This window comes from Streptomyces sp. NPDC004788 (assembly GCF_053601115.1).
This window is the reverse complement of the sequence record NZ_JBSGBF010000001.1, coordinates 1-54,561: the sequence shown is the minus strand read 5'-3', so window position 1 is coordinate 54,561 and position 54,561 is coordinate 1. Positions and strand designations below refer to the sequence as shown.

The following is a 54,561-nucleotide window of genomic DNA, read 5'->3' as shown; positions in this document are numbered from 1 at the left end:
CGCGGATCGCGCCCTGGTCGACCGACACCACGCCCGCCCCTCCAGGGATCGAGCCGTGCACCAGCGAGCTCTTGCCGGAACCGGCGACACCGGTGACGACGGTGAGGACGCCGAGCGGGATGTCGACGTCGACGTCGCGCAGGTTGTTCGCGTTCGCGCCGCGCACTTCGAGGACCCCGGTCGGCTTCCGTACGGCCTCCGGCGCCTTGATCGCCGCCCGGTCGCCGAAGTGCCGGCCCGTGATCGTGTCACTGGCCCGCAGCGCGTCGACGGTGCCCTCGAAGCAGACGCTGCCGCCCGCCGTACCCGCGCCGGGCCCGAGGTCGACCACATGGTCGGCGATCGCGATGGTCTCCGGCTTGTGCTCGACGACCAGGACCGTGTTGCCCTTGTCGCGCAGCCGCAGCAGCAGGCCGTTCATGCGCTGGATGTCGTGCGGGTGCAGTCCGGTGGTCGGCTCGTCGAAGACGTACGTGACGTCGGTGAGCGACGACCCGAGGTGCCGGATCATCTTCACGCGCTGCGCCTCGCCGCCCGAGAGGGTGCCGGAGGGGCGGTCGAGCGCGAGATAGCCGAGGCCGATCTCCACGAACGAGTCGAGGGTCTGCTGGAGCGTCGCGAGCAGCGGCGCCACCGAGGGGTCCTCGACGCCGCGCACCCACTCGGCGAGGTCGCTGATCTGCATCGCGCACACGTCGGCGATGCTCTTCCCGCCGATCTTCGACGAACGGGCGCCCTCGTTGAGGCGGGTGCCGTCGCACTCGGGGCAGACGGCGAAGGTGACCGCGCGCTCGACGAAGGCGCGGACGTGCGGCTGGAGGGAGTCGACGTCCTTCGACAGCATGGACTTCCGGAGCTTGGGGATCAGGCCCTCGTAGGTGAGGTTGATGCCCTCGACCTTGATCTTGGTCGGCTCGCGGTGCAGGAGGTCGTTCAGCTCGCGCTTGGTGTAGCGGCGGATCGGCTTGTCCATGTCGAAGAAGCCGCTGCCGGCGAAGATCCGGCCGAACCAGCCGTCCATGCTGTAGCCGGGGATCGTCAGCGCGCCCTCGGCGAGCGACTTCGTCTCGTCGTACAGCGCCGTGAGGTCGATGTCGGAGACCGCGCCGCGGCCCTCGCAGCGCGGGCACATGCCGCCGGTGATGCTGAAGCTGCGCCGCTCCTTCACCGTCCGGCCGCCCTTCTCGACGGAGACGGCACCGGCGCCGCTGATGGAGGCGACGTTGAAGGAGAACGCCTTCGGGCCGCCGATGTGCGGCGTGCCGAGGCGGCTGAAGAGGATGCGGAGCATGGCGTTGGCGTCGGTGGCGGTGCCGACGGTGGAGCGCGGGTCGCCGCCCATCCGCTGCTGGTCGACGGTGATCGCGGTGGTCAGACCGTCGAGGACGTCGACGTCGGGGCGGCCGAGGGAGGGCATGAAGCCCTGGACGAAGGCGCTGTACGTCTCGTTGATCAGCCGCTGCGACTCGGCGGCGATCGTGTCGAAGACGAGGGAGCTCTTGCCGGAGCCGGAGACGCCGGTGAAGACGGTGAGCCGGCGCTTCGGCAGCTCGATGCTGACGTCCTTGAGGTTGTTCTCGCGCGCGCCGTGCACGCGGATCATGTCGTGGCTGTCGGCGGCGTGCGACGGCTTGCTCATCGACGGCTTGCTCATCATGTCTCCTCGGTGGTGGCTCGCCCAGCCAGGCTAGGCGGGGCGGGCGGCCGGTGCTTCTCGATTCCTGACCGACCCGGGGGCAGTCGTGGCAGGGTGGGACCGTGACGCCGACGCTCGACGACCTGGTGAGACTGCGCCGCGCGCGGGACATGATCGACCGCGACTACGCGGAGCCGCTCGACGTGCCGGCCCTCGCGCGGGCCGCGCTGATGTCGGCCGGGCACTTCCAGCGCAGCTTCCGGGCGGCGTACGGGGAGACGCCGTACAGCTACCTCATGACCCGGCGGATCGAGCGGGCGAAGACGCTGCTGCGGCGCGGCGACCTGAGCGTGACGGAGGTGTGCTTCGCGGTCGGGTGTACGTCGCTCGGGTCGTTCAGCACGCGTTTCACGGAACTGGTCGGGGAGAGCCCGAGCGCGTACCGGGCGCGGAACCACGAGGCGGGCGAGCCGATCCCGGCGTGCGTGGCGAAGTTCCTGACGCGCCCGACCAGGGCGCCGCGACAGCCCGTCCCCGCCTCCGCCCCCGCCTCCGAGTCCGCCTCGGACCCCGGATCCGACTCCGGATCCGCCTCCGACTCCGCCCCCGGTCCGGAACCGGTCAGGAACGGAGAAGCGGAAAGCCCGGCGGGCTCCTAACGTCGGTCCCATGAACACGAACGCCACCACCATCAACCTGTCCCAGTGCTTCATCGCCGTCGACGACCACGACAAGGCGCTCGCCTTCTACCGCGACGCCCTCGGCCTCGAAGTCCGCAACGACGTCTCCTTCGAGGGCATGCGCTGGGTCACCGTCGGCTCGCCCACCCAGCCGGACGTCGAGATCGTCCTCGAACCCCCGCTCGCCGACCCCAACGCCCCGGCCGCCGACCGCCAGGCCGCCGCCGAACTCCTCGCCAAGGGCATGCTGCGCGGCGTCATCTTCCGCACCGACGACGTGGACGCCACCTTCGAACGCATCCGCGCGGCGGGCGGCGAGGTCCTCCAGGAGCCCATGGACCAGCCCTACGGCGTCCGCGACTGCGCCTTCCGCGACCCCGCGGGCAACATGCTCCGCTTCAACCAGCCCCGCTCCTGACCGCACCCCCGCCCCCGCCCCCGAGGCCGGCCACCCAACGCGCGACGGCCGCGTAGTCCGCCTCGCCGAGTCCCGTACGCGGATCCACCCGGTGCAGCAGAGCCGGCGCCGGGTGGTGGGCACCCGTCCAGGCGCGGTCGGGGGCGGTGATCTCGTCGTCGAGCCAGACGTACGGACGGCCGCCCGCCCAGGCGGAAAGAGCATCCCGGGGCGGGGCGGGGGCGTAGGAGGGGTACGGGGTCGGGGCGCCGAAGGGGATCAGGGGGCCGTCCACGTCCAGGAAGAGCAGGGGTGGGGGCAAGGGTCGCATGGGGTCAGCCTGGCACCTGGGTCACTCGTACGCTCGTCGATATCGCCCGGATCGGAGCCGAACTCAGCGACGTATACGGCCCGTCCGCCGCAACGCCGCCGGCAGCGGCTCACGACACCCTCCACGCCCACGTGATCTCGATCAGAAGATGTCCATACTCCACGGCCGCCGCGAGGTCCGCAGCAGCAGGTCCGCCCGCGCCGCCGCGCCGGCCGCGGCCTCCTCCACCCGGCCGAGCGCCCCGAGCCGTACCGCCGACTCGTCGCCGAGCACCAGCGTCGCCAACTCCGCCACGTCCAGGACCAGATCGGGCGCCGCCGTCGTCGGCGTGCACGAGCCGCCCTCCGGGGACGCGTCGAGCCGGTAGCGCCCGCCCGCGAAGCCGGCCGCGTCCCGCACGTCCAGGACGAGGCTGCCCTCGGTCGCGTACGTCCGCGGTTCGAGCACCTTCGGCACGTCCAGGATCCGCAGCCACAACATGTCCGCGTGGGTGACGACCTGCGCGGCGCGCGGGTCGGGCAGCAGCAGCGGCAGGACGTCGTCGGGGGCGCGGTGGCCGGTCCGGACCCGGGTGATCCAGTCGACCGAGCAGACGAACCGCCACAGCGCGCGCTCCGCGGCCGGCGTGACGGCGACGAGGTCGCGCACGCTCGCCGTGTTGACCGGCTGCTTCTGGTCGCTCCACTTGTCGTCGACGGTGTACGCGACATAGCCCTCGATCTCGCCGGCGGCGGACCGGTAGACGGCGTAGAACGGCTCGGTCCACGGCTCGAAGTGGTACGAGTTCCCGGTGCCGACGTCCCAGCCGCGCGCCGTGCGGTCGGTGACCCCGGCGCGCTGCGCGGCGAAGCGCCGGTGCAGCGCCGGGCCCTCCTTGCGGATCTCGGCGCCGTCGGAGAAGTCGATGCGCCCGCCGCCGTCCGCCTCCCCCGGTCCGGACCAGCGGCCGTCCAGTCCGGAGCGGGTCACGTCGACGACCCACTCGGTGGCCCAGCTCGCGACGCCGAAGCCGAACCGCCCGTATATCGGGTACTCGGCCGCGATCAGCGTCGCGCACGCGTCGCCGCGGTCCTTCGCCCGGGCCAGGTCGCCCGCCATCATCCGGCTGAGCAGGCCGCGCCTGCGGTGGGTCGCGGAGACGGTGACCCCGCTGACCGCGTTGGCGGCGAGGTCCGCGCCGCCGACCGTGGACAGCTTCTGGGCGAAGGAGTGGAAGGTGGCGACGATCCGGCCGCGGTCGAAGGCACCGTAGGCGCGGGTCAGGTCCGTGTGCGGCAGCCGGTCGGCGACCTCCTCGTCCCTGATCACCGGAGGGTTGAGGAAACCGAACCGCTTGGTCAGCAGCCACTCGCGGAACTCGGACTCGTCGATCGCGCGCACCTCAAGGCTCATCCTTCGAGGCTATGCGGGCGGCGAAGCCGGGCGCACGCGAGTTTCCCGCAGGCCCGGGGAGCTCACGCCAGCAGGTCGTCGACCTGCGCCTCGCCCTCCCGGTAGCGGCGGGCGATCTCCGCGCTGCAGTCGTCCGCCGTCCGCTGGAGCTGGTGCCGGCGCCGGGAGACCTGCTGCTCGTACCCCGCCAGCCGCCCCATCGCCGTGTGCAGCTCCTCGTCCGTACGGGCCGTCAGGTCCGACAGCTCGACCTCCGACAGCATCTCGGCCGCGAGCCGTCGGTACTCCTCGCCGCGCGGCGTCGACAGCGTCACGTGCCGCACCGACGTCCGGTGCCGCGACGGGGCGTCCGCGAGGATCTCCGACAGCCGGTCGAGCACCGGCGTCTCCGCACCCGCCGCACCCGCCGGCGCCCCGGGGTCCGCGGCCCCCGGGTCGGTGCGGCGCGCCAGCTCGGCGCGCAGGATGTCGATCCGGCCCTGGAGCATCCGCCGTACGTAGCTCAGATCGGCCTCGTCGCTCTGCGCCTCGCGGCGCAGTGTCCGCAGCTCGGGCAGCCGCAGTGCGCCGAGCTCCGGCTGCGGCCGCTCCGGCAGGTCGGGCTCGGCGGTCCGCTGCACGGGCGGGCGCCCGACGGATCCGTCGACGGAACCGCCGAGCCCGCCGGAACGGCCGGAACCGCGGGTCAGGCGTACGGGACCGGACGGCGTGTGCCCGGTGCCAGGTGCACTCATGAGAATCGTCCCCTCGACCGGTGCGGTCGGCCGCACCGCCTGACAGGCATGGTGCCACTCGCGCCCCGGCCGACGCAGGCGGTCTGCACCCGTTCGGCCCTGCCCGTATCAGTCTGTAGGTTGGTCCGTATGCGAGCAGTGGTGCAGAGGGTCGACGGCGCGAGCGTCGTCGTCGCAGGGGAGACCGTCGGCGAAATCGTCGGCGAGGGGCTGTGCGTGCTGGTCGGGGTGACCCACGACGACACGCCGGAGAAGGCCGCGCAATTGGCCAGAAAGCTCTGGTCCGTCCGGGTGCTGGAGGGCGAGAAGTCCTGCTCCGACGTGAACGCGCCGCTGCTCGTCATCTCCCAGTTCACCCTCTACGGAGACGCCCGCAAGGGCCGCCGCCCCACCTGGAACGCCGCCGCGCCCGGCCCGGTCGCCGAACCGCTGGTCGACGAGGTGGTCGCACAGCTGCGGGCGCTCGGCGCGCGCGTGGAGACGGGCCGGTTCGGAGCGGACATGCGCGTCTCGCTCACGAATCACGGCCCGTTCACGGTGCTGCTCGACGTCTGACAGCCGGTTCGGCTGGGCTCGGCAGTACGGCTCAAGCGGTACGCGGTACGCGGTACGGCTCAAGCGGTACGGCTCAGGCGTACGCCTACGGCTCGACGATCGTCTCCTGCGCGGCCGCCGTCGTTCCCGCGATCAGCTCGGCGTCCACCGGCACGTTCCGCTTCACCAGCGCGAGGGCGATCGGGCCGAGCTCGTGGTGGCGCACCGCGGTCGTGACGAAGCCCAGCTGGCGGCCCTCCGCCCCGTCGGCGGCGAGCCGGACCGGGTCGCCGTGCGCCGGCAGGTGCACCTCGCTTCCGTCCAGGTGCAGGAAGACCAGGCGGCGCGGCGGCTTGCCCAGGTTGTGGACGCGGGCGACCGTCTCCTGGCCGCGGTAGCAGCCCTTCTGGAGGTGGACGGCGCTGCCGATGACGCCGATCTCGTGCGGGATGGTCCGGTGGTCGGTCTCGAAGCCGAGCCGCGGCCGGTGCTGCTCGACGCGCAGCGCCTCGTACGCGAGGATGCCGGCGGCCGGTCCGTGCGAGGCGGCGAAGGACTCCAGGTCCGCGCGCGGCAGGAACAGGTCGCGGCCGTGCGCCGTCTCCCGTACGACCACGCCCTCGGGCGCGGCGGCGATGGAGCCGGCCGGCAGGTGGACCACGGCGAAGTCGTCGGTGCGGTCGGCGACGTCGACCCGGTAGAAGAACTTCATCGACTCCAGGTACGCGATGAGCTCGGCCTGCGTGCCCGGCTCGACGTGCGCCCACACCGTCTCGCCGTCGTCGACGAGGTACAGGGCGTGTTCGATGTGTCCGTTCGCGGAGAGGATCAGCGCGTCCGTGGCCTGGCCGACGGGGAGGGCACTGACGTGCTGGGTGAGCAGCAGGTGCAGCCAGCTCAGCCGGTCGGCGCCGGTGACGGTGACGACACCGCGGTGCGAGAGGTCGACGAAACCGGTGCCGTCGGCAAGGGTCCGCTGCTCGCGGAACAGGTCGCCGTAGTGGGCGGCGACTCCTTCGTCACGGCCTTCGGCGGGGACGGCGCCGGGCAGGGACAGCAGTGGGCTCTTCATGGATGAAAGCCTACGACTCCGCGGCGGCGTGCTTTAGTGCGCAGTCCTCGCACTGGCCGAAGATCGCGAAGTGCTTCATGTCCGTCCGGAAGCCGAAGGTCTCGCGGAGCTTGCCGGTGAAGTCGGCCGCGACCTCCACGTCCGCCTCGATGACCTCCGAGCAGTCCCGGCAGACCAGGTGCAGATGGTGGTGCCGGTCGGCGAGGTGGTAGGTCGGCGCCCCGTGCCCCAGATGGGCGTGGCTGACCAGACCGAGCTCTTCAAGGAGCTCCAGGGTCCGGTAGACGGTCGAGATGTTGACGCCGGAGGCGGTCTTGCGGACCTCGACGAGGATGTCGTCCGGGGTCGCGTGCTCCAGCGCGTCGACGGCCTCCAGGACAAGCTGGCGCTGGGGCGTCAGCCGGTAGCCGCGCTGCCGCAGGTCGCTCTTCCAGTCGGTGCTCACCACGCCCCCAGTGTAGGAGGGCGTGGCCCGAGCACCGAGGGTCTTGCCTACTTGAAGAAGGCGATGCCGTCGTCCGGCATGTCGGGGAGGTTGCGCGCCATCTCGGCGACCTCCTCCGGGGTGACGACCTTCTTCAGGTGCGCCGACATGTAGGGGCGCAGCGGGACCTCGGGGGTGGCCTTCTCGCCGACCCACATGAGGTCGCTCTTGACGTAGCCGTAGAGGCGCTTGCCACCACTGTACGGGCCGGAGGCCGCGGTGCGCGCGACGGCGTCGGTCGCGATGTCGATCTGCGGCTTCTGGTCGGCGAGCTCGCCGTACCAGACCTCGACGACGCCCTGGTCGCGGATCATGACGACCTCGACCTTGCGGTCCGCGTCGATGCGCCAGTAGCCGCTCTCGCTCTCCAGCGGGCGGACCTTGTTGCCGTCGGCGTCCAGGACCCAGGAGTGCGAGTGGTACTCGATGAAGTCGCGGCCGTCGTGGCTGAACGTCACGGACTGGCCGAAGTTGCACTTCTCGGCGCCGGGGAAGTCGGACACGCCGGCGCCTTCCCACGTACCGAGCAGGAACGCGAGGGGGACGAGGCCGGGATTGAGGTCGGACGGGATCTGGATCATGAGCAGCTCAGGCGATCTGTTCTCGTTCGGTTGTTTAGCGCTGGCCCTGGTACAGCTTCTTCACGGTCAGACCCGCGAAGGCGAGGACCGCGACACAGACGAGCGCCAGCAGGGTTTCGAAGAAGACGATCACTTGATGCTCCTCGGTGAGCGGTGAAGGCGGAACGGGCCGGACCCCAGCTTAGTGGGCCGGGGACCCGGCGCTCTCGGTGAGGTGGGTCTCGTACGTGATCTCGTACGGGACCTGCCCGGGCGGTCAGCCGAGCAGCTGGTCCTGGAGGGTCACCGTCTGCTGGAACGGGACGGCCGCCGCCCCGCCCTTGCGGGACTGGACGACCAGGGCGAGCGTGTCGCCGGCCTGGATGTAGGACCAGCGGGTCTGCTCGGCGCCGTACGGCTTGGTCTCGGCGACCGTGTACACCGCCGTGTCGTCGGCCCGTATGTCGCCGCCGAGGGAGTCGCTCTCGACGGTCCCCGTGCCGTCCAGCGGCAAGGTGTCCTGCGAGCCGCCGTTCAGCGCGTCGTCCTTGAACGCCTCCGAGAAGCCGACCGACTTGAACCGCAGCAGGTAGACGGCGCTCTTCGTGCCGTCCGGCATGGTCCAGGCGCGGGCGGCGACGTGGCGGAGGGCGGAGTCGTCGATGGCCTGCTTCAGGGCACCGCGCTTCTCCTTCGGATAGAGGGACAGATAGTCGTCGACGCTCACCCAGCCGCCGGCCCGCTTCGGGTCCACGGTCGCCCCGGCCGGCGCCGGCAGCACGAGCGCGCGCAGGTCGGCGTAGTGGATCTCGCCTTCGTTGCCGTCGGTGAAGGGGCGCGGGGCGCCCTCCGGCAGCGCGGGGAGACTCAGCTTCGGGTACTCCCACCGGCCGTCGTTCGCGGTCGCGAGCCCGGGCACGTCGGTGCGCTCCATGGCCGTGATCCCGGCGGCGGTCCCGACGCCGAGGCCGCCGCAGACGACGAGCGCGGCGGTCCAGAGGGCGACGGCGCGCAGCACGCGACCGCGGGTGGCCGCTGCCGCCGCCGGGACCTGCGACGCCTCCGGGGCCGCTGCCGCCTCGGAGGCCGCTGCCGCCTCGGGGGCTTCCGGAGTGGTCCGCGGCTCGGGAGTGGTCTGCGGCGTCTCGGGGGTGGTCTGCGGCTCGGTCTCGCTCACGGTCTCGCTCATACGTACTCCCCCGGGGACTTGATGTGGTCGAGCTGCTTCTTCACCAGCTCGGCGACAGCGGACCTGTCGAAGGGCCGGCTGCCCGAGGCGGTGACCGAGACGAAGTACCCCGACTCGTTCGCCGAGCAGAACATGCCGTCCAGGCCACGGTCGCCCTTGGTCTTCTTCGGCTTCGGCTTCGGCATCGCGAAGCAGGACGCGTCCTTGTGGTCCGCGATCTTCGGGCCCTTGGGGAACCCGAGCAGCTCGGCGATCTCGGCCCGCAGCCTGCGCAGATCGGCGCCGAACCGCTTGTCCTTCAGGTGCACGACCTGCACCTCGACCACGAGGTCGTCATCCTCGGAGGCGTAGGAGCGCACGGCGATGCCCTGGATGCCGAGCTTCTCGATCCGCTTGTCGAAGTCGCGGCGCTTCTTGCCGGAGAGGCCCTTGCCCTGCTGCTTGACCAGGGCGATCGCGTCGCGCGCGGAGAGTTCGCCGTCGTTGCCGTAGCGGTCGACGTCGGGTCCGAGCACGTACCCCTCGGGGACCGGCAGCAGCAGCTTGCTCAGCGGCGTCGAGGCCCTGCCGTGGGCGAGCGCGTCGGCGGCCGGGTCCTTGCTCTCCGCGTCGCTCGCCGCGTCCGGGGCCGGTTCCTCCCAGCCGATCGTGGGCGCGTGGCGCTCGGCTCCCGCCACGGTGACGCCGGTGTACGTCCCGCCGGCGGCGAGGCCGAGCACGAGTACGCCGCCGAGGACGTACGGGAACAGGCGGCGCGGCCTGCGCGGCGCGGGTACGGAGGCGGACGTGGGCGCGGACGCGGGCACGGACGTGGGCGCGGACGTGACGGCGCCCTCGTCGAGGCCGGCGTCGGCGTTCGGGGTGGTTTCCTCGCTCACAGGCGCTCCAGCTGCCGCTCGGCCAGCGAGGAGATCTCCTTCTGGCTGATCTTCTTGGTGTCCGTCACAAAGATCTCGATCGCGACGTCGCCGCGGTGGACGTACGCGCGGGCCTCGTAGATGTCGAGGTAGCCCGACTTGCGCTGCACCGGGAGCAGGTAGGTGCGCCCGTCGGCGCTGCCCTTGACCGGCTGGCCGTAACCGGCGTCGTCCTGCATGAACCCGCGCTGGTCCTCCGCGTGCTCGGCGGCGCCCAGAGTGCTGCCGGACCGGAACTGCACCAGGTTGATCTGGGTGAACCTGAACTCGCCCGTGCGCCAGCCCTCGCTGGCGACCCGGCGGATGCCGCCGTCCAGCAGGTACTGGAACTCGCCGGCCGGGCCGTCGAAGTCCGAGGCGTACGAGGCGAGGCTCAGCCAGCCGTCCTCGGGAAGGAAGTCGGCCTTCCTGGCCCCCGCCGGCTTCGGCAGCAGCAGCTTGCGCAGGTCCCCGTCGGTCTTCAGACCGCGGTCCTCCGCCACGGTCAGCGGCTCCGGCTCCTTGCCCTTCGGGAGCGGCTTCGCCGGGTAGGCCAGGCCCTTCTGGTTGAGGGCCGGGAGCGGAGTGGGCTCGCGCTCGGCCTGGATGCCGTAGCCCACCGCCGTACCGCCGACGATGCCGAGCACGGCGGCGACGGCGATCAGCGCGACGGCGCGGCCGGCCCGGCGGCGCGGAGCCGGCGTCTGATCAACGGCGGGAACCGGCGCGGGCGCGGGTATCGGCGCCTGATCGGGCGCGGGCACCGAGGTGTTTTGAGCGGATCCCACCGCTTCTGAGGCTTCCAAAGCAGTCCCCCCACGAGACTAGAAGCGCGGATTCCGTATCACCGCGCACCCAACTGACCCGTGAGTGATGCATGAGGTTGCCTCGAACCGCATTACAGTTCGGTATATGGCGAAGAAGCTCGTGATCAAGGTGACCGCCGGTGCCGACGCCCCGGAACGCTGCTCCCAGGCCTTCACGGTGGCCGCCGTCGCCGTCGCCAGTGGCGTCGAGGTCTCGCTCTGGCTGACCGGCGAGTCCTCCTGGTTCGCCCTGCCGGGCCGCGCGGCCGAGTTCGAGCTCCCGCACGCCGCACCGCTGCCGGACCTGATCGACTCGATCCTCGCGGCCGGCCGCGTCACCCTGTGCACCCAGTGCGCCGCCCGCCGCGAGATCACCGAGGACGACGTCCTCAAGGGCGTCCGCATCGCGGGCGCGCAGGTCTTCGTCCAGGAGGCCATGGCGGACGAGACCCAGGCCCTCGTCTACTAGTTCCGGCCGCCCCCGTAGCCGGCCCTCCCCCGGTTCCGGCAGCCTCCGCCACGCAGTCCCAGCGGTCCCGTTACGCGTCCCGGTCGCGCTTCTTGCCGTCCAGTTCGTCCCACCAGTCGTCGGACTGCTTGTCACCGCTGGGATCGTCCCACCAGCGGTCGTCCGGCCCCCGCCGGTTCGCGACCATCGCGGCGAACGGCGGGATGAGCATGGCGACCACGCACATGGCGATGGCGGCGGGGACCGAGAAGAGGCGCACGACGGCCCAGGCGCCCACGAAAAGCACCAGGCAGACGCCCATCATCCAGAAGTAGACGCGTCGTCGCCGTGCGTACACACCTTCAGAGTACGACCGGAACGCGACCGCCGACAGTCTGTGCGCGGGTGCCGCGCGGGCAGACCCGCGGGCAGACCGAAGGGCCGTGCCTCAGGTCCCGGAAAGCGTCCAACCCCCCAGGAGGCACGGCCCCACGGCCGTTCAGTGGTGATCCTTCGTGGATCAGACCGCGATGGCGACCTCGGCGAGGCCACCCTTCTGGGCCACGACCTGACGGTCGGCGGTGCCGCCCGGGACCAGGGCGCGGACGGTCCAGGTGCCCTCGGCCGCGTAGAAGCGGAACTGGCCGGTGGCGGAGGTGGGGACCTCGGCCGTGAACTCGCCGGTGGAGTCGAGGAGACGCACGTAACCGGTGACGGGCTGGCCGTCCTTGGTCACGTAGCCCTGGATCGTGGTCTCACCGGGCTTGATCGTCGAGGCGTCGGGGCCGCCGGGCTGCGCTCCGCACATGTCAGGAATCCTTACGGTCGATGAGGGGGGAGTCTCAGGGGTCTTACTTGTTGGCGCCGAGCTCGATCGGCACGCCCACGAGGGAGCCGTACTCGGTCCACGAGCCGTCGTAGTTCTTGACGTTCTCGACACCGAGCAGCTCGTGCAGGACGAACCAGGTGAGCGCGGAGCGCTCGCCGATGCGGCAGTAGGCGATGGAGTCCTTCGCCAGGTCGACCTGCTCGTCGGCGTAGAGGGCCTTCAGCTCCTCGTCCGACTTGAAGGTGCCGTCGTCGTTGGCGTTCTTCGACCAGGGGATGTTGCGGGCGGACGGGACGTGGCCCGGACGCTGCGACTGCTCCTGCGGGAGGTGCGCCGGGGCGAGCAGCTTGCCGGAGAACTCGTCGGGCGAGCGCACGTCGACGATGTTCTGGTTGCCGATCGCGGCCACGACGTCGTCGCGGAAGGCGCGGATCGAGGTGTCCTGGGCCTGGGCCTTGTACTGCGTGGCCGGACGGTTCGGGACCTCGGAGCCGTCGACCAGGTCGCGGGAGTCGAGCTCCCACTTCTTGCGGCCGCCGTCGAGCAGCTTGACGTCCTGGTGGCCGTACAGCTTGAAGTACCAGTAGGCGTACGACGCGAACCAGTTGTTGTTGCCGCCGTAGAGGACGACCGTGGTGTCGTTGGCGATGCCCTTGGCCGAGAGGAGCTTCTCGAAGCCCTCCTGGTCGATGAAGTCGCGGCGGACCGGGTCCTGGAGGTCCTTCGTCCAGTCGATCCGGATCGCGTTCTTGATGTGGTTCTTGTCGTACGCCGAGGTGTCCTCGTCGACCTCGACCAGGGCGACCTGCGGGTTGTCGAGGTTGGCCTCGACCCAGTCGGCGTCGACCAGGACGTCGCTGCGAGCCATGCTGTTTCTCCTCCGGGGCAGTGTGCGGCGGTGTCGTGCGGGGTGGTGCGGTGCGGGTACGCGTCGGTGCGCATGCGGCGGATTCGGTGCGTGCGGACGACGGCGTACGGCTGCGCAGGGGTGGCCCCGACATCACGTCGGAGGGCCTGAGGAAATACGGGGCGACGTGCGCCCCGCTCAGACAGAGCGACAGAGCATGGCGGCGATGCGGCACAGGTCTACTGCCCGCCGCTTCGTGAGTTCCGCCTGTCGCTTCATGACGACGATCGTAGGGACGGACAGGCGGCCGTGTCACCGGCGTGTCGTATTTTGAGACGCGATCGTCCGGCATTCGGGATGCAAAAAGGGTGCGGAACACCCCGGAGGGCCCGCCGACAGCGGGCTTGGCCATTGTTTCTACGGATCGGACGCGACCGTCTCAGAATGTGATCCGCAGCGGGGTACAGCCACCCGACGGGCGGCGGTCAGGCCCCGGTGGGCGGCGGTCAGGGCGGTCAGGGCGGTCAGGACGGTCAGGGCGGTCAGGGTGGTCAGGACGCCGTCAGGTCCACGTTCTCGCCCGACACCGTCACCGCGAGGCCGTCCTCGCGCGGCTCCACCTTCGTCAGCCGCATGCCCTTCGGCAGCCCCTCGACCCGCCAGTCGAAATCCGTGCGCGCCCGCACCAGCTCCTCCAGGCCCGGGATGCCCTCGCCCGGCACCTCGTCGGCCCGCACCCGGATGGTGTCGCCGCCCACCAGGGTCACCGTGGACGTCACCGTGCGGGTCAGGGTCTGCCCCAGGAACCGCACCCCGCCCGTCACCTTCAACTTGCCGGTGCCCCCGTACGCGACCTTCGCGTCCTCGCCGGAGGCGGCGGCCAGGTCCGGGTACGAGGTCAGGGCCGTGCCGCTCGCGGTGCGGGCCCGCTCGATCGCGTAGTCGTCGTTCAGGGTGACGTCGTGCAGCGCGGCGGTCAGCTCGCCGATGCGCACCGGGTGGCCACCGGCGGTGGTACGGACGCCGGTCAGCACCACGTCGACCTCGCCGAACCGTTTGTCCGCCACCTGGGTGAGGAACGGGAAGCCCTTGATGTCGACGTCCGTGGACTCGGCCCGCACGCTGCCGAGCCGCACCCCGTCGGCCGCCTCCGACTCCGCGTATGAGGCGGCCAGCCGGTCCACGCCGACGAGGATTCCGCCGAGCACCACGGCAAGGATCAGCACCGTCCGCAGCGCTCGCATCGCCCACATCCTCCTCGTCAGCAGCAAAAAGGCCGGCAAAAGACCCGGCCCTCCGACACGAAGATCGACGTGTCGGAGGGCCGGTCGGTTCCCCAGGGGCGTTTCGCGGGCCTACGCGAGCACCCGCCCCAGCAGGTACACGGCCGGTACGGCGGCCGTCAGCGGCAGCGCCACGCCCGCCGTCATGTGCACGAAACGCGACGGGTAGTCGTAGCTCGCCACCCGCAGGCCGACCAGCGCGCACACCCCCGCGCCCAGGCCGAGCAGCGCCCCGCCGGTGCCCAGGTCGGTGAAGCCGCCGGCCGCGATGCCGCCGCCGGCCGCGGCGAGCAGGGCCACGACGATCGACACGGGGCCGGGCAGCGGGACCGCCCGGGCGAGGACCGCGGCGGCCACGGCCACGGCACCGACGACCACGGCGTCCGGGTCGGCACCGAGGTGCCCGGCGGCCAGGATCGCGAGCGCCGACGACACGACCGTCGCCATCAGGCCGTACATCCGCTCGTCCGGATCGGCGTGGCTGCGCAGCTGCAGCACCAGCGTCAGCAGGACCCACACGCCGAGCGTGCCGATGATCGCGCCCGGCGCGTTCTCCCGGCCGACCGCGAGCAGCGCCACGTCCGCGACGACACCGCCGAGGAACGCGAGCGCGATGCCCTGCCGGGCCGGCCACATGCCGTTGAGCCGGAACCAGCCGGCGGCGGTGACCGCCTGCAGCAGGAGCAGCGGGACCAGCAGCGCGTACGAGCCGAACGCAGCGCCGCCCGCGAGCAGCACGCCGAGCACCGCCGTCAGCGCGGCCGGCTGCATCCCCGGCTCGATGATCGGCGACCGGCCCTCGGCGCGGGCGCGCTGGGCATCGGTGACCCGGGCGGTGCCGGAGGTGGTGGGGGCGGAGTACTCGGCGGCGGACGCGGCGGCGGAAACCGGGGCGGCGGACGCGGCAGCGGAAGCCGGGGGCTCGTACGACGCCTGCGGGGCCGCGGCGGGGACCTCGTACGTCTGCGGGGCCGGGGCAGAGACCTCGTACGCCTGCGACTCGTACGACGTCTGCGGGGCCGGGGCAGAGACGTCGTACGCCTGCGGGGCCGGGGCGGGGACCTCGTAGGCGGCCGGGGCCTCGGGCGGCAGCGGGTGGCCGCCGGTCACCGGTTGCGGCGCGTAGTCGTACCGGCCCTGCGGCGGCAGATACGCGTTGTCGTTCTCGTTGTCGTACGAAGCCGGGGCCTGCGGCCGCACCGTCGGCTGGTACTGCGTGTCCCAGGTCTGGCCCTGCCACGTCTGAGTGACCTCGGGGTCATAGGACTGACCGGTCCGGGACCCGGCCCGGGGGTCGTACGGGTACTGCTGATCACTGCTCATGCTGTCGGTTCACCCTCCTGCGAACGGGGGGAGCACCTCGACCGTGCCGCCCTCGGCCAGCCGTACCGTCTCATGCGCGCGGGTCCCGACGGGATCGCCGTCGATCAGGAACGAGCAACGCAGGAGGACCCGGGCCAGCTCGCCGGGGTGCCGCTCGCGGGCGGCGTCGAGCGCCTCCGCGAGGGTGTCGGCCGCGTACGGCTCCTCGGCGACTCCGGCGGCGGCCTTCGCCGCGGCCCAGTAGCGGATGGTTCCCGCTGCCATGACGGCGCTCCCTTCGTTCGTGTGCGCGCCGCCCCCCATGATGGGCTATGGCCGGGCCAGCCAGGTCCCGAGGCGCCTCAGCAGCTCGTCGGCGGCCGCGTTCTCGGCGTGGCCCATGCCCCGCTCCAGCCACAGCTCGGCCGGGGCGCCGGCCCGCTCGGCCGCGGCGGCGAGCATCCGGGGGTGGTCGACGGGGAAGTACGGGTCGCGGTCGCCGTGCACGATCAGCAGCGGCGTCGGCGCGATCAGCGGCACCGCCTCGACCGGCGAGAGCGGCACCGGGTCCCAGTCCCTGGTGTCGATCCTGGTCCTGAGCCCGTAGCGCCCGACGAGCCGGCCGAGCGGCCGGGTGACCACCCAGTGGACGCGGCGCATCGGGGGCGTACCCCGGTAGTACCAGCGGGCGGGGGCCGACACGGCGGCCACCGCGTCCGTGCGGGCGTCCGTCTCCTTCGCGATCGCCGCGTGGCGCAGCACCACCGAGCCGCCCATCGAGAAGCCGACCGTCACCACGCGCCGGTGGCCGAGCTCGCGCGCCCAGCGGACGGCGGCGGACAGGTCGAGGACCTCGCGGTCGCCGACGGTGGAGCGGCCGCCGGAGCCGCCGTGCCCGCGGAAGGAGAAGGAGACGACGTCGGCGTGGCCGCGGAAGGCGGCGACGGCGCGGCGGAGCGCGGGGCGGTCGACCGAGCCGGTGAACCCGTGCGCCACGACGACGGCCGTATCGGTGACACTTGCGGTGGAGGGTTCGTAAACCGCCTCGATCCGGACACCGTCATCGGTACGGAGGTCGGTACGGAGACACGTACGCGGGTCGGTACGGATCCGCGTACCACCGGGATCCGTGCGCGGACCGGTGGGCAGGCCGGCGGGAAGCGTGTCCTCCAGAGGGCCGGAAGTGATCTGAGAAACATCCACCATGTGAAATCGCCCCTCTGCCTCGGAACCCATGTCCGCTATTCTGCTGGCAGAGGATCCGGGCACCGCAGCCCCCGGGTCCTTTTGTGTTTTCCGACCGTTGTTACGGACAGGTGAACAAAAGCTCTCGGGTCGCGAGGGCCGAGGAGGAACCGACGTCATGGACGATCCGACGATTCAGGCAGGAGGGGCGCGATGAGTTCCCTGCTGCTCCTGACCAACGCCCTCCAGCCGTCGGCCGAGGTGCTGCCCGCGCTCGGCCTGCTGCTGCACAACGTGCGCGTGGCCCCCGCCGAGGGCCCGGCCCTGGTGGACACCCCGGGCGCCGACGTGATCCTCGTGGACGGGCGGCGCGATCTGCCGCAGATCCGCTCGCTCTGCCAGCTGCTGCGCTCCACGGGCCCCGGCTGTCCGCTCATCCTGGTCGTGACGGAGGGCGGGCTCGCGGCCGTCACCGCCGACTGGGGCATCGACGACGTGCTGCTCGACACCGCCGGGCCGGCCGAGGTCGAGGCGCGGCTGCGGCTGGCCATGGGCCGGCAGCAGATCACCGTCGACGACTCCCCGATGGAGATCCGCAACGGCGATCTGTCGGTGGACGAGGCCACCTACAGCGCGAAGCTGAAGGGCCGGGTCCTGGACCTGACCTTCAAGGAGTTCGAGCTGCTCAAGTACCTCGCCCAGCACCCGGGCCGGGTCTTCACCCGGGCCCAGCTGCTGCAGGAGGTCTGGGGCTACGACTACTTCGGCGGCACCCGAACGGTCGATGTGCACGTACGGCGTCTGCGGGCGAAGCTCGGCGTCGAGCACGAGTCGCTGATCGGCACCGTACGGAACGTCGGCTACCGCTTCGTGACGCCCGAGAAGCCGGACCGGGCGGACAGGACGGACCGGGCGGCCGAGGGCCGTTCGGGGTCGGGCGCGAGCCCGGGCTCCGGGCCCGGCTCCGGATCCGGTTCCGGGTCCGGCTCGGGGTCCGGTTCGGGTGCGAAGGCGGAGGCGCGCGTCAAGGACGGCGCGCGGGAACTCACTCCGGTGGAGGACCGTTAACGTGGCGTATGCCACAGCGCGACCTGCCGGTAGCTAGGTCACCCCGCGTAGACTTCCGCGCGTGGCCAAGGTGACGCGGGATGACGTTGCGCGACTGGCGGGTACTTCCACCGCGGTCGTGAGTTACGTGATCAACAACGGACCCCGGCCGGTCGCCCCGGCCACGCGCGAGCGTGTCCTCGCAGCGATCAAGGAACTGGGCTACCGACCCGACCGGGTGGCCCAGGCGATGGCGTCCCGCCGCACCGACCTCATAGGCATGGTCGTCCCGGACGCCCGCCAGCCCTTCTTCGCGGAGATGGCGCACGCGGTCGAGCAGGCCGCCGCCGAGCGCGGAAAGATGGTCCTGGTCGGCAACTCCGACTACCGCACCGAGCGCGAGATCCACTACCTGCGCGCCTTCCTCGGCATGCGGGTCTCCGGGCTGATCCTGGTCAGCCAGGGCATGAGCGAGCAGGCCGCGAGCGAGATCGAGGCCTGGGACGCGCGCGTGGTGCTGCTGCACGAGCGGCCCGAGGCGATCGACGACGTCGCCGTCGTCACGGACGACATCGGCGGCGCCCAGCTCGCCACCCGGCACCTCCTGGAGCACGGCCACGCGTACGTGGCCTGCATGGGCGGCATCCCCAACACCCCGGCCGTCGGCGACCCGGTCGCCGACCACGAGGAGGGCTGGCGGCGGGCCATGCTGGAGGCGGGCCGCTCGGTCGAGGGCCGGCTCTTCCAGGCCCCGTACAACCGCTACGACGCCTACAAGGTCGCGCTGGAGGTCCTGTCCGGCCCGGACCGGCCGCCGGCCATCTTCTGCTCGACGGACGACCAGGCCCTCGGCGTGCTGCGGGCCGCCCGCGAGCTGCGCATCGACGTGCCGACGGAGCTCGCGGTCGCCGGCTTCGACGACGTCAAGGAGGCGGCGCTCGCCGATCCGCCGCTGACCACGGTCTACTCGGACCGTCCGGCGATGGCGCGCGCGGCGGTGGACCTGGTCCTCGACGACTCGCTGCGGGTGGCGGGCTCGCGCCGCGAGCGGGTGAAGCAGTTCCCGTCGGCGCTGATCGTGCGCCGGTCCTGCGGCTGCGCGCACTGACCCCCGTACCACCACGCTTCCCCAGCTCTTTATTTCGGGCATACAGGCTTCTGTCGGGCTTCTCACCCCGTCCTCAGACGGTTCTCATGTACGGCTCCGAGAGTCGTAGCCATGACGGACAACCAGGAGCCCCAGCCGCAGCAGCAGCAGCCGTACTACCCGCCGCGGCCCCCGTACGACCCGGCCCAGCCGTTCCAGCCGGAACCCGGCACCACCGTCTGGCCCGCGGGCGGGCATCTGCCGCCCACCGCTCCCCCGGCCCCGGCCTCGCCCCCCGCACCGCACCGCCGCCGTGCCAAGCGCGGCGTCGGTCTGCTCGCGGCCGTGGCCATCGCCGCGGCCGCCGTCGGCGGCGGCACGGCGACGCTCGTCGAGCGCTGGATGTCCGACGGCGCCTCGACCGCCTCCGCGGCGAGCAGTGTGAGCGGGACCAACGTGTCGGCGGGCAGCAAGGGCACGGTCGCCGGAGTCGCGCAGGCCGTCTCGCCCTCCATCGTGGAGATCTCGGCGAGCTCGAACGCGGGCAGGTCCACCGGCTCCGGCGTGATCATCACCTCCGGCGGCGAGATCGTCACCAACAACCACGTCATCGCCGGCGCCTCCTCGATCAGCGTGCGGCTCAGCGACGGCAAGACGTACGACGCCCGGGTCGTCGGCACCGACCCCGACAAGGACCTCGCGCTGATCAAGCTGCAGGGCGCCTCCGGCCTCAAGGCCGCCACCCTCGGCGACTCGTCCAGGATCCAGGTCGGCGACCAGGTCGTGGCCATCGGCTCGCCCGAGGGCCTGACCGGCACCGTCACCAGCGGCATCGTCTCCGCCCTGAACCGCGACGTGACCGTCGCGAAGGAGGACGGCGGCGGCCAGGACGGTGGCGGCCAGGGGCAGCAGTTCGACCCCCGGCAGGGCTGGCCGTTCGAGTTCGGCGGGCAGCAGTTCAACGGCGACACGGGCTCGTCGAAGACCACCTACAAGGCGATCCAGACCGACGCCTCCCTCAATCCCGGGAATTCCGGCGGCGCGCTGATCAATATGAACGGCGAGATCATCGGAATCAATTCGGCCATGTATTCGCCCAGTTCCTCGGCCGGTTCGAGCAGCTCGGCGGGGAGCGTCGGGCTCGGATTCGCGATCCCGGTGAACACCCTCAAGGCCGACCTGGACCAGCTGCGCGCGGGCGGCTCGAACTGAACACGTGGGACGCTGACCCCATGAGTGGCATGAGTGGCCAGCAGCATGATGACGAGCGCATCCTCATCGTCGACGACGAGCCCGCCGTCCGCGAGGCCCTGCGCCGGTCCCTCGCCTTCGAGGGGTACGGGACCGAGGACGCCGTCGACGGGCTCGACGCGCTCGCCAAGCTGGAGTCGTACGACCCCGATCTCGTCGTCCTGGACGTGCAGATGCCCCGCATGGACGGCCTCACCGCCGCCCGCCGGATCCGCGCGTCCGGGTCGACCGTGCCGATCCTGATGCTGACCGCCCGCGACACCGTCGGCGACCGGGTCACCGGACTCGACGCGGGCGCGGACGACTACCTCGTGAAGCCGTTCGAGCTCGACGAGCTGTTCGCGCGGATCCGGGCGCTGCTGCGGCGCAGCTCGTACGCGGCGCAGCAGCGGCAGCCGGTGGACGACGCCGCGGCCGGCGACGTGATGTCGTTCGAGGACCTGCGGATGGACCTCGCCACCCGGGAGGTGACGCGGGGCGGGCGCCGGGTGGAGCTGACCCGTACCGAGTTCACGCTCCTGGAGATGTTCCTGGCGCACCCGCGGCAGGTGCTCACCCGCGAGCAGATCCTCAAGGCGGTGTGGGGCTTCGACTTCGAGCCCAGCTCGAACTCCCTGGACGTGTACGTGATGTACCTGCGGCGCAAGACGGAGGCGGGCGGCGAGCCGCGCCTCGTCCACACGGTGCGCGGCGTCGGCTACGTCCTCCGGGGCGGGGCCGGTGGGGCCGGCGGCGACGGCGGAGTCGGCGGGGGCCCGGAGTGACCGTGCCCCACCCGGTCGCCTGGTTCCGGTCCCGGCCGCTGCGCTCCCGGCTGGCGCTGCTGACCGCGCTCGCGGTGGCGGTCGCGGTGGCCGCGGTGTCGCTGGCCTGCTGGTTCGTGACCCGGGCGCAGCTGGAGAGCGAGCTGGACTCGTCCTTGCGCGGCAGCAAGGTCGACAACACGTATCTGAACCTGGTGCTCGGCGGCTGCCGCACCGACACCCGGGTGCCGCCCCTGCCCCCGTACACCGTGCAGATCGTCCTGGCCGACGGCACCGTCTGCACCTCGGGCAAGGCCCCGATCCCGGCGCAGGACGCGGACGTGGCCGTGGCGCAGGGGCTGCTCACGGACACGCTGCACACGACGAAGGACGACGACGGCCGCGAGATGCGGGTCTACACGTACGACCAGCCGGGCCGCATCGGCATGGCGGTGTCGCTGGCCCGGCCGCTGTCCGAGGTCGACAACTCGATGAACACGCTGGCCTGGGTGCTGCTCCTCGTCTCCGGCATCGGGGTCGTCGGCGCGGGCGCGGCCGGCTTGTGGGTGGCGCGGACCGGGCTCGCGCCGGTGGACCGGCTGACGGGCGCGGTCGAGCACGTGGCGGCGACCGAGGACCTGACCGTGCGGATCCCGGTGGAGGGCGAGGACGAGATCGCGCGGCTGTCCCGGTCCTTCAACGCGATGACGGCGGCGCTCGCCACCTCGCGGGACCGGCAGGCCCGGCTGATCGCCGACGCCGGCCACGAGCTGCGCACGCCGCTGACCTCGCTGCGCACCAACATCGAGCTGCTCGCGCGGAGCGAGCAGACGGGCCGGGCGCTGCCGCCGGACGACCGGCGGGCCCTGATGGCCTCGGTGAAGGCCCAGATGACGGAGCTGGCGTCGCTGATCGGCGACCTCCAGGAACTCGCCCGCCCCGAGGCCGCCGCCCCCGGCCCGCTGGAGGTCGTGGCGCTGCACACCATCCTCCGCTCAGCCCTCGACCGGGCCCGGCTGCGCGGCCCCGAGCTGACCTTCGAGACCGACCTCGCGCCCTGGTACGTACGGGCGGAGCCGGCCGCGCTGGAGCGGGCGCTGGTCAACGTCCTGGACAACGCGGTGAAGTTCTCGCCGCCGCGCGGGACGGTCGAGGTGCGGCTGATGCGCGGCGAGCTAACCGTGCGCGACCACGGCCCGGGCATCGCGGCCGACGAACTCCCGCACGTCTTCGACCGCTTCTGGCGCTCCCCGTCGGCCCGCAGCCTGCCGGGCTCGGGGCTCGGCCTGTCGATCGTCGCCCGCACGGTGGGCCAGGCGGGCGGCACGGTGGCGCTGACCCCGGCGGAGGGCGGCGGCACGGTGGCGACGGTCACGCTCCCGGGCGCACCGACCCCGCCGCCCTCCGACGAGGGGTAGCAGGTCAGTTGTGCCGGACGAGCGCCTCCACGAGCCCCGTATTGGTGTCGGGGAAGTCGAGCGGGACGATGCCGAGGCCCCGCCAGGCGGTCGCCTCGGCGCTGTCGAGGAGGGCGTGGACCTGGGGGTTGAGGCGGTCGGCGTTCCAGCGGGGCGGGAGGCCGGCGGCGGTGGAGACGAAGTTGACGTAGAACGGGCCGGGCTGGGCGGCGGCCTTGCGGAACTGGGCCTGGATCCTGGACCACTTGGCGAAGGGCTCGGCCTGGTAGTCGTCCTGGACGTCGAAGTAGGCGCTGTCGGCCCAGCGCAGCCCCGGCAGCCCGGCGTTGTCGGCGAGCAGGACGACCCGGCCGCGGGACTCGCCGAGGGTCGGGACTCCGGAGCCGATGCGGAAGAGCGGGCGCCAGCCGCGGTTGTCGAGGTAGTCGTCGAAGATCGCACGGAAGGTGGCGTCGGACTCGGTCGAGTACTCCTGCTTGACCCGCATGAGGACGGTCTCGCCGGGGTGCGCGGCGAGGAAGTCCCAGCAGGCGCCGAGGACGTCGCCGAACATCAGGTTCTGGTAGTACGCCCCGTGGTGGATGGCGAACGAGCCGCCGGTCACCCGGCACCGTACGTCGAGGAAGCGGATGCCGCTGTCGAGTTGCTGGGCGATGGTGGTGTTCTGGCACTCGGTCCACAGGCCGCCGTAGCGGGCGCCGGAGTCGTGGGTGCCGGGGATCGTGAGCCTCTGGAGCGGGGTGGGGTCGCCGTGGGCGGCCATCCAGTCCTGAACGGCTGCCGCGTGCGCGGAAGGGGCGCCCAGGAACAGGGCGGCACCGGCCGCGCCGGCGCCCGCGAGAAAGCGTCGTCGGTCCATGGCCCGCACTATGACAGCGCTTGACGTGCTCCTGCCATAGGCGTGCGGGGAATTGCTACCGCCGGGTATGCGCGAGAGGGGCGGGCCGGGGGTAACAGCCGTTCGAACTCGTTCAGAATGAGAAAGGGCCGGTCCCCGCGACAGCGGGAACCGGCCTTCGTCTCCGTGTGTTGACTACCCGTCGGCTACTTGACCGTGATCCGGTCGGCCGCCGGCACCTGCAGCGGCGCCGTCGGCGAGGAGTGGGCGGCCAGGTAGGCGTTGAACACGTCCAGGTCCGAGGCGCCGACCAGCTTGTTGGTGCCGGTGGCGAGGGCCGCGAAGCCGTCGCCGCCGCCCGCGAGGAACTCGTTCATCGCGACGCGGTAGCTCTTCGCCGGGTCGATCGGCTCGCCGTTCAGCTTGATGGTGCCGTCGACGACGCGGTCAGCGCCGGACTTCGTCATGTCCAGCGTGTAGGTGAGGCCCTTCGACACCTGGAGGATCTTCACCGCGTTCAGGTTCGATCCGCTGACCTGCTGCTTGAGCGCCGCGATCAGGTTGGCGCCGGACAGGTCGACCACGTTCATCATGTTGGTGAACGGCTGCACGGTGAAGGACTCGCCGTAGGTCACCACGCCGTCGCCCTCGGCGCCGGACTGCTTGTAGACGAGGTCGGCGCGGATGCCGCCCGGGTTCATCAGAGCCAGCTGCGCGCCGCCCTTGTCGGCCGGGGCGAGGCCCTCCAGCTGGGCGTCGGCGATCAGGTCGCCGAGGGGCTTCTCGTACGCCGTGGAGCCGCGGCCGTTGATGTCGGCGGCGATGTAGCCCTGCGGCCGGTTCGCGACCGGGGCCGCGAGCTGCTTCCACTCGGCGATGAGCTGGGTGATGTCCTCGGCCTTCGGGACGTCACGGCTGACGACGTGGTTCGCCGAGGCGACCGCGGTGCGGACGATGTCCTTCGTACGGCGGTCGTACGTCAGCGTGGTGTCCGTGTAGAGCTTGCCGAACGAGGACGCCGAGGTGACCAGGCGCGGCCGGCCCGCCGGGTCGGGGATGGTGCACACGTACGCCTGGTGGGTGTGGCCGGTGACCAGCGCGTCGACCTGCGGGTCGATGTTCTTGGCGATGTCGACGATCGCGCCGGAGACGCCCTCGCCCTCACCGTCGCCGTCACCGTCGCAGTTGTAGTTGTACGCGGACGAGGCCGGCATGCCGCCCTCGTGGATCAGGGCGACGATGGACTTGACGCCCTGCCGCTCCAGGACCTTCGTGTACTTGTTGATCGTCTCGACCTCGTCGCCGAACTTCAGGCCCTTGACGCCCTCGGCGGTGACGACGTTCGGGGTGCCCTTCAGGGTCACGCCGATGAAGCCGATGCGGACGCCGTCCTTCTCCCAGACGAAGGTCGGGTCGAGGATCGGCTTGCCGGTCTTCTCGTCCGTCACGTTGGCCGCGAGGTACGGGAAGTCGGCGCCCTTGAACTCCTTGCCGTCCACGTAGCAGCCGGCGGTCGGGTGACAGCCGCCGTTCTGCATCCGGGCCAGCTCCAGGGCGCCCTCGTCGAACTCGTGGTTGCCGACCGAGGTGACGTCCAGGTCCAGGTCGTTCATCGCCTGGATGGTCGGCTCGTCGTGGAAGAGACCGGAGAGCAGCGGCGAGGCGCCGATCAGGTCACCGGCGGCGGCCGTGATGGAGTAACGGTTCCCCTGACGGGCCTGGCGCAGGTGCGTGGCCAGGTACTCGACACCGCCCGCGTCGATCTTCTCGGTGGTGCCGTCCGGCTTCACCCGGGTGACCTGGCCGGACGAACCGGCCGGCGGCTCCAGGTTGCCGTGCAGGTCGTTGAAGGAGAGCAGCTGGACGTCGACCATCCGCCCCCAGCCCTTGCCGTTGGTGCCTCCGTACGCGGCGGCGTCGGCCCCGCTGTCCTGCGAGGCACCGGCCGGCATCGCCGCCACCAGCGCGCCGACGGTGGCGAGCCCCGCCCCGAGGGCGAGTATCCGCCGCCCCGCCTTGTTGTTCTTCCGCGTCGCTGCCATCTCTCCCCAGTTCCCTGAACGACTCCGGTCCTGCCCGCGCAGCCTAGGGTCAACGCGCGTAGCGCAACAGGGGGTAGCGGGTTACGAGGTGGTTGCCTTTGTCCGCGTGCGGCCGCCGTGCGGCCGCCGGGGCGACTTCCGCGGGGGCCCACCTGACAGTGTCGGTTTGATCTCCCACGGGGCGGGACACGCCCGCCGTAGGCTCGTAACCATGACTCCTGACACGGCGCCGGCCCTCGAACCCGGTCGGCAGATCCACACCTACGACGAGCTGAGCCCCGAACAGGTGACGGACGTCCTCGACCTGCTCGCGGCCGCCGACCACGCCGACGGCGTGCACGCCGTGTCCGAGCAGGGGCGGCTCTATCTGCGCCACGGCAGGCGGGAGGGCGTCCGCCACTTCCTGCTGACCGTCGGCTCGAACCTCTACGGCTACGCCCAGCTGGAGGAGACCGACCCGGTCGAGGCCCCGGCCGCCGAACTGGTCGTGCACCCGGCGCACCGCGGCCGCGGCCACGGACGGGCGCTCGGCACGGCGCTGCTCGACGCGACCGGCAAGCGGCTGCGGGTGTGGGCGCACGGCGGAAAGCCGGCCGCCCGGCACCTGGCCCAGGTGCTCGGGCTGACCCTGTTCCGCGAACTGCGCCAGCTGCGCCGGCCCTTGGTACCGCTCGACATCCCGGAGCCGGTCCTGCCGGCGGGCGTCACCGTCCGCACCTTCGTACCCGGCCAGGACGACACGGCCTGGCTCGCCGTGAACGCGACCGCGTTCGCCCACCACCCGGAGCAGGGCTCGCTCACCCAGCGGGACCTGGACGACCGGATGGCGGAGCCGTGGTTCGACCCGAAGGGCTTCTTCCTCGCGGAGAAGGAGGGCCGGCTCGTCGGCTTCCACTGGACGAAGGTGCACGCCGAGGAGCAGCTCGGCGAGGTGTACGTGGTCGGCGTGCTGCCGGAGGCCCAGGGCGGCGGCCTCGGCAAGGCGCTCACCGCGACGGGCCTGCTGCACCTGGCGGGCGAGGGGCTGCCGACGGCGATGCTGTACGTGGACGCGGACAACACGGCGGCGGTGACGGTGTACGAGCGGCTGGGCTTCCGTACGCACGAGGTGGACCTGATGTACCGCGCGGAGTCGTGAACGAGGACGCGAGCGAGAAGGCTGACGCGAACTAGGAAGTAGAAGGGGGCGGTTGACACCGCCCCCTTCTTTCCACCACCCTTTCACTACTTCATTAGTGAAAGGGTGGTGGAAGGGAACGTGCTCGCCTACCGCATCGACCGGCGCAGCGGGGTCGCCACGTACCTCCAGATCGTCCAGCAGACCAAACAGGCCCTCCGCATGGGCCTCCTGGCGCCCGGCGACCGGCTGCCCACGGCCCGCGAGGTCGTCGAGGCCACCGCCATCAACCCGAACACGGTCCTCAAGGCGTACCGCGAGCTCGAACGCGAGGGGCTCGTCGAGGCCCGCCGCGGCCTCGGCACCTTCGTCCGCGCCACCCTCGGCACCGCCCCCGCCGACTCGCCCCTGCGCGGCGAACTCGCCGAGTGGGCGCGACGGGCCCGCGCGGAAGGCCTGGACCGGGAGGACGTGGCGGCGCTCTTCACATCCGTACTGAACGAACACTTCGAGGGGGACGACGCATGACGACGGGGACAGGAACGGGGACAGGAACAGGGACCGCCGCGCTGGCGGCCGAAGGGCTCGGCCGGCGCTACGCAGGACGCACCCGCCCCTGGGCCCTGCGCGACTGCACCTTCGCCCTCCCCGCGGGCCGCGTCTGCGCGCTGGTGGGCCCGAACGGCGCGGGCAAGTCCACCCTGCTCGCGCTGGCGGCGGGGCTGCTGCGGCCGACGGAGGGGACGATCACGGCGCCGGTGCGGGAGCGGACGGCGTACGTGGCGCAGGACAAGCCGCTGCACCCCCGGCTCACCGTCGCCGACACCCTGCGCATGGGCCGCGAGCTCAACCCCGGCCGCTGGGACGAGGCCGCCGCCCAGCGGGTCATCGCCGACGAGATCGACCCGCGGGCCCTCGTACGGAACCTCTCGGGCGGCCGGCGGACCCGCGTCGCCCTCGCCCTCGCCCTCGGCAAGCGCGCCGAACTCCTGCTCCTCGACGAGCCGATGGCCGACCTCGATCCGCTCGCCCGGCACCGGCTGATGGGCCTGCTCATGGCCGACGCCGCCGAACACGGCACCACCGTCGTCCTGTCCTCGCACATCCTCACCGAGCTGGAAGGCGCCTGCGACCACCTCCTGCTGCTCCAGGACGGCCGGATCCGGCTCGCCGGCGACATAGACGACCTGCTCGCCGCCCACACCCTGCTCACCGGCCCCGTCGCCGGCCTCGACCCGCACACGGTCGTCGAGTCCCGCACGACGGGCCGTCAGCTCACCGCGCTCGTCCGCCACGAGGGCCCCGTCGAGGGCCCGTGGGAGACCAGCGCGCCCACCCTGGAGGACCTCCTCCTCGCCCACCTCCGCACGAACGCGGAAACCGAAGGAGCCGCCGCGTGAGCACGCTCGCCCTCAAGGGCTCGTACTGGGTGACGGCCCGCCAGTACCGCCGCACCCTGTGGCTGGCCGCCGCCCTCGTCGTCCTCGCCCTCGCCGTCGTCTGCGGGCTCCGCATCTGGGACGCCCAGTACCCGGACGTCCAGGAGGGCGGCGGCTACTGGCGGGCCGACGACAGCAACCGCAGCTACGAACTGCTGCGCCTCACCATGGAGTACGGAAGCGCCTACCTGGTCCTGCTTCCGCTGCTGGTCGGCGCCTTCGTCGCGGGCCCGCTGGTCGCCCGCGAGTACGAGTCGGGGACGTACCGGCTCTCCCTCACCCAGTCCGTCAGCCCGGCGCACTGGCTGCGCGCCAAGATCCTCACCGCCGCCGTCGCCTCCCTCGCCGTCACCCTCGCCCTCATGGGCGTCTTCCGGATCGGCTGGGGCCGCGTCTCGGGCACGTACCAGTTCGGCTGGGCCGACCGCGGCCCGTACGAGGCCACCGGCATCGTGCTCCTCGCCTACGTCCTCGCCGCCGTCGCCGTCGGCGCGCTCGTCGGTCAGCTGGTCCGCCGCACCCTGCCCGCCATGGCGGTGACCGGCGTGCTCATGGGCGTGGTGGTGGTCGTGCTCGGCGCGCTGCGCTGGGACTTCCTGCCGGTCAGGACGGTCACGGGTCCCATGAACGCCGCGAGCGGCCCGCTCCCCGTTCCGGACCACGGGCTGATGATGGACATGGGCCTCATCACGGGCGACGGCCGGCGCATCACCGAATGGCTCTGCCGAGACGTGGACAAGTCCCCTCAGCAGTGCCTCGACGCGAAGGGCGTCACCGGCCAGTACCTCGACTACCACCCCGACTGGCACTTCTGGCCCACCCAGCTGATCGAGACCGGCATCCTCCTCGCCCTCGCCGCCCTCGCCCTCACCGCCGCCTTCCGCGTCCTGCGCGCCCGGCTGCCGTAGAACGAGCCCGGGACGGGGCGGACGAGCACGGGACCGGGCGGACGAGCACGGGCGGGGCCCGTTTCGGCCCCGCCCCCGATCCGCCCCCGATTCCCTCACGTCACGTCCTCGTTACCGACCATTCAGACGCGCTTGCGACGCTCACGCAATGAAGCGCTCCGTGCCCGCCCCCACCCGGGCCCTCCCCAAAGGGAGGCTTCCCTCGCCCACGGCCCGCTCCGACGCGCCCGACCTGACCTTCGCGCGGAAGAATGGGGCCATGAGCCAGCAGCCCGCCGAGGTCCCGGTCCAGCCCAAGAAGAACGCCTCCGCAAAGAGCGCGAAGAAGTCGACGGACGCCCAGCCTTCGCTGGGCTCCATAGCCACACACCGGCCGCACGCCGTGAACGGCGCGGCCGTCAGCGAGCTCGCGCCCGATCTGGACGCCGATCTCGACGCGTACGAGGAGGAGGACGGCGGCGCGAGCGAACTGCCGCAGGGGCGGTTCCTGGACCGGGAGCGCAGCTGGCTGGCGTTCAACGAGCGGGTGCTCGAACTCGCCGAGGACCCGACGACCCCCCTCCTCGAACGGGCGAACTTCCTCGCGATCTTCGCCTCGAACCTCGACGAGTTCTTCATGGTGCGCGTGGCCGGCCTCAAGCGCCGCATCGCCACCGGTGTGGCCACCCGTTCCGCCTCCGGGCTCCAGCCCCGCGAGGTGCTCGACCTGATCTGGACGCGCTCGCGCGAGCTGATGGCGCGGCACGCCGCCTGCTTCCAGCAGGACGTGGCCCCGGCGCTCGCCGACGAGGGCATCCACCTGATCCGCTGGCCGGAGCTCACCGAGAAGGAGCAGGCGCGCCTCTTCACCCTCTTCCGCCAGCAGATCTTCCCGGTGCTCACGCCGCTGGCCGTGGACCCGGCGCACCCCTTCCCGTACATCTCGGGGCTCTCGCTCAACCTCGCGGTCGTCGTCCGCAACCCGGTCAGCGGCCACCGGCACTTCGCGCGCGTGAAGGTCCCGCCGCTGCTGTCCCGCTTCCTGGAGGCGTCGCCGGAGCGCTACGTCCCGCTGGAGGACGTCATCGCGGCGCACCTGGAGGAGCTGTTCCCGGGGATGGAGGTGCTCGCGCACCACATGTTCCGGGTGACGCGGAACGAGGACCTGGAGGTCGAGGAGGACGACGCCGAGAACCTGCTCCAGGCCCTGGAGAAGGAGCTCATGCGGCGCCGCTTCGGCCCGCCGGTGCGCCTGGAGGTCGAGGAGTCCATCGACCCGTACGTGCTCGACCTGCTGGTCCGCGAGCTGAAGGTCTCCGACTCCGAGGTCTACCCGCTGCCCGGCCCGCTCGACCTCACCGGCCTCTTCGGCATCGCCTCGCTCGACCGGCAGGAGCTGAAGTTCCCGAAGTTCGTCGCCGGCACCCACCGCGACCTCGCCGAGGTCGAGTCGGCGTCCGCGCCCGACATCTTCGCGGCGGTGCGCGAGCGCGACGTGCTGCTCCACCACCCGTACGACTCGTTCTCCACGTCCGTGCAGGCGTTCCTGGAGCAGGCGGCGGCCGACCCGGACGTCCTCGCGATCAAGCAGACGCTGTACCGGACCTCCGGCGACTCGCCGATAGTCGACGCGCTCATCGACGCCGCCGAGTCCGGCAAGCAGGTCCTCGTCCTCGTCGAGATCAAGGCCCGCTTCGACGAGCAGGCCAACATCAAGTGGGCGCGGAAGCTGGAGGAGTCCGGCTGCCACGTCGTCTACGGCCTCGTCGGGCTCAAGACCCACTGCAAGCTGTCGCTGGTGGTCCGGCAGGAGGGCGAGACGCTGCGCCGCTACAGCCACGTCGGCACCGGCAACTACCACCCGAAGACGGCCCGGCTCTACGAGGACCTCGGCCTGCTCACCGCCGACCCGCAGGTCGGCGCGGACCTCTCCGACCTGTTCAACCGGCTGTCCGGCTACTCGCGCCGCGAGACCTACCGGCGCCTGCTCACCGCACCGAAGTCGCTGCGCGACGGCCTGGTCTCCCGCATCAACAAGGAGATCGCGCACCACCGCGCCGGCCGGCCCGCATACGTGAAGATCAAGGTCAACTCGATGGTCGACGAGGCCGTCATCGACGCCTGCTACCGGGCCTCGCAGGCCGGTGTGCCGGTCGACATCTGGGTCCGCGGCATCTGCGCCGTGCGCCCCGGCGTCGAGGGCCTGTCGGAGAACATCCGGGTCCGCTCCGTCCTCGGCCGCTTCCTGGAGCACTCCCGGATCTTCGCCTTCTGCAACGGCGGCGAGCCGGAGGTGTGGATCGGCAGCGCCGACATGATGCACCGCAACCTGGACCGCCGCATCGAGGCCCTGGTCCGGGTCACCGATCCCGCCCACCGGGCCGCCCTCACGCGGCTCCTGGAGACCGGGATGTCCGACACCACCTCCTCCTGGCACCTCGGCCCGGACGGGAACTGGACGCGGCACGCGACCGACCCCGAGGGCCAGCCGCTCCGGCACGTCCAGGAGATGCTCATCGACGCGCGGAGGCGCCGGCGTGCACAACCCTGACCACGACGTCACGACGTCCGACGCCCCCCACCCGGACGTGAACCGCCCGCGCGCGACCGTCACCACGACGGGAGACGGGTCCGCGGAGACCCAGGCGGGCGTCCCGGCGGGCGTCCCGGCGACCGCCGCGAACGCCACCTCCACCGTGACCTCGACCGTGACCACGGCCGCGCCCTCGGCCGTGACCGCGGGCGAGGTCCTCGCCCCCTACCTGCACGCCCGGGCCGCGGACTTCCTCCGCGGCCTGCGGCTGCACACCGAGAGCGGCGCCGACACGGCGGGCTCCGAGGCCGCCGCCCGCACCCTGCGGGCGGCGGCCCGCCGGATCAGCGGCACCCTGCACACCTTCCGGCCGCTGCTCGACGCCGCCTGGGCCGACCAGCTCCGCACCGAGCTGGCCTGGCTCTCCGGCACGCTCGCCCTGGAGCACGCCTGCACCTCCCGGCTCGTCCGCCTGGTGGACGCGCTGTCCCGGCTGTCGAGCGGCGGCGCGCAGGGGCCGGTACCCGCCGCCCGCGGTGCGGAGACCAGCCGGGGTCTCACCGTCGGCGCCGCCCGGGCCGGCGCCCTGCTCGAACGCCAGCTCACCCTGGCCCGTACCCGGGCGCACTCCGCCGCGCTCCAGGCGCTCGGCTCCTCCCGCTTCCACGCCGTCGCCGACGCCGTCGCGCTCCTCGCCTCCGACGTGCCGCTCGGCCCGGCCGCCGACGCCCGCGCCGTCGACGTCCTGGACGCCCCGGCCGCGGCCGTCGAACGCCGGCTGCGCGACGCGGTCGCCGCGCTGCCGCTGACCCGGGCGGCCCACCCGTACAACGCCGACGCCCTCGCGCTCACCGCCGGCGAGTCCCAGGACACGCCCTGGCACCAGACCCGCGGCCTGCTGCGGCTGCACCGGTACGCGGGCGAGGTGCTGTACGGCGGCGCCGACCCGGACCCGGTCCTGTACGAGGCCGCCCGCGCCCTCGACCGGCACCGCGACGCCGCCGAGGCCGCCGCCGCGGCCGCCGCGGCCGCCCGCACCCCACGGATCGCCCCGGCCACCGCCTACGCCCTCGGCGTCCTCCACGCCGACCAGCGCCACGACGTCGAAGCCGCCCGCTTCGCCTTCCAGCGCGCCTGGTCCCGCACGACGGCCCCGGTCCCGTGACCTCCCCCGACCCGATCCTCGCCGCGGGCGCCGTCCTGTGGCGCCCGGCGGCGTCGGGCGACGGCGTCGAGATCGCGCTCGTACACCGGCCGAAATACGACGATTGGTCGCATCCGAAGGGCAAGCTCAAGGCCGACGAGACCCTCGCGGACTGCGCGGTCCGCGAGGTCCTGGAGGAGACGGGCCACTCCTGCGTGCTCGGCGCCCGCCTCCCGACCGTCCGCTACCCGGTGAACGGCCGCCCCAAGGAGGTCGCCTACTGGACGGCCCGCGCCCTGGGCGGCACCTTCACCCCCGGGCGCGAGGTCGACGCCCTCGTCTGGCTCCCGCCCGCCGCGGCCCGCGCCCGCCTCACCCAGCCGCGCGACCGCGAGCTCCTCGACGCCCTGCCGGCCGTCGCCCCCCGCTGAGCCCGCACGCCTGCCGACCGTCGCCCACCGCCGAACCGCGCAGGCCCCTCACCGCGCCCCACCAGGGGCCTCGCCGCTTCGCACCTCACCTTCCGGCACGGTTCACTTCCCGTTCACTCTCCTCCGTCGACGGCTTCACCTGATCTGCCTAATTTCGGCCGTACACGGTGCACCGCTCGACCTCGCACCGGACACCCGACACGCGCCGCCGTAGAAAAGTTCAGGACACCAAGGTCCACGACATGGCGGCTTCTGGAAGGAACACCCGAAAGTGAAGCTTTCGAAGAACGGGCTTCGCGCCTCCGCGATCGGTGCCCTCGTCGTCTCCGGCGCGCTCGTCCTCTCGGCGTGTGGTTCGGACAACAACAACGAGCCCACCAAGGACGGCGGCAAGACCTCCGCCGCGGCGTCGAACATCAAGTGCGACGGCGCCAAGGGCCAGCTGCTCGCCGCCGGCTCCTCCGCGCAGAAGAACGCGATGGACCTGTGGGTCAAGAACTTCCAGGCCGCCTGCTCGGGCGTCGAGGTGAACTACCAGGCCATCGGCTCCGGCGGTGGCATCACCAAGTTCAACCAGGGCCAGGTCGCCATGGCCGGCTCCGACTCCGCCCTGAAGGACGAAGAGGTCGCGGCCTCGCAGAAGGTCTGCGCCGGCGGCAAGGGCATCAACCTCCCGATGGTCGGCGGCCCCATCGCCATCGGCTACAAGCTGGACGGCGTGGACAACCTGGTCCTGGACGCCCCCACCCTGGCGAAGATCTTCGACACGAAGATCACCAAGTGGAACGACCCGGCGATCGCCAAGCTGAACCCGGGCGCCAAGCTCCCCGGCTCCACCATCCAGGCCTTCCACCGCTCGGACGAGTCGGGCACCACCCAGAACCTGGGCAAGTACCTCTCCGCCACCGCCCCGGCCGACTGGAAGTACGACCCGAAGACCAAGTCGTGGCCCGCCCCGGGTGGCCAGGCCGCCAACGGCTCCTCCGGTGTCGCCACCGCGGTCAAGGACGCCGAGGGCTCCATCGGCTACTTCGAGCTCTCCTACGCGACCGCCAACAAGATCAGCACGGTCTCCATCAACACCGGCGCCTCCGCCCCGGTCGCGGCCACCACGGAGAACGCCTCCAAGGCCATCGCCGCCGCCAAGATCAAGGGCACCGGCTCCGACCTGGCCCTCTCCCTCGACTACACGACCAAGGCCGAGGGCGCCTACCCGATCACCCTGGTCACGTACGAGATCGCCTGCGACAAGGGCAACAAGCCCGAGACCCTGCCGACCGTGAAGGCGTTCCTCAACTACACCGCCAGCGAGGAGGGCCAGAAGGTCCTCTCCGACGCCGGCTACGCCCCGCTCCCGGCCGAGATCGCCGCCAAGGTGCGCGCGATCGTCCCGACCCTGTCCTGACCCCCGGCCGGGGGCGGCCCCTCACCTCCCGTGGAGGGGCCGCCTCCGGCATCCGGTGCACCGCCGCCAGGAGCCAGTCGCCGAGCCCCGCGCTCGTACCGGCTCCGCAGACCGGAGAAACAAGATGGCTACTTCCACACCAGAGATACAGAGGAGCCGGCGCGCCAAGAGCGCGACCCGCCTCGGGGACCGCGTCTTCAGCGGTCTGTCCCGCGGCTCCGGCATCACCCTCCTCGTGATCATGGCCGCGATCGCGGTCTTCCTCACCTACCGCGCGATCAACGCGATCTCGAACGACAGCACCAACTTCTTCACCACCTTCGAGTGGAACCCGGCCGGCAACCCGCCCGTCTTCGGCATCGCCGTCCTCGCCTTCGGCACGGTCGTCTCCTCGGTCATCGCCATGGCCATCGCCGTGCCCGTCGCCATCGGCATCGCGCTGTTCATCTCGCACTACGCCCCGCGCAAGCTGGCCAAGCCGCTCGCCTACGTGGTCGACCTGCTCGCCGCCGTGCCCAGCATCATCTACGGCCTGTGGGGCGCGATCTTCCTCGTCCCGTACCTGGACGGCCTCAACAAGTGGCTCGACCAGTACCTGGGCTGGACGTACATCTTCGACAAGTCCAGCGACGGCGTCGCCCGCAACATCTTCACCGTCGGCATCCTGCTGGCGATCATGATCCTCCCGATCATCACCAACGTGACCCGCGAGGTCTTCCTCCAGGTCCCGCGGATGCACGAGGAGGCCGCGCTCGCCCTCGGCGCCACGCGCTGGGAGGTCATCCGCATGTCGGTGCTGCCCTTCGGCCGCTCCGGCATCATCTCCGCCTCGATGCTCGGCCTCGGCCGAGCCCTCGGCGAGACCATGGCCGTCGCCGTGGTCCTCTCCCCGAGCTTCGTGCTCTCGGGCCACCTGCTCGACCCGGGCGGCGGCACCTTCGCCCAGAACATCGCCGCCAAGTTCAACGAGGCCAACGAGTTCGGCCGGGACGCCCTGATCGCCTCGGGTCTCGTCCTCTTCGTCATCACGCTGCTGGTCAACGGCGCCGCCCGCATGATCATCGCGCGCCGCAAGGAGTACTCGGGGGCGAACGCATGAGCCACGCCATACAGGACCGTCCGGTGACCGTCTCCCCGCGCCGCCCCCTCTCCCACGCCCGGCTCCCGCGCTGGACGCCCGCCGCCGTCGCGGCCGGCTCCATCGCCGCGGGCTGCGGCCTCGGCCTCGCCGCCGGCTGGCACAGCAAGGTCCAGTGGGGCCTCGTCTCCGCGCTGCTCTTCGTCCTCGCCACCTACGCCGTCACCGCCAAGGTCGAGGGCGCCCGGCAGGCCAAGGACCGCGTCGCCACCAGCCTCGTCTGGGTCTGCTTCGTCCTGGCCGTCGTACCGCTGCTGTCCCTCGGCTGGGTCACGATCAGCAAGGGCCTCCAGGTCCTCGACCCGTACTTCCTCAGCCACTCCATGAACGGCGTCCTCGACGCCGAGGCCGGCGGCGGCGTCTACCACGCGCTGCTCGGCACCATCGAGCAGGTCGGCATCGCGACCCTGATCGCCGCGCCGATCGGTCTGCTCACCGCGGTCTACCTGGTCGAGTACGGCAACGGAAAGCTCGCCAAGGCCGTCACCTTCTTCGTCGACGTCATGACGGGCATCCCGTCGATCGTCGCGGGCCTCTTCATCCTCGCCACCTGGAACCTGATCCTGGGCTTCGGCCCCTCCGGTTTCGCCGGCTCGATGGCCCTCGCGATCCTGATGATGCCGGTCGTGGTCCGCTCCACCGAGGAGATGCTGAAGCTCGTCCCGAACGAGCTGCGCGAGGCCTCCCTCGCCCTCGGCATCCCCAAGTGGCGCACGATCCTGAAGGTGGTCCTGCCCACCGCGATCGGCGGCATCACCACGGGCGTCATGCTCGCGGTCGCCCGCATCACCGGTGAGACGGCCCCCGTCCTCCTCCTCGTGTTCGGTACGAAGCTCATCAACCCGAACCCCTTCGAAGGCGCCCAGTCCTCCCTGCCGCTCTACGTGTACGAGCAGTACGCGGTCGGCACCGACGCCGCCGTGGCCCGCGCCTGGGCCGCCGCGCTCGTCCTGATCGCCTTCGTCATGATCCTCAACCTGGTGGCCCGCGGCATCGCCCGCTGGAAGGCCCCGAAGACCGGCCGCTGACCGCGGCACACTGGAAGTAGTGATTGATATGGCCAAGCGAATCGACGTCAGCGGCCTCTCCGCCTACTACGGCAACCACAAGGCGATCGACGACATCTCCATGACCGTCGAGCCCCGCTCCGTGACGGCCTTCATCGGCCCGTCCGGCTGCGGCAAGTCCACCTTCCTGCGCACCCTGAACCGCATGCACGAGGTCACCCCCGGCGGCCGCGTCGAGGGCAAGGTGATGCTGGACGACGAGAACCTGTACGGCACCGGCGTCGACCCGGTCGCGGTGCGCCGCACCGTCGGCATGGTCTTCCAGCGCCCCAACCCCTTCCCCACCATGTCGATCTTCGACAACGTGGCGGCGGGCCTGCGCCTGGCCGGCTCGTACAAGAAGTCCGAGCTCTCCGACATCGTCGAGCGCTCCCTCAAGGGCGCCAACCTCTGGAACGAGGTCAAGGACCGCCTGAACAAGCCGGGCGCCGGCCTCTCCGGCGGTCAGCAGCAGCGTCTGTGCATCGCCCGCGCCATCGCGGTCGAGCCCGAGGTGCTGCTGATGGACGAGCCCTGCTCGGCCCTCGACCCGATCTCCACCCTCGCCATCGAGGACCTGATCGGCGAGCTGAAGGAGCGCTTCACGATCGTCATCGTGACGCACAACATGCAGCAGGCCGCCCGCGTCTCGGACCGTACGGCGTTCTTCAACCTGGCGGGCGTGGGCCAGCCGGGCAAGCTGATCGAGCTGGACGACACCGAGCGCATCTTCTCCAACCCGAGCGTCCAGGCGACCGAGGACTACATCTCCGGCCGCTTCGGATAAAGCAGTCGTACGGTGCTGCATGGCGGTGCCGCCGTACGACGCAGAAGGGCCCGGCTCCCCCACAGGGGAGCCGGGCCCAACCACGTTCCGTGGCGTCCTCGCGGTCAGCCGGCCAGCCGGTCAGCCGGTCAGCCGAAGACGAGCTTGATCACGTAATAGCTCAGCGCGGCGACGACGGCCGCGGCCGGCATGGTGATGAACCAGCCGAGGATGATGTTCTTGGCGACGCCCCACCGCACCGCGTTCACGCGCTTGGTGGCGCCCACACCCATGATCGCCGAGGTGATGACGTGGGTCGTGGAGATCGGCGCCTTGAAGAGGAACGCCGTCACGAACATGATCGACGCGCCGGTCGTCTCCGCGGCGAAGCCCTGCGGCGGGTCCAGCTCGATGATCTTGCGACCGAGGGTCCGCATGATGCGCCAGCCGCCCGCGTACGTGCCGAGCGAGAGCATCACGGCACAGGCGAGCTTCACCCACACCGGGATCGGGGCGTCGGCGCTCTGCACGTCACCGATGACCAGGGCCATCACCACGACGCCCATCGTCTTCTGGGCGTCCTGGAGGCCGTGGCCGAGCGCCATGCCGGCCGCCGAGACCGTCTGCGCGATACGGAAGCCGCGCTTGGCCTTGTGCGGGTTGGCCTTGCGGAACAGCCACAGGATCGCGCACATCACCAGGTAACCGGCGATGAGACCCACCACCGGCGACAGGAACATCGGGATGACGACCTTGTCCAGGACGCCGGACCAGATGACCTCCGTACCGCCCGCGAGCGCCGCGCCCACCATGCCGCCGAACAGCGCGTGCGAGGAGGACGAGGGAAGGCCGAAGTACCAGGTGATGAGGTTCCACACGATCGCGCCGAGCAGCGCGGCGAAGAGGATGGCCATCCCCGAGTTGCCCGTCGGCGTCTCGATCAGGCCCTTGCTGACCGTGTGCGCGACGCCGCTGCCGAGGAAGGCGCCGGCGAGGTTCATGACCGCGGCCATCGCCAGGGCGGCCCGCGGGGTCAGCGCCCGGGTCGAGACCGAGGTGGCGATGGCGTTCGCCGAGTCGTGGAATCCGTTCGTATACGTGAAGCCGAGCGCGACCAGGATGGTCACGACCAGGGCGAAGGTGTCCACGAAGCTCAGGACTCCTTGACGGCGATGGTCTCCACCGTGTTCGCCACGTGCTCGAAGGCGTCCGCCGCCTCTTCGAGGACATCCACGACCTGCTTGAGCTTCAGCACCTCGATGGCGTCGTACTTGCCGTTGAAGAGGTGGGCGAGCAGCTTGCGGTGGATCTGGTCGGCCTGGTTCTCCAGCCGGTTGACCTCGATCCAGTACTCGGTGAGGTTGGACATCGTCCGCAGGTTCGGCATCGCCTCGGCGGTCAGCTCCGCCGCCCGGGCCAGCACCTCGATCTGCTGCTCGACGCCCTTCGGCAGTTCCTCGATGTTGTAGAGGACGACCAGGTCGACGGCCTCCTCCATGAAGTCCATGATGTCGTCGAGGGAGGAGGCGAGGGAGTAGATGTCCTCGCGGTCGAACGGCGTGATGAAGGACGAGTTCAGCTGGTGGAAGATGGCATGGGTCGCGTCGTCGCCGGCGTGCTCCGCTGCCCGCATGCGTTCCGCGATCTCGGCCCGGGCGGAGGGATCCGCTCCGAGCAGTTCCATCAGGAGCTTGGCGCCCGTGACGATGTTGTCCGCGGACGCGGCGAACATGTCATAGAAGCTCGTCTCCCTGGGGGTCAGACGAAATCGCACGTGGGGTCCTCGGGGTGCTGGGTTTCGGTCAGGCTGATGCTAGGCGCATCATCCGGCCACGGCTAACCGGCGTCCCTTCAGTGTCGCCCATCAGGCACAGTGATCTGCACGGGCCCCCGCCGCGATTCGCGGGGATCGGTACCCTATACCCACGAGGGGTATACCCACTCTTTCTGGACAACGGGAGGACGCGATGACGACCACCGAGGCGACGACCGCGGCGGCGGCCGAAGTCACCCCCGAGACCACCCAGCCGGCGGCCGAGCACGGCACCGGTCACGGCACGGGCCACGAGCACGGGGTGCACGGCTACCACAAGCAGAAGGACGAGCACCTGAAGCGGCTGCGCCGCATCGAGGGCCAGATCCGCGGGCTGCAGCGGATGGTCGACGAGGACGTCTACTGCATCGACATCCTCACCCAGGTCTCGGCCTCCACGAAGGCGCTGCAGTCCTTCGCCCTCCAGCTCCTGGAGGAGCACCTGCGGCACTGCGTCGCGGACGCGGCGACCAAGGGCGGCGACGAGATCGAGGCGAAGGTCGAGGAGGCCACCAAGGCCATCGCGCGGATGATGCGCACCTGATCCTGATCTAACCCTGCCCCTGACCCTGACCCTGACCCTGATCCGTACGCCGGCCCGCCGGGGCCAGTCGGCCTGGCGGTCAGCGGGCCCGGCGGTCAGCGAGTGTGGCAGTCAGCGGGCCTAGCGGTCAGCGGGCGTGGGCGCCGACGCGAAGGACCTCGTCGATACGGGCCGCGCTGAGCCGCTCCCCGTCGACGGCGGAGGCCGCGATGATCAGCTCCCCGCACAGTTCGATTTCGGCCAGGGCGACGCACTCGGGGTCGCCGGGTGCGGTCGCGATCGGGGTCATGCGTCCTTCACCTCTTCCTGCCGGCGCCGGTCTCCCAGCGTAGGGAGGGCCCCGCGAACCGCGCATGACACGACCGGACCATTTGGCGATGGCCCGCCCGCCCCGACCCCGTGGGCGCGGGCGGCTACGCCTGGATCTTCCCGGCGTAGATGTCCGCGCGGTCCGGCAGCGTCACCGAGACGCGCGCCCCGAACCCGTAGAGCAGGGTGGTCGACGCGACCGCGACCGTACGGCCCTGGTTGCTGAAGCTGAACTGGTGGCGGACCTTGCGCAGCCGCCCCTCCTCGTCCAGGTACGCGTCGAAGGGCACCGCGTCCGTGGTGAACCCTTTCGCCGCCGCGGCCAGTGCCCCGCGCACCTGCGGCGAGGCAAGCCGGGCGGCCTCCGCGATGTCGGTGGTCCCCCGGTAGTGCCGCACCTTCACGCCCGCCAGGTCGACCTCGCCGACGTACGTCACCTGGCGCGCGCCGCGCAGCAGCTCGGCGGCGGCGGCCGGGTCGGTGGCGCCGCCGGTGACCAGGTTGCCGTCGTCGAGGGTCGTGGTGTCGACCCGTACCCACTTGTCGGCGGGGACGCCGGCGCCGCGGTTCTTCATGTAGAGCGCGCCGGGGACGAGCAGCTCGGTGATGGGCCGGTGCTCGCTCTCGCCGGCGGCGTCGCTGGGGAGCATCACCTGGAGCCGGCCGGTGCGGAGCCGGAAGTCGTAGCCGCCCTCGCCGCGGATGGTGACGCGGGTGCCGCCGGTGGCCATCTCCATGGAGGTGCTGGCCTTCGACGAGCCGACGCGGACCAGTGCCTCGGCCGCGCCGCGTACGGTCAGCGCCGGGTCGCCGCCGGGCTCGGCGTCGTCACCGGGGGCGGCGCAGCCGCCGCCCAGCACCAGAGCTATCGCGACGCCCCACACCCTGCCCGAGCGTCCGTTGCCACGCATCCCCATCGCCTGCCAACCCCCAACGCCGTCCCGCGTGTCCGTCCGGATCCCGCCCGACCGGATAACGACGGTCCCGACGACCCGTCACGCACGGCGCAGTACGGTGGAGGCGTGCATCACACGGAGACCACGGAGCGCGGTTCGTTCGCGTTCGCCCGGTGCAGCTGCGGCTGGACCGGCCCGGCCCGCAGGTCACGCGACCGGGCCCGTACGGACGCGGCGGAGCACCGGGCTTCGGTGAGCGGCTAGGCGGCCGGGCACCCGGGCGGCGAGGCCGTCAGGCCGCGAGGTCGCTGTCGCCGGTGCCGAGCCGGGGCTCGGGGATGCCGATGGCCTCCGTGACGGCGTGCCCCTCGGGGGCGCGCCGGGAGCGCACCAGCCGGGCGCCGCGCGGGGAGCGGGCGACGGCGGCGACGACCGGGGTGAGCATCGCGAGCGCGGGCGGGGCGAGCAGCAGCGCGACGGCGGTGCCGAGCGCGAGGCCGCCGACGACGTCGGTGGGGTAGTGGACGCCCATGTAGACGCGGCAGAAGCCCTCGGCGAGGGCGAGTCCGATGGCGGCGAGACCCCAGCGGCGGTGCGCCATGAAGACGCCGACGGCGATGGCCATCGTCAGGGTGGCGTGGTCGCTGACGAAGGAGAAGTCGGTCTTGCCGGCGACGAGGACGTCGAGGCCCTGGTGTTCCCTGAACGGCCGGGGGCGTTCGACGAAGCCGCGGATCGGGATGTTGACGAGCAGCGCGAGGCCGGCGGCGATCGGCGCCCACACCAGCCCGGCGACGCCCGCGACGGAGTCGGCGAGGGTGCCGCGCCGGCGCAGGTGCCACCAGCAGCCGAGCACGACGAGGATCAGGCCGAGCACGATGCCGTACTCGCCGACGAACTCCGTGACGCGGTCGAACCACGGCGGGGCGGCCTTGGCCAGCCCGTTGATGTCATAGAGCAGGCTGACATCGGGGTTCATACCGTCCGATGCGAGTCCAGCCATCTGCTGCGGCCCCTTGCTGTGTGGGTGTACTGGTGGCGGTGTCCAACCCCCGTGGTCAGAGCAGTCGGATCGGGAACGATCCGCCCGAGGGGAGCGTTCCGCTCCGCACCCAAGATCACTACGACGTTATCGAAAGGTGACGCGCCGCCGCAGCCCGGGGCCACGACTTGACGCGCAGTCACTGTTGCGGCAGGTGGGTGGGCAGCGCGGCGGCACCGTCCTCGGTGACGCGGGTGGCGCCGAAGTAGTCGGGCGTGTCGATCCGGTCGAAGCGGATGACGGCGCCGGTGCGCGGCGCGTCGATCATGTAGCCGCCGCCGACGTAGATGCCGACGTGTCTGATGGCCCGTGAGTTCGTCAGGTCGTCCGAGAAGAAGACGAGGTCCCCGGGCAGCAGTTCGTCCCGACTGGGGTGCGGCCCGGCGTTGTACTGGTCGTTGGCCACGCGCGGCAGCTCGATCCCGACCGACTCGTACGCGGCCTGGGTCAGCCCCGAGCAGTCGAACCGCCCGTTCTGCGCGGCCGTTCCCGTACCGCCCCACAGATACGGCGTGCCGAGCTTCTGCTGCGCGTAGTAGATGGCGGCCGCCGCCTGCCGGGACGGCTCGACGCGGCCGACGGGCCGGGCGAAGCTCTTCTCCAGCGAGCGGATGATCCGCACGTAGTTCTGCGTCTCGCTGATCCGCGGCACGCCACCGGACCTGATGACCCGGTAGGCGCCGGCGTTGTACGCGGCGAGCATGTTGTTGGCGTTGTCGCCCGGCACGTCCTTCACATAGCCGGCCAGCTCGCAGTCGTACGAGGCCGCGGACGGGATCGCGTCCTTGGGATCCCAGATGTCCCGGTCCCCGTCCCCGTCACCGTCGATGCCGTGCCCGGCCCAGGTGCCGGGGATGAACTGGGCGATGCCCCGGGCGTCGGCGGGCGAGACGATCGTGGGGTTCCAGCCGCTCTCCTGGTACAGCTGGGCGGCGAGCAGCGCGGGGTTGAGCGCCGGACAGAGGTTCCCCCACTTCTGCACCAGCCCCTGATACGCCGCCGGCACGGCCCCCTTGGCCAGCCCCACGGTCCCGCTCCGCCCGTTTCCTGCCCCCCCGACGAGCCCGGCCGCGGCGGAGTACGTCCCGACGACGAGCAGCACGACGAACAGCAGAAAGAACCCGCCGACCCCGCCACCCAGCCACCAGGCCGCCCGCACCTTACGCACCGTCAACCACCCCTCGGCTCCTGCCAGCACGCCTGCCGAGCCTCAGTTTAGGCGGGCGACCCCGCGGTCAGGGGGTGGACGAACCGGACGGAAGAGGAGTGTCCGAGGAGCAGCAGAGCAGAGGACCTCACCGAGTCATGGCTCCGCGATCTACTTGAGCAGTTGCCGCACGGCGTGCGCGCCTGGCCGTCCCCTCGGACAGGCGCGCTGACCCGATGACGATGAGCAGGCCGATCAGGGCGCCCAGAGTGTTCAGGATGACGTCATCGATATCCACGACTCGGCCCGCATCCATCAGGAGCTGAGCCAGCTCGATCAGCACGCTCAAGGAGAACAGACCCGCCAGCACCCTTATGCCGGCCTTGGCCCTCCTGCCCTTCGCGGCATACCAGAAGATGGCCAGCGGGACGAACATCGCCGCGTTGGCGACCGAGGTCGCCAACGCCATACGCCGCTCCATGGGGTACATGCCTTCGGCACCGGGCCCGAGGATCCCGGACCCCGGAGTCAGCGAGATGTAGGTCCCGCCCGAGCCGATGGACTGGGTCGGCATGAGGGTGGCCAGGAGCACGAGCGCAAAACAGGCCAGAAAGATCCTCTTGGCCACTCTCCCGCGCCGCACCGGCGCGGACGCGACCCATCGAGTGAACGCGACCGCCACAGCAGCGGAGCCGAGCACGAACAGGGCGACGCTGAGCGGGTTAACGTAGAGAACGAGCTGCCACATCTTCTACCTGCCGTTCACGGCACCGGAACAAAGGGATGGCCGCCCGCGAAGGGGGCGGCCCGTCATGGAACCCGTTCCTCAGCAACGCCACTTCGTGACGTACCGCGCGTTGTCGTACTCCATGATGCCCCGGATGCAGCCCTCGTTTGACAGAAGAACGTACTTGGACAGCTCGGCGTAGCCGTTCTGGGTCTTCTTGTAGCCCATCCAAGTCGTCTGGGCGATCACTCCCGTCCGCTCGATCTTGATCTCGTAGCCCAGCCGCACAGTGATCTCCCCACGGGCGCCGTGGCGGATGTAGGACGTGGTGTAGGTGCCCTCGTTCGGGACAGGGCCGTCGTTACACAGGATGCCGTTGGTCAGCTCACCGCATCCCTTGGAGACAGCACTGGCGGTTGGAGCCATCACAAGGCCACCGACAAGCACGGAGAAAAGCGCCACCAAGGCGCCGAGAACGCGCTTCACAGATTCCCCCTTGAATTCGTACGTCAGGTCTCCCGGATGAAATCCGCGAGTACCGCAGCTCGCCGGGAGCAGCGTCCTCATGTCACATCGGGTGGACCCTCGTTGGGTGACATCACGCCTGGTCAGGGCGCGATCACGATCGGACCCTAGCTACACCCCGACGTACCGTCACAACCCTGGCGCGGCTTTACGTCAGGTCGACGCCCAGGGCAGCCCAACGGTCCCGCGCCCCTCGTGCACGGAGATCAGCCGGCCCTTGAGGTCGCCCAACGGGGTGAGTAGATCAGCCAGGGGTACGCACTCTCCGTACGACGGCGTCGTACGGGTACGGAACAACGCCAACGCAGCATCCCTTTTCCTCGACGGCTACACCCCTGCACCAAGGTCCCCGAGCGGTCGCCGGCGCCACGTGGACCGGCGACGAGTGGGCCCCGCAACGCCCCTGACGCCTCATCGAGCACCGCCCCAAAGGTGTCACAACGACAATCATTGCCCGGAGTCACCCCCCGTGATACACAGAGTGACCATACGCTTCTTCGCATACAAACCGGCCACACCGTCGCAGGTCAAGACGGTCAGATCGGTCAGATGTGCGGGGATCGGGTAAAGAGAGCCGTCAAGCCGTCACACGCGGGCGGTTTCATCAGCGAAGATAGGGTCGACGACCCATGCCGTTCGGCAGGGGCGACGAACTACCCAACAGGGGCGGTGAGTTACATGTACCTGGCGGCCGAGAAGGGCGACATCTCCACCATCATCGGTGGAATCGCCCCGAACTGGGGGCCTTTCGGGAGCCTGGGCGCCGAGGCCAAGGTGATGATCGAGGTCGTGATGGCCGTGGCCATCCTGCTCTGTCTCGGCATCGCCATCTGGGGTGCGGCCAAGCAGCGCATCGGCGCGACCGCGCTGCGCGACACCTTCAGCGCCGAACAGGGCAAGGGCCTGATCGTGGCCGGCCTGACCGGCGTCTTCATCATCGGGTCGCTGGGGACGCTCTTCACCATCGTGTACGGGATGGCCGTCTAACCCGTTTCTACCAACGAGGTCGCGTTCCCTGATGTCCAGTCACCACCCGGACCCGCTTCCGTACCCGCGCGTGCTTGAGAGGGCGTACCCGGCATGAGCCTCGGCGACGAGCACGACGGCCAGACCCGTACCCGCCTCCCCGAAGGCAACTACGGCGACCCCTACGCCACCCCCCGCCGCCCGGCCCGCGGCTCCCGCAGCCTGATCGCGGTGGTCGGCGTCGTGGCCCTCCTCATCGCCGCGATCGCCCTCGCCAACCGAGGCGGCAACGACACCGCGAGCGGCGGTTCCGGCACCGCCACCGGCGGCGCCGGCGCCCCGGCACGCTCGGCCGCCCCGACGGCGGCGACGGGCGTACGCCCGGTGACGGGCAAGAACGGCGAGATCCCGACGGGCTTCGCGCGGGACGAACAGGGGGCGCAGAGCGCGGCGACGAACTACGCGGTGGCGCTGGGGTCGGTGGACATGTTCCAGCGCGGGCCGCGCGAGGCCATCGTGCGGGCCATCCACGACCCGGCCGTCGCGGACGGTCTGGTGAAGCGCCTGGACGAGTCCTACTCGGCCGCGTTCCTGGCCAACGTGGGCCTCACCCCCGACGGACTCGCGCCCACGGGTCTGACGTTCGTGTCGCGCACGATCCCCGTCGGCGCGAAGGTCAAGGACTACACGAGCGACACCGCCACCGTGGAGGTGTGGTGCACCGGACTCGTGGGCCTGGCCGGCGAGGGCTCGACCAAGCCGGTGACGTCGACGTGGTTCACCATCACCGAGAAGCTCAAGTGGGTCGGCGGCGACTGGAAGATCGTCAGCTCGGAGCAGGCCGAGGGCCCCACGCCCGTCAACGGTGACAACCGGGCCTCCATGGCGGACGAGATCGCCAAGGCCGTCGAGGGATACGGAGGCTTCACCTATGCCCGCTAGCCGACGCGTCCCCCTGCGCGCCATGGCCGCCGGCGTGGTCGCGCTCCCCGCCACGCTCGTGCTGCTCGCGTCACGTGCGTACGCCGCCCCCACGCCCACGACGCCGCCCAGCGGCACGCCGTCGCCCGGCGCCCCGTCCGCAACCGTCACGCCGACACCGACGCCGAGCGCCAGCAACAACCCCTGCGACCTCATCGTGGGCCAGGCCCGCGACTACTGCGAGAACGGCCAGTCCGGCGGCGCCACCGGCACCCGTCCCCGCCTGGACGACCCCACCACCGCCCTCGACCCCCTCTCCTCCCTCGCGCACGGCTGTGCCAAGGCCGCCGCCTGGGTCGTCGACACGCTCTCCGCCGCCGTGAAGGAGACCGCCCAGGTCGACTTCACCAACCCGCAGTTCCTCGGCCGCTACGCCATCGTCTTCGCGGCCTCCGTCTTCCTCACCCTCCTCCTCTGGCTGCTCGCGGTCGCCAAGCGCGCCATCCGCGGCGTCCCGCTCACCACCGCGATCTCCGAGGCGATCGGGTTCCTCTGGCTCACCGTCCTCGCCTCCGCGTTCACGCCGCTCATCCTCTACACGGTCGTCAACGCGACCGACGCCGTCACCGAGGTCATCGCCTCCGGCACCGGCCAGCAGACCGACGTGTTCTTCGGCAGCTTCAAACAGGCGCTGGAGAAGGGCGACAGCATCGGTGGCGGGCCCATCATGCTGATCATCGTGTCGCTGGTGACCGTCCTCGCCGCCGGCGTGCTCTACCTGGAGCTCGTCCTGCGCGCCGTGCTCCTCTACGTCGGCGCCCTGCTCGGCGTGGTCGTCTATTCCGGGCTCGTCGACAAGAACATGTGGGGCCACGTGCGCCGCTGGGCCGGGATCATGATCGCGGTGATCCTCGTCAAGCCGGTGATCGTGATCGTGCTCGGGCTCGCCGGGGCGCTCTCCTCCGGCACCGGGCCCGACTCGTTCTCCGCCGTCGTCTCCGGCCTCTCGATCATCCTCCTGGCCATCTTCGCGTCGGCGATGATCTACCGCTTCGTCCCGGGCTTCGGCGACGAGATCATCGCGTCCCGCAACAACCGCCTGCACCGCGCCGGCGAGAACACCGCGGCCGCTGTCATCTCCTCGCCCGCCTCCCTCGTGTCCCAGGGCATCAAGACCCACAGCACCCGCGGCGACGGCGGCGGCTCCCAGGGCGCCCAGGCCACGGCCGCCCGCCCCGCCAACCCGCTCTCCGGCGGCGTCGCAGCCCACAGCAGCCGAGGCTCATCCGCAAGCCCCGCGGGAGCGTCGGCCACTCCCCCGCCCCGCAGCGCCGGTCCCACCGCGGGCACCCCGCACACCAGCCGTAGCAGCAACAGCAGCAAGAACACAGGAGCAGGAGGTGCAGGGCGTTGACGACCCAGTCCCAGCCGGTCTCGCCCCGCCGCACGTATCTCGTCGGCCGCGCCCGGCCGAACGCGGTCATCGGCAAGAACCGTGAGACCGGCGAGATCGCGCTCATCATCGCCGGCGCCTTCCTCGGCATGATGTGCGGACTGCTCGTCCCCGTCCTGTCCCTGCGCATCGTGCTGCTCACCGGCTTCCCGCTGCTCGCGCTCGCCGCCGTCTACGTGCCGTACAAGCACCGCACGTTCTACAAGTGGTTCGAGATCAACCGCAGTTACAAGCGGATGCTCAAGCGCGGCACCGCCTACCGCTCCGCCGCCGTCGAGGCCGGCACGCGGCTCGACGGCCGCGAGGTCGAGATCGGCCCGCCGCCCGGCATCGGCCGCGTCAGCTGGCTCTCCGCGCCCTTCGGCCCCGACGAGATCGCCGTGCTGCTGCACGCCGACCGCCGCACCGTCACCGCCGCCATCGAGATCGAGGGCCCCGGCGTCGGCCTGCGCGACTCCGAGGACCAGGAAGCCCTCGTCGACCGCTTCGGCACCCTCCTCAAGCACGTCGCCAACGGGGACGGCTTCGTCACCCGCCTCCAGATGCTCGCCCGCACCCTCCCCGCCGACCCCGACGCCCACGCCAAGGACGTCGCCCAGCGCGGCGACCACCAGGCCCCGGCCTGGCTCCAGGAGTCGTACGACCAGCTCCAGTCCATGGTGTCGACGAGCAGCGAGCAGCACCGCGCCTACCTCGTCGCGTGCATGCACTACACCCGCGAACTCGCCGCCGAGGCCAACGCCATGGCCCGCGCCGCCCGCCACGCCTCCGGCGCCCGCAAGCTCGACCGCGACGCCGGCCTCGCCGTCGTCATGGCCCGCGAGCTCACCGACATCTGCGCCCGGCTGGCGGAGGCGGACATCCGGGTACGGCAGCCCCTCGGGCAGTCGCGGCTCGCGTCCCTCGTGCACTCCATGTACGACCCGGACCACCCCATCGACCACATCCAGGCCATGACGAAACGAAACGCTTGGCCCGCCGAGCTGGACGCGATGGAGCCGACGTACCTCCAGGCCAAGACCCGCGAGTCCGCCACCCGCGCCCCCTGGTGCCACGCCACCGCCTGGATCAAGGAGTGGCCGATGACCCCGGTGGGCGTCAACTTCCTCGCCCCGCTCCTCGTCCACACCCCCGACGTCATCCGCACCGTCGCCGTCACCATGGACCTGGAACCCACCGAGGTCGCCATCGAGCGCATGCTCACCGAGAAGACCAACGACGAGGCCGAGGCGTCCCGCCAGGCCAAGATGAACCGCACCGTCGACCCCCGCGACATCGCCGCCCACGGGCGGCTCGACCAGCGGGGTGAAGATCTCGCCAGCGGCGCGGCGGGCGTCAACCTCGTCGGGTACATCACCGTATCGTCGCGCTCGCCCGAGGCCCTGGCCCGGGACAAGCGCACGATCCGGGCCTCCGCCGGAAAGTCGTATCTGAAGCTGGAGTGGTGCGACCGCGAGCACCACCGGGCCTTTGTGAACACCTTGCCGTTCGCGACCGGCATCCGCCGCTAGGGCCGAAGGGGCACAGACCGATGCGAGATCCGCTGTCCGTCCTCACCGAAGCCTTCACCGCCTTCCTCTTCGGGAAGGTGGAGACGACCCGCCTGCCCGTGCGCACCTCCACCGGGCAGGCCCAGGCCGTCTACCTGCCGACCGCCGCCCCCGGCCTCGGCGACTCCGGCGTGATCATCGGCCGCGAGGTCTACAGCGGCAAGGGGTACATCTACGACCCCTTCCAGCTGTACGGGCAGCAGCTCCCCGCCCCGCACTGGCTCGTCCTCGGCGAGTCCGGCAACGGCAAGTCGGCACTGGAGAAGACGTACGTGCTGCGCCAGCTCCGCTTCCGCGACCGCCAGGTCGTCGTCCTCGACGCCCAGGGCGAGGACGGCGTCGGCGAATGGAACCTCATCGCCCAGGAGCTGGGGATAACGCCCATCCGGCTCGACCCGATGGTCGCCAACGACGACGGCATCCGCCTCAACCCGCTCGACCCCGCGATCACCACGACGGGGCAGCTCGCCCTGCTCCGTACGATCATCGAGGTCGCCATGGGCCACGGCCTCGACGAGCGCTCCGGCTTCGCGCTCAAGGTCGCCCACGCCTACGTCAACGAGCACATCACCGACCGCCAGCCGATCCTCACCGACATCGTCGAGCAACTCCGCCACCCGGAGGCCGAGTCCGCCGAGGCCATGAACGTCGACATAGACGACGTACGGGCCTGGGGCCTCGACGTGGCGCTCGTCCTCGACCGCCTGGTCGACGGCGACCTCCGCGGCATGTTCGACGGCCCGACGACCGTCGGCATCGACCTCGACGCCCCGCTCATCGTCTTCGACCTGTCCCACATCGACCGCAACTCCATCGCCATGCCCATCCTCATGGCGATCGTCGGCGTGTGGCTGGAACACACCTGGATCCGCCCCGACCGGAAGAAGCGCATCTTCCTCGTCGAGGAGGCCTGGCACATCATCAACAGCCCCTTCGTGGCCCAGCTGTTCCAGCGCCTGCTCAAGTTCGGCCGCCGCCTCGGCCTGTCCTTCGTCGCCGTCGTCCACCACCTCTCCGACGTCGTCGACGGAGCGGCCGCGAAGGAGGCCGCGGCGATCCTCAAGATGGCCTCCACCCGCACCATCTACGCCCAGAAGGCCGACGAGGCCCGCAACACCGGCCGCGTCCTCGGCCTGCCCCGCTGGGCCGTCGAGATCATCCCGACGCTCACCCCCGGCATCGCCGTCTGGGACGTCAACGGCAACGTCCAGGTCGTCAAACACCTCATCACCGAGAAGGAACGCCCACTCGTCTACACCGACCGCGCCATGACCGAGTCCTCCGCCCCCGCCGACCCCGAACTCGAATGGGAGACGGAACAGCGGGCACTGCTCATCGAGCAGCAGATGAACGACTCCTCGCAGTCGACGGTGGCGTAAGGACATCGGCATGGAGAAAGCGGCACGGAAGGAGGGCGGCATCCCCGACGGTCTCGTCGTGGGACTGCTCGCCCTCCTGCTCGCCCTCGCGTTCCTGGTGTGGACGGCCACCGGCCTCGCCGCCCTCTTCGCGCACGGCACCTGGCCGGCCGGCGTCACCTTCACCCGCACCCCGCTCGCCCTGCGCTCCCTCATGACCGCCCCGACCGACCTGCCGACCGCCTGGCCCGACGCCGCACCGGCACAGCTCTCGGGCTACGGCCTGTTCTGGGGCCTGCTCATCGGCGAGGCGATGGTCCTCGCCGTCCTCACGGTCTTCGCCCTGGGCACCCTGGCCCGCTGGCGTGCGGTGCGGGCGAACAGAAAGGCCGGGGTGTACGGGGAGAACCGCGCCGGCCGGACGTCGGGGGCAAGGGGCGCGGCGGTACGGGACAAGGGCGCGGCCGTACGGGCCGAGGGCGGTGCCGCATGGGACAAGGGCCCCGCCGTGGGGGCCGAGGACGGCGTCGTACGGCCCGAGGACGCCGCCGTACGGCTCGAGGACGGCGTCGTACGGCCCGAGGACGGCGTTGTACGGCCCGAGGACGGCGTCGTACGGGCGCCCCTGCCAGTGGCCGCGAGCGCCGCGCCGCCCCATCCTCGTACCCCCGTGGACGAGACCCCCACGCCGGTACCGACTGCGACGCCCGCCACCCCCCGGATCGTCTACGGCCCCGCCGCCACCCGCCGCCCCGCCGCCGTACAGGCCGTCCGGGACGCCGACGGAGCCGTGCTCGTCGTGACGTCCGACCCGAGCCTCTGGGCCGAGACCAAGGACGCGCGCGGCAAGCTCGGCCCGGTCCTGCTCTACGACCCCGGGCACCTGTGCGACACGCCCGCCCGGCTGCGCTGGAGCCCCGCGGAAGGGTGCGAGGACCCGGACAGGGCGCGGGAGCGGGCGGCGGCACTGCTCGCGCCCGTACGACCGCAGGCACGGCTCGACGCGGCGACGGCGGACACCGCGGAAACGCTCCTGCGCTGCTGGCTGCACGCCGCGGCGACGGACGGCCGACCGTTCAAGCAGGTGCACCGCTGGGCCCAGGGCACCGACGCCCACGAGCCCGTACGCATCCTCCGCACCCATCCCAAGGCCGCCGCCGGCCACGCCGGCCTCCTGGAGTCGGCGCTCACCGCGCACCAGGAACGCCGAGCCGCGGCCCAGGAACTGACGGCCCGTGCGCTCGGCGCGCTCTCCTCGATCCACATCCGGGACGCCTGCACGGCAAATCGAACGGATTCGCTCACGCTCGCATCTTTCGTCGCCGAACAGGGCACGCTGTACGTGGTGGGTGAACCGATCGAGGACCCGCGCACCCACCCGGGCGCGATGCCCCTCCTCACCGCGCTCGCAGCGAGCGTGGTCGAGCACGGCCGCCGCATGGCCGCACGGTCATCCGACGGTCGGCTCGACCCACCACTGAGCCTCGTCCTCGACGACGTCGCCGCGGTCGCACCCCTCCCCGGCCTGCCCGAACTCGTCGCCGCCGGCGCGGAGCAGGGCCTGCCGACGCTCGCCCTGATGCGCTCGCAGGAGCAGGCCCGAGCCCGCTGGCCCGAGCCCCTACCGTTCGGCTAGCCCCTCCCGTTCGGCCGGCCCGTACCGTTCCGCTAGCTGCTCCGCGGCAGCACGTACTCCAGGTCGTAGCCGCTCTCGACGTCCTCCAGAAGGATCCGCCCACCCGTCGGGACGAAGCCGAAGCGCCGATAGAAGGCGGCCGCCCGGTGGTTGTCCTCGTGCACGTACAGCCGCACCCGCTCGACCGCCGGCTCCGGCAGCGCCCAGGACCACTCCACGGCCGCCCGGAACAGCGCGTCGATCACCCCGGCGCCGCGCGCCTCGGGTCGGACGTACACGCCCACCAGCTGCGTCTGGTCGACCTTCGAGGGCTCGCCGAACAGCGGCTCCGCATCCGAGGGCCGCTCCACGAGCACCGTCGTCGCGCCGATCCAGCGCCCGTCCGGAGTCTCCGCGACGAACTGGCGCACCCGCCCCGCGCCGCTCTCGGAGCCGTTCGCCGTCCGCTCCTGCCAGAAGGAGTCGGGCTGCGCGACGGCCTTCTCGTACGTCTCCACGAAGGCGAGGTGCGCGACCGGGTCCTGCAGCGCCGCGAGCCGCAGCTCGCGCACCTTCTCCCACTCGTCGGCACGGATGGTGCGAATCGAATAGTCCATGCCGCGATCTTCACCACCGCCGCACCACGGTGACAAGCAGTTTCTGACCGGCGTGGTACCTGGGTACGACGACGGCGCGAGCTCCGGCCGCCTAACGTGGCCGGGTGACGACGGAGACGGGACCGAGCCGGTACGTACGGCACCTCCTCACCCGCGTACGGGCCCTCGACGCGGCCCGCCCGTGGCTGTGGGACGCGACGGTGACCGCGACCCTGACGACCGCCGCACTCGTCGACGTGGCCGGCGGCGGCTGGCGCACCGTCGCGCGCGATCCGTCCCTGCCGCCCTGGCTGGTCCTCGCCCTCAGCCTCGCCCTCGCGCTGCCTCTCCACTGGCGGCGCCGCCGGCCGACGGCCGTCCTCGCCGTGATGACGGTCGCGGCGCTCGTCAGCGCGAGCTCGGGCGCCTTCCTCCAGGCCGACTACCTCCAGGCCGTCCCGCTGTTCCACATCGCGCTCCGCCGCCCGCCCCGCGCACTGCTCGGCGCCGCCGCGCTCCTCGCCGCGCCGGTGGTCGTGGGCACGCTCCGCTTCCCCGTCGGCACGCCGGCCGCCGACCCGCTGGTGTGGACGTACGTCCTCGCGGCTCTCCTGGGCATCACGGTCCGCTCCCGCAAGGAGGAACGCGCACAGGAGGTCCGGCTCGCGGCCGCGGCCGAACGCGCCCGGATCGCCCGCGAGATGCACGACATCATCGGCCACAACCTCTCCGTCATCACCGGCCTGGCCGACGGCGGCCGCTACGCGGCGGCGAAGAACCCCGAACGCGCCGCCCAGGCCCTCGACGCCATCGGCACCACCAGCCGGCAGGCCCTCACCGAACTCCGCCGTCTGCTGGGCACGCTGACGGCGGACCGGACTCCCCAGCCGGGGCTCGCGGAGCTGCCGTCGCTGATCGAGGGGGTACGGAAGGCGGGCCTCCCGGTCGAGACGACGCTGGAGGACTGTGGCCACACGCTGTCGGCGGGAGCGGAACTGACGGCGTACCGGGTCGTGCAGGAGGCGCTGACGAACACGCTGAAGCATGCGGGGCCCGGAGCGAAGGCGACGGTGAGGGTGAGGGTGGCGGCGGGGCCAGGGCCGGAGGGCGTGGAGGTGACGGTGACGGACACGGGAAGCGGCGCTCGATCGGTGGTCTCCGGTCGCGGCCGGGGACTGACCGGGATGCGCGAGCGCGCGGCCCTCTACGACGGCACACTCGACTGCGGCCCGCTGCCGGCCGGCACGGGCCCGGGCTGGCGGGTACGGCTCCGACTTCCGAGGGAGGACTCCCCCTCGTGACGACGGTTCTGATCGCAGACGACCAGCCGATGCAGCGCTTCGGCTTCCGCATGCTGCTCGAGAGCCAGGACGACATGACGGTCCTCGGCGAGGCCGCCCACGGCACGGAGGCCGTTCGCCTGGTCGACCGCCACCACCCGGACGTCGTCCTGATGGACATCCGCATGCCGGGCCTCGACGGCATCGAGGCCACCCGCCGCATCGTCGCCTCGGGCGCCCGTACCCGCGTCCTCATCGTCACGACCTTCGACCTCGACCAGTACGCGTACGACGGCCTGCGCGCCGGCGCGAGCGGCTTCCTGGTCAAGGACGCCCAGCCCGAGGAACTCCTCGCGGGCATCCGCGCGGTCGCGGCCGGCGACGCGGTGGTCGCCCCCAGCCTCACCCGCCGCCTCCTCGACACCTACATCCACCACCTCCCGCCGACCTCCGCCCCCAAGGAGGACGACCCCCGTCTCGCCGCCCTCACCGAGCGCGAACGCGAGATCCTCACGGTCGTCGCCCAGGGCTGGACCAACACAGAGATCGCCACCCACTTCCACCTCGCCGAATCCACGGTGAAGACCCACATCACCCGCATCCTCGCCAAAACCGGCTCCCGCGACCGCGTCCAGGCGGTCATCCTCGGCTACGACACGGGCCTGGTGGCCCCGGGTCAGTGACCGTCAGTGGTACGGATTCAGCGGTGTCGGGTCGAGATCGAAGCCGAAGGGCTCGGGGATACGGATGGTCTCCCCGAACGTGCGGCCGGCCCCGTCAGGATATTCAGAACGCAGAAAAGCCCCGCACCATACGGTGCGGGGCTTTCCCACAATGATTGTTCGGCGGCGTCCTACTCTCCCACAGGGTCCCCCCTGCAGT

The 54,561-nt window shown here is 71.5% G+C and carries 58 protein-coding genes (1 of these 58 only partly in view); 30 read left to right on the top strand and 28 right to left on the bottom strand.

The window, feature by feature from the left end; genetic code table 11:
* Positions 1–1,657 carry the 5' portion of an ATP-binding cassette domain-containing protein gene (locus tag ACWEJX_RS00290; RefSeq protein ID WP_451605304.1) on the bottom strand. Its footprint begins 731 nt before the window's first position, so only the first 1,657 of its 2,388 coding nucleotides appear in the window; its start codon is at positions 1,655–1,657; its stop codon lies off the left edge, out of view.
* 149 nt (positions 1,658–1,806) lie between these two features.
* Here ACWEJX_RS00290 and ACWEJX_RS00285 point away from each other — a divergent pair, with 149 nt between their 5' ends.
* Both ACWEJX_RS00285 and ACWEJX_RS00280 read left to right on the top strand, forming a co-directional pair.
* Positions 1,807–2,295, top strand: a complete 489-nt coding sequence (locus ACWEJX_RS00285) for a helix-turn-helix transcriptional regulator (protein ID WP_451605452.1) — start codon at positions 1,807–1,809, stop codon at positions 2,293–2,295.
* Between the two features lie 10 nt (positions 2,296–2,305).
* A complete protein-coding gene (locus tag ACWEJX_RS00280) occupies positions 2,306–2,734 on the top strand; it encodes a VOC family protein (protein WP_451605303.1) in 429 nt (142 codons plus the stop codon).
* On the opposite strand, the gene ACWEJX_RS00275 is transcribed toward ACWEJX_RS00280, so the two are convergent.
* From ACWEJX_RS00275 to ACWEJX_RS00265, 3 genes are all read right to left on the bottom strand, one after another.
* Positions 2,715–3,044, bottom strand: a complete 330-nt coding sequence (locus ACWEJX_RS00275; RefSeq protein ID WP_451605302.1) for a hypothetical protein — start codon at positions 3,042–3,044, stop codon at positions 2,715–2,717. The genes ACWEJX_RS00280 and ACWEJX_RS00275 overlap by 20 nt on opposite strands.
* A gap of 141 nt (positions 3,045–3,185) precedes the next feature.
* A complete protein-coding gene (locus ACWEJX_RS00270) occupies positions 3,186–4,436 on the bottom strand; it encodes a GNAT family N-acetyltransferase (RefSeq protein WP_451605301.1) in 1,251 nt (416 codons plus the stop codon).
* A 62-nt stretch (positions 4,437–4,498) separates the two neighbouring features.
* Positions 4,499–5,170 (bottom strand): RsiG family protein, encoded by a 672-nt coding sequence (locus ACWEJX_RS00265; RefSeq protein ID WP_451605300.1) that lies wholly within the window; start codon positions 5,168–5,170, stop codon positions 4,499–4,501.
* Between the two features lie 129 nt (positions 5,171–5,299).
* Here ACWEJX_RS00265 and dtd point away from each other — a divergent pair, with 129 nt between their 5' ends.
* Complete coding sequence (dtd, locus tag ACWEJX_RS00260; RefSeq protein ID WP_451605299.1) at positions 5,300–5,725, top strand: D-aminoacyl-tRNA deacylase; 426 nt, start codon at positions 5,300–5,302, stop codon at positions 5,723–5,725.
* Between the two features lie 85 nt (positions 5,726–5,810).
* Here dtd and ygfZ read toward each other — a convergent pair whose 3' ends face one another.
* The 6 genes from ygfZ to ACWEJX_RS00230 form a co-directional block, all read right to left on the bottom strand.
* Positions 5,811–6,776, bottom strand: coding sequence for a CAF17-like 4Fe-4S cluster assembly/insertion protein YgfZ (gene ygfZ / locus ACWEJX_RS00255; RefSeq protein WP_451605298.1), 966 nt, complete (start codon positions 6,774–6,776; stop codon positions 5,811–5,813).
* A gap of 10 nt (positions 6,777–6,786) precedes the next feature.
* Positions 6,787–7,224 carry a Fur family transcriptional regulator gene (locus ACWEJX_RS00250; protein ID WP_451605297.1) on the bottom strand — a complete coding sequence of 146 codons (438 nt, stop codon included), beginning with the start codon at positions 7,222–7,224 and terminating at the stop codon, positions 6,787–6,789.
* A 44-nt stretch (positions 7,225–7,268) separates the two neighbouring features.
* Positions 7,269–7,841, bottom strand: a complete 573-nt coding sequence (locus ACWEJX_RS00245; protein ID WP_451605296.1) for an FABP family protein — start codon at positions 7,839–7,841, stop codon at positions 7,269–7,271.
* A 256-nt stretch (positions 7,842–8,097) separates the two neighbouring features.
* Positions 8,098–9,009 carry a hypothetical protein gene (locus tag ACWEJX_RS00240; protein WP_451605295.1) on the bottom strand — a complete coding sequence of 304 codons (912 nt, stop codon included), beginning with the start codon at positions 9,007–9,009 and terminating at the stop codon, positions 8,098–8,100.
* Positions 9,006–9,887 (bottom strand): hypothetical protein, encoded by an 882-nt coding sequence (locus tag ACWEJX_RS00235; RefSeq protein ID WP_451605294.1) that lies wholly within the window; start codon positions 9,885–9,887, stop codon positions 9,006–9,008. The genes ACWEJX_RS00240 and ACWEJX_RS00235 overlap by 4 nt, the downstream gene beginning before the upstream one ends.
* Positions 9,884–10,669 carry a hypothetical protein gene (locus ACWEJX_RS00230; protein ID WP_451605293.1) on the bottom strand — a complete coding sequence of 262 codons (786 nt, stop codon included), beginning with the start codon at positions 10,667–10,669 and terminating at the stop codon, positions 9,884–9,886. Before ACWEJX_RS00230 ends, ACWEJX_RS00235 begins: the two co-directional genes overlap by 4 nt.
* 148 nt (positions 10,670–10,817) lie before the next feature.
* On the opposite strand from ACWEJX_RS00230, the gene ACWEJX_RS00225 reads away from it, so the two are divergent.
* The gene (locus tag ACWEJX_RS00225; RefSeq protein ID WP_451605292.1) at positions 10,818–11,180 is read left to right on the top strand and encodes a DsrE family protein; all 363 of its coding nucleotides are present in this window, start codon (positions 10,818–10,820) and stop codon (positions 11,178–11,180) included.
* A 70-nt stretch (positions 11,181–11,250) separates the two neighbouring features.
* Here the strand turns inward: ACWEJX_RS00225 and ACWEJX_RS00220 are convergent, their stop codons facing one another.
* From ACWEJX_RS00220 to ACWEJX_RS00190, 7 genes are all read right to left on the bottom strand, one after another.
* Positions 11,251–11,553 carry a DUF3099 domain-containing protein gene (locus ACWEJX_RS00220; RefSeq protein WP_451605451.1) on the bottom strand — a complete coding sequence of 101 codons (303 nt, stop codon included), beginning with the start codon at positions 11,551–11,553 and terminating at the stop codon, positions 11,251–11,253.
* Positions 11,554–11,679: 126 nt separating this feature from the next.
* Entirely contained in the window at positions 11,680–11,967 is a 288-nt protein-coding gene (locus ACWEJX_RS00215; protein WP_403799950.1) for a DUF1416 domain-containing protein, read from the bottom strand.
* A gap of 43 nt (positions 11,968–12,010) precedes the next feature.
* Entirely contained in the window at positions 12,011–12,856 is an 846-nt protein-coding gene (locus tag ACWEJX_RS00210; RefSeq protein WP_451605291.1) for a sulfurtransferase, read from the bottom strand.
* 530 nt (positions 12,857–13,386) lie between these two features.
* Entirely contained in the window at positions 13,387–14,079 is a 693-nt protein-coding gene (locus ACWEJX_RS00205; RefSeq protein ID WP_451605290.1) for an LmeA family phospholipid-binding protein, read from the bottom strand.
* A 111-nt stretch (positions 14,080–14,190) separates the two neighbouring features.
* On the bottom strand, positions 14,191–15,441 hold the full coding sequence (locus tag ACWEJX_RS00200) for a hypothetical protein (RefSeq protein ID WP_451605289.1): 1,251 nt from the start codon (positions 15,439–15,441) through the stop codon (positions 14,191–14,193).
* A gap of 9 nt (positions 15,442–15,450) precedes the next feature.
* Positions 15,451–15,705: a MoaD/ThiS family protein gene (locus tag ACWEJX_RS00195; protein WP_403799962.1), complete on the bottom strand. Its 255-nt coding sequence runs from the start codon at positions 15,703–15,705 to the stop codon at positions 15,451–15,453.
* 45 nt (positions 15,706–15,750) lie between these two features.
* Entirely contained in the window at positions 15,751–16,626 is an 876-nt protein-coding gene (locus ACWEJX_RS00190) for an alpha/beta hydrolase family protein (protein ID WP_451605288.1), read from the bottom strand.
* A 192-nt stretch (positions 16,627–16,818) separates the two neighbouring features.
* Here ACWEJX_RS00190 and ACWEJX_RS00185 point away from each other — a divergent pair, with 192 nt between their 5' ends.
* From ACWEJX_RS00185 to ACWEJX_RS00165, 5 genes are all read left to right on the top strand, one after another.
* A complete protein-coding gene (locus tag ACWEJX_RS00185) occupies positions 16,819–17,673 on the top strand; it encodes a response regulator transcription factor (protein WP_451605287.1) in 855 nt (284 codons plus the stop codon).
* Between the two features lie 61 nt (positions 17,674–17,734).
* Positions 17,735–18,760, top strand: coding sequence for a LacI family DNA-binding transcriptional regulator (locus ACWEJX_RS00180; protein WP_451605286.1), 1,026 nt, complete (start codon positions 17,735–17,737; stop codon positions 18,758–18,760).
* Positions 18,761–18,871: 111 nt separating this feature from the next.
* Complete coding sequence (locus ACWEJX_RS00175) at positions 18,872–19,951, top strand: S1C family serine protease (RefSeq protein WP_451605285.1); 1,080 nt, start codon at positions 18,872–18,874, stop codon at positions 19,949–19,951.
* A 29-nt stretch (positions 19,952–19,980) separates the two neighbouring features.
* A complete protein-coding gene (locus ACWEJX_RS00170; protein WP_451605450.1) occupies positions 19,981–20,754 on the top strand; it encodes a response regulator transcription factor in 774 nt (257 codons plus the stop codon).
* Positions 20,751–22,151 (top strand): sensor histidine kinase, encoded by a 1,401-nt coding sequence (locus ACWEJX_RS00165; RefSeq protein ID WP_451605284.1) that lies wholly within the window; start codon positions 20,751–20,753, stop codon positions 22,149–22,151. Before ACWEJX_RS00170 ends, ACWEJX_RS00165 begins: the two co-directional genes overlap by 4 nt.
* 4 nt (positions 22,152–22,155) lie before the next feature.
* Here ACWEJX_RS00165 and ACWEJX_RS00160 read toward each other — a convergent pair whose 3' ends face one another.
* Positions 22,156–23,010 carry a phosphatidylinositol-specific phospholipase C gene (locus ACWEJX_RS00160; RefSeq protein WP_451605283.1) on the bottom strand — a complete coding sequence of 285 codons (855 nt, stop codon included), beginning with the start codon at positions 23,008–23,010 and terminating at the stop codon, positions 22,156–22,158.
* Positions 23,011–23,195: 185 nt separating this feature from the next.
* Positions 23,196–25,031 carry a bifunctional metallophosphatase/5'-nucleotidase gene (locus ACWEJX_RS00155; protein ID WP_451605282.1) on the bottom strand — a complete coding sequence of 612 codons (1,836 nt, stop codon included), beginning with the start codon at positions 25,029–25,031 and terminating at the stop codon, positions 23,196–23,198.
* A 211-nt stretch (positions 25,032–25,242) separates the two neighbouring features.
* On the opposite strand from ACWEJX_RS00155, the gene mshD reads away from it, so the two are divergent.
* The 11 genes from mshD to pstB all read left to right on the top strand — a co-directional run bounded on the left by mshD (position 25,243) and on the right by pstB (position 36,958).
* Positions 25,243–26,169 carry a mycothiol synthase gene (mshD, locus tag ACWEJX_RS00150; protein WP_451605281.1) on the top strand — a complete coding sequence of 309 codons (927 nt, stop codon included), beginning with the start codon at positions 25,243–25,245 and terminating at the stop codon, positions 26,167–26,169.
* 120 nt (positions 26,170–26,289) lie between these two features.
* Positions 26,290–26,676: a GntR family transcriptional regulator gene (locus ACWEJX_RS00145; protein WP_451605449.1), complete on the top strand. Its 387-nt coding sequence runs from the start codon at positions 26,290–26,292 to the stop codon at positions 26,674–26,676.
* Complete coding sequence (locus ACWEJX_RS00140; RefSeq protein WP_451605280.1) at positions 26,673–27,548, top strand: ABC transporter ATP-binding protein; 876 nt, start codon at positions 26,673–26,675, stop codon at positions 27,546–27,548. The genes ACWEJX_RS00145 and ACWEJX_RS00140 overlap by 4 nt, the downstream gene beginning before the upstream one ends.
* Complete coding sequence (locus ACWEJX_RS00135; protein ID WP_451605279.1) at positions 27,545–28,495, top strand: ABC transporter permease; 951 nt, start codon at positions 27,545–27,547, stop codon at positions 28,493–28,495. The genes ACWEJX_RS00140 and ACWEJX_RS00135 overlap by 4 nt, the downstream gene beginning before the upstream one ends.
* Before the next feature lie 259 nt (positions 28,496–28,754).
* Positions 28,755–31,025, top strand: coding sequence for an RNA degradosome polyphosphate kinase (locus ACWEJX_RS00130; protein WP_451605278.1), 2,271 nt, complete (start codon positions 28,755–28,757; stop codon positions 31,023–31,025).
* 157 nt (positions 31,026–31,182) lie between these two features.
* The gene (locus ACWEJX_RS00125) at positions 31,183–32,172 is read left to right on the top strand and encodes a CHAD domain-containing protein (protein ID WP_451605448.1); all 990 of its coding nucleotides are present in this window, start codon (positions 31,183–31,185) and stop codon (positions 32,170–32,172) included.
* Complete coding sequence (locus ACWEJX_RS00120) at positions 32,169–32,582, top strand: NUDIX hydrolase (protein ID WP_451605277.1); 414 nt, start codon at positions 32,169–32,171, stop codon at positions 32,580–32,582. The genes ACWEJX_RS00125 and ACWEJX_RS00120 overlap by 4 nt, the downstream gene beginning before the upstream one ends.
* Before the next feature lie 271 nt (positions 32,583–32,853).
* On the top strand, positions 32,854–33,987 hold the full coding sequence (gene pstS / locus ACWEJX_RS00115) for a phosphate ABC transporter substrate-binding protein PstS (protein WP_451605276.1): 1,134 nt from the start codon (positions 32,854–32,856) through the stop codon (positions 33,985–33,987).
* Positions 33,988–34,111: 124 nt separating this feature from the next.
* The gene (gene pstC, locus ACWEJX_RS00110) at positions 34,112–35,086 is read left to right on the top strand and encodes a phosphate ABC transporter permease subunit PstC (protein WP_451605275.1); all 975 of its coding nucleotides are present in this window, start codon (positions 34,112–34,114) and stop codon (positions 35,084–35,086) included.
* A complete protein-coding gene (gene pstA, locus ACWEJX_RS00105) occupies positions 35,083–36,153 on the top strand; it encodes a phosphate ABC transporter permease PstA (protein ID WP_451605274.1) in 1,071 nt (356 codons plus the stop codon). The genes pstC and pstA overlap by 4 nt, the downstream gene beginning before the upstream one ends.
* A gap of 28 nt (positions 36,154–36,181) precedes the next feature.
* Positions 36,182–36,958, top strand: coding sequence for a phosphate ABC transporter ATP-binding protein PstB (pstB, locus tag ACWEJX_RS00100; RefSeq protein WP_451605273.1), 777 nt, complete (start codon positions 36,182–36,184; stop codon positions 36,956–36,958).
* Positions 36,959–37,086: 128 nt separating this feature from the next.
* On the opposite strand, the gene ACWEJX_RS00095 is transcribed toward pstB, so the two are convergent.
* Both ACWEJX_RS00095 and ACWEJX_RS00090 read right to left on the bottom strand, forming a co-directional pair.
* Entirely contained in the window at positions 37,087–38,085 is a 999-nt protein-coding gene (locus tag ACWEJX_RS00095; protein ID WP_451605272.1) for an anion permease, read from the bottom strand.
* Positions 38,086–38,090: 5 nt separating this feature from the next.
* Positions 38,091–38,711 carry a DUF47 domain-containing protein gene (locus ACWEJX_RS00090; RefSeq protein WP_403800013.1) on the bottom strand — a complete coding sequence of 207 codons (621 nt, stop codon included), beginning with the start codon at positions 38,709–38,711 and terminating at the stop codon, positions 38,091–38,093.
* A gap of 193 nt (positions 38,712–38,904) precedes the next feature.
* Between ACWEJX_RS00090 and ACWEJX_RS00085 the strand changes: the two genes are divergently transcribed.
* Positions 38,905–39,294 carry a metal-sensitive transcriptional regulator gene (locus ACWEJX_RS00085; RefSeq protein WP_451605271.1) on the top strand — a complete coding sequence of 130 codons (390 nt, stop codon included), beginning with the start codon at positions 38,905–38,907 and terminating at the stop codon, positions 39,292–39,294.
* A gap of 127 nt (positions 39,295–39,421) precedes the next feature.
* Here ACWEJX_RS00085 and ACWEJX_RS00080 read toward each other — a convergent pair whose 3' ends face one another.
* Positions 39,422–39,583 carry a hypothetical protein gene (locus ACWEJX_RS00080; protein WP_403800017.1) on the bottom strand — a complete coding sequence of 54 codons (162 nt, stop codon included), beginning with the start codon at positions 39,581–39,583 and terminating at the stop codon, positions 39,422–39,424.
* Between the two features lie 124 nt (positions 39,584–39,707).
* Entirely contained in the window at positions 39,708–40,514 is an 807-nt protein-coding gene (locus ACWEJX_RS00075) for a hypothetical protein (protein WP_451605270.1), read from the bottom strand.
* 111 nt (positions 40,515–40,625) lie between these two features.
* On the opposite strand from ACWEJX_RS00075, the gene ACWEJX_RS00070 reads away from it, so the two are divergent.
* Entirely contained in the window at positions 40,626–40,763 is a 138-nt protein-coding gene (locus ACWEJX_RS00070) for a hypothetical protein (protein ID WP_451605269.1), read from the top strand.
* Positions 40,764–40,791: 28 nt separating this feature from the next.
* Here the strand turns inward: ACWEJX_RS00070 and ACWEJX_RS00065 are convergent, their stop codons facing one another.
* The 4 genes from ACWEJX_RS00065 to ACWEJX_RS00050 form a co-directional block, all read right to left on the bottom strand.
* The gene (locus tag ACWEJX_RS00065; RefSeq protein WP_451605268.1) at positions 40,792–41,502 is read right to left on the bottom strand and encodes a phosphatase PAP2 family protein; all 711 of its coding nucleotides are present in this window, start codon (positions 41,500–41,502) and stop codon (positions 40,792–40,794) included.
* Positions 41,503–41,680: 178 nt separating this feature from the next.
* Positions 41,681–42,700 (bottom strand): C40 family peptidase, encoded by a 1,020-nt coding sequence (locus ACWEJX_RS00060; RefSeq protein ID WP_451605447.1) that lies wholly within the window; start codon positions 42,698–42,700, stop codon positions 41,681–41,683.
* Positions 42,701–42,836: 136 nt separating this feature from the next.
* Positions 42,837–43,436, bottom strand: a complete 600-nt coding sequence (locus ACWEJX_RS00055) for a VanZ family protein (protein ID WP_451605267.1) — start codon at positions 43,434–43,436, stop codon at positions 42,837–42,839.
* Positions 43,437–43,514: 78 nt separating this feature from the next.
* Positions 43,515–43,982 carry a hypothetical protein gene (locus ACWEJX_RS00050; RefSeq protein ID WP_451605266.1) on the bottom strand — a complete coding sequence of 156 codons (468 nt, stop codon included), beginning with the start codon at positions 43,980–43,982 and terminating at the stop codon, positions 43,515–43,517.
* Between the two features lie 636 nt (positions 43,983–44,618).
* Between ACWEJX_RS00050 and ACWEJX_RS00045 the strand changes: the two genes are divergently transcribed.
* The 6 genes from ACWEJX_RS00045 to ACWEJX_RS00020 all read left to right on the top strand — a co-directional run bounded on the left by ACWEJX_RS00045 (position 44,619) and on the right by ACWEJX_RS00020 (position 51,824).
* Positions 44,619–44,927, top strand: coding sequence for a hypothetical protein (locus ACWEJX_RS00045; protein WP_116159777.1), 309 nt, complete (start codon positions 44,619–44,621; stop codon positions 44,925–44,927).
* 93 nt (positions 44,928–45,020) lie between these two features.
* Positions 45,021–45,848, top strand: a complete 828-nt coding sequence (locus tag ACWEJX_RS00040) for a hypothetical protein (RefSeq protein ID WP_451605265.1) — start codon at positions 45,021–45,023, stop codon at positions 45,846–45,848.
* On the top strand, positions 45,838–47,241 hold the full coding sequence (locus ACWEJX_RS00035; RefSeq protein ID WP_451605264.1) for a hypothetical protein: 1,404 nt from the start codon (positions 45,838–45,840) through the stop codon (positions 47,239–47,241). Before ACWEJX_RS00040 ends, ACWEJX_RS00035 begins: the two co-directional genes overlap by 11 nt.
* Entirely contained in the window at positions 47,238–48,791 is a 1,554-nt protein-coding gene (locus tag ACWEJX_RS00030) for an SCO6880 family protein (RefSeq protein WP_451605263.1), read from the top strand. Before ACWEJX_RS00035 ends, ACWEJX_RS00030 begins: the two co-directional genes overlap by 4 nt.
* Before the next feature lie 20 nt (positions 48,792–48,811).
* Positions 48,812–50,209 (top strand): ATP-binding protein, encoded by a 1,398-nt coding sequence (locus tag ACWEJX_RS00025; RefSeq protein WP_451605262.1) that lies wholly within the window; start codon positions 48,812–48,814, stop codon positions 50,207–50,209.
* Between the two features lie 10 nt (positions 50,210–50,219).
* Complete coding sequence (locus tag ACWEJX_RS00020) at positions 50,220–51,824, top strand: type VI secretion protein (RefSeq protein WP_451605261.1); 1,605 nt, start codon at positions 50,220–50,222, stop codon at positions 51,822–51,824.
* 32 nt (positions 51,825–51,856) lie between these two features.
* Here ACWEJX_RS00020 and ACWEJX_RS00015 read toward each other — a convergent pair whose 3' ends face one another.
* The gene (locus ACWEJX_RS00015) at positions 51,857–52,420 is read right to left on the bottom strand and encodes an N-acetyltransferase family protein (protein ID WP_451605260.1); all 564 of its coding nucleotides are present in this window, start codon (positions 52,418–52,420) and stop codon (positions 51,857–51,859) included.
* A gap of 104 nt (positions 52,421–52,524) precedes the next feature.
* Between ACWEJX_RS00015 and ACWEJX_RS00010 the strand changes: the two genes are divergently transcribed.
* Together ACWEJX_RS00010 and ACWEJX_RS00005 are read left to right on the top strand one after the other, a co-directional pair.
* Entirely contained in the window at positions 52,525–53,700 is a 1,176-nt protein-coding gene (locus ACWEJX_RS00010; RefSeq protein ID WP_451605259.1) for a sensor histidine kinase, read from the top strand.
* A complete protein-coding gene (locus ACWEJX_RS00005; RefSeq protein ID WP_451605258.1) occupies positions 53,697–54,362 on the top strand; it encodes a response regulator in 666 nt (221 codons plus the stop codon). Before ACWEJX_RS00010 ends, ACWEJX_RS00005 begins: the two co-directional genes overlap by 4 nt.
* Positions 54,363–54,561 lie beyond the last annotated feature (199 nt).

What these genes read in the sequence shown, in the direction of transcription:
- ACWEJX_RS00215 (WP_403799950.1), bottom strand. Translation starts at nt 11,967, where the DNA reads ATGTGCGGAGCGCAGCCCGGCGGCCCCGACGCCTCGACGATCAAGCCC.
- ACWEJX_RS00045 (WP_116159777.1), top strand. Translation starts at nt 44,619, where the DNA reads ATGTACCTGGCGGCCGAGAAGGGCGACATCTCCACCATCATCGGTGGA.
- dtd (WP_451605299.1), top strand. Translation starts at nt 5,300, where the DNA reads ATGCGAGCAGTGGTGCAGAGGGTCGACGGCGCGAGCGTCGTCGTCGCA.
- ACWEJX_RS00130 (WP_451605278.1), top strand. Translation starts at nt 28,755, where the DNA reads ATGAGCCAGCAGCCCGCCGAGGTCCCGGTCCAGCCCAAGAAGAACGCC.
- ACWEJX_RS00210 (WP_451605291.1), bottom strand. Translation starts at nt 12,856, where the DNA reads ATGGCTCGCAGCGACGTCCTGGTCGACGCCGACTGGGTCGAGGCCAAC.
- ygfZ (WP_451605298.1), bottom strand. Translation starts at nt 6,776, where the DNA reads ATGAAGAGCCCACTGCTGTCCCTGCCCGGCGCCGTCCCCGCCGAAGGC.
- ACWEJX_RS00160 (WP_451605283.1), bottom strand. Translation starts at nt 23,010, where the DNA reads ATGGACCGACGACGCTTTCTCGCGGGCGCCGGCGCGGCCGGTGCCGCC.
- pstB (WP_451605273.1), top strand. Translation starts at nt 36,182, where the DNA reads ATGGCCAAGCGAATCGACGTCAGCGGCCTCTCCGCCTACTACGGCAAC.
- ACWEJX_RS00085 (WP_451605271.1), top strand. Translation starts at nt 38,905, where the DNA reads ATGACGACCACCGAGGCGACGACCGCGGCGGCGGCCGAAGTCACCCCC.
- ACWEJX_RS00275 (WP_451605302.1), bottom strand. Translation starts at nt 3,044, where the DNA reads ATGCGACCCTTGCCCCCACCCCTGCTCTTCCTGGACGTGGACGGCCCC.
- ACWEJX_RS00265 (WP_451605300.1), bottom strand. Translation starts at nt 5,170, where the DNA reads ATGAGTGCACCTGGCACCGGGCACACGCCGTCCGGTCCCGTACGCCTG.
- ACWEJX_RS00155 (WP_451605282.1), bottom strand. Translation starts at nt 25,031, where the DNA reads ATGGCAGCGACGCGGAAGAACAACAAGGCGGGGCGGCGGATACTCGCC.
- ACWEJX_RS00075 (WP_451605270.1), bottom strand. Translation starts at nt 40,514, where the DNA reads ATGCGTGGCAACGGACGCTCGGGCAGGGTGTGGGGCGTCGCGATAGCT.
- ACWEJX_RS00240 (WP_451605295.1), bottom strand. Translation starts at nt 9,009, where the DNA reads ATGAGCGAGACCGTGAGCGAGACCGAGCCGCAGACCACCCCCGAGACG.
- ACWEJX_RS00175 (WP_451605285.1), top strand. Translation starts at nt 18,872, where the DNA reads ATGACGGACAACCAGGAGCCCCAGCCGCAGCAGCAGCAGCCGTACTAC.
- ACWEJX_RS00270 (WP_451605301.1), bottom strand. Translation starts at nt 4,436, where the DNA reads ATGAGCCTTGAGGTGCGCGCGATCGACGAGTCCGAGTTCCGCGAGTGG.
- ACWEJX_RS00185 (WP_451605287.1), top strand. Translation starts at nt 16,819, where the DNA reads ATGAGTTCCCTGCTGCTCCTGACCAACGCCCTCCAGCCGTCGGCCGAG.
- ACWEJX_RS00245 (WP_451605296.1), bottom strand. Translation starts at nt 7,841, where the DNA reads ATGATCCAGATCCCGTCCGACCTCAATCCCGGCCTCGTCCCCCTCGCG.
- ACWEJX_RS00225 (WP_451605292.1), top strand. Translation starts at nt 10,818, where the DNA reads ATGGCGAAGAAGCTCGTGATCAAGGTGACCGCCGGTGCCGACGCCCCG.
- ACWEJX_RS00055 (WP_451605267.1), bottom strand. Translation starts at nt 43,436, where the DNA reads ATGTGGCAGCTCGTTCTCTACGTTAACCCGCTCAGCGTCGCCCTGTTC.
- ACWEJX_RS00190 (WP_451605288.1), bottom strand. Translation starts at nt 16,626, where the DNA reads ATGGTGGATGTTTCTCAGATCACTTCCGGCCCTCTGGAGGACACGCTT.
- pstA (WP_451605274.1), top strand. Translation starts at nt 35,083, where the DNA reads ATGAGCCACGCCATACAGGACCGTCCGGTGACCGTCTCCCCGCGCCGC.
- ACWEJX_RS00170 (WP_451605450.1), top strand. Translation starts at nt 19,981, where the DNA reads ATGAGTGGCCAGCAGCATGATGACGAGCGCATCCTCATCGTCGACGAC.
- ACWEJX_RS00140 (WP_451605280.1), top strand. Translation starts at nt 26,673, where the DNA reads ATGACGACGGGGACAGGAACGGGGACAGGAACAGGGACCGCCGCGCTG.
- ACWEJX_RS00200 (WP_451605289.1), bottom strand. Translation starts at nt 15,441, where the DNA reads ATGAGCAGTGATCAGCAGTACCCGTACGACCCCCGGGCCGGGTCCCGG.
- ACWEJX_RS00080 (WP_403800017.1), bottom strand. Translation starts at nt 39,583, where the DNA reads ATGACCCCGATCGCGACCGCACCCGGCGACCCCGAGTGCGTCGCCCTG.
- pstC (WP_451605275.1), top strand. Translation starts at nt 34,112, where the DNA reads ATGGCTACTTCCACACCAGAGATACAGAGGAGCCGGCGCGCCAAGAGC.
- mshD (WP_451605281.1), top strand. Translation starts at nt 25,243, where the DNA reads ATGACTCCTGACACGGCGCCGGCCCTCGAACCCGGTCGGCAGATCCAC.
- ACWEJX_RS00020 (WP_451605261.1), top strand. Translation starts at nt 50,220, where the DNA reads ATGGAGAAAGCGGCACGGAAGGAGGGCGGCATCCCCGACGGTCTCGTC.
- ACWEJX_RS00015 (WP_451605260.1), bottom strand. Translation starts at nt 52,420, where the DNA reads ATGGACTATTCGATTCGCACCATCCGTGCCGACGAGTGGGAGAAGGTG.
- ACWEJX_RS00285 (WP_451605452.1), top strand. Translation starts at nt 1,807, where the DNA reads ATGATCGACCGCGACTACGCGGAGCCGCTCGACGTGCCGGCCCTCGCG.
- ACWEJX_RS00205 (WP_451605290.1), bottom strand. Translation starts at nt 14,079, where the DNA reads ATGCGAGCGCTGCGGACGGTGCTGATCCTTGCCGTGGTGCTCGGCGGA.
- ACWEJX_RS00040 (WP_451605265.1), top strand. Translation starts at nt 45,021, where the DNA reads ATGAGCCTCGGCGACGAGCACGACGGCCAGACCCGTACCCGCCTCCCC.
- ACWEJX_RS00025 (WP_451605262.1), top strand. Translation starts at nt 48,812, where the DNA reads ATGCGAGATCCGCTGTCCGTCCTCACCGAAGCCTTCACCGCCTTCCTC.
- ACWEJX_RS00035 (WP_451605264.1), top strand. Translation starts at nt 45,838, where the DNA reads ATGCCCGCTAGCCGACGCGTCCCCCTGCGCGCCATGGCCGCCGGCGTG.
- ACWEJX_RS00195 (WP_403799962.1), bottom strand. Translation starts at nt 15,705, where the DNA reads ATGGCAGCGGGAACCATCCGCTACTGGGCCGCGGCGAAGGCCGCCGCC.
- ACWEJX_RS00065 (WP_451605268.1), bottom strand. Translation starts at nt 41,502, where the DNA reads ATGGCTGGACTCGCATCGGACGGTATGAACCCCGATGTCAGCCTGCTC.
- ACWEJX_RS00050 (WP_451605266.1), bottom strand. Translation starts at nt 43,982, where the DNA reads ATGAGGACGCTGCTCCCGGCGAGCTGCGGTACTCGCGGATTTCATCCG.
- ACWEJX_RS00280 (WP_451605303.1), top strand. Translation starts at nt 2,306, where the DNA reads ATGAACACGAACGCCACCACCATCAACCTGTCCCAGTGCTTCATCGCC.